Origin of the sequence: Hyphomicrobium facile (assembly GCF_900116175.1) — a bacterium.
GTDB classification, from domain to species: Bacteria; Pseudomonadota; Alphaproteobacteria; order Rhizobiales; family Hyphomicrobiaceae; genus Hyphomicrobium_B; species Hyphomicrobium_B facile.
Map to the genome: position 1 here is coordinate 231,683 of NZ_FPCH01000005.1, position 48,738 is coordinate 280,420.

42 protein-coding genes and 1 riboswitch (1 of these 43 running past the window's edge) are annotated in these 48,738 nt (G+C 62.0%); of the genes, 17 read left to right on the forward strand and 25 right to left on the reverse strand.

Annotated features, from left to right (window positions below; genetic code table 11):
• Window positions 1–625 carry the 5' portion of an efflux RND transporter periplasmic adaptor subunit gene (locus BM399_RS20605; RefSeq protein ID WP_244531415.1) on the reverse strand. The gene continues 563 nt to the left of window position 1, outside the view, so only the first 625 of its 1,188 coding nucleotides appear in the window; its start codon is at window positions 623–625; its stop codon lies beyond the left edge, outside the window.
• 261 nt (window positions 626–886) lie between these two features.
• Here BM399_RS20605 and BM399_RS20610 point away from each other — a divergent pair, with 261 nt between their 5' ends.
• The 11 genes from BM399_RS20610 (at window position 887) to BM399_RS20660 (ending at window position 14,443) form a co-directional block, all read left to right on the forward strand.
• On the forward strand, window positions 887–1,525 hold the full coding sequence (locus BM399_RS20610) for a TetR/AcrR family transcriptional regulator (RefSeq protein ID WP_092869671.1): 639 nt from the start codon (window positions 887–889) through the stop codon (window positions 1,523–1,525).
• A gap of 171 nt (window positions 1,526–1,696) precedes the next feature.
• A riboswitch (guanidine-I (ykkC/yxkD leader) is annotated at window positions 1,697–1,803 on the forward strand.
• Window positions 1,804–1,944: 141 nt separating this feature from the next.
• Window positions 1,945–3,009 carry a putative urea ABC transporter substrate-binding protein gene (locus tag BM399_RS20615; protein WP_177228230.1) on the forward strand — a complete coding sequence of 355 codons (1,065 nt, stop codon included), beginning with the start codon at window positions 1,945–1,947 and terminating at the stop codon, window positions 3,007–3,009.
• A gap of 39 nt (window positions 3,010–3,048) precedes the next feature.
• Window positions 3,049–3,867 (forward strand): ABC transporter permease, encoded by an 819-nt coding sequence (locus tag BM399_RS20620; RefSeq protein WP_092869672.1) that lies wholly within the window; start codon window positions 3,049–3,051, stop codon window positions 3,865–3,867.
• The gene (locus BM399_RS20625) at window positions 3,864–4,703 is read left to right on the forward strand and encodes an ABC transporter ATP-binding protein (protein ID WP_092869673.1); all 840 of its coding nucleotides are present in this window, start codon (window positions 3,864–3,866) and stop codon (window positions 4,701–4,703) included. The genes BM399_RS20620 and BM399_RS20625 overlap by 4 nt, the downstream gene beginning before the upstream one ends.
• A 113-nt stretch (window positions 4,704–4,816) precedes the next feature.
• On the forward strand, window positions 4,817–5,551 hold the full coding sequence (locus tag BM399_RS20630; RefSeq protein ID WP_092869674.1) for an urea amidolyase associated protein UAAP1: 735 nt from the start codon (window positions 4,817–4,819) through the stop codon (window positions 5,549–5,551).
• Window positions 5,548–6,195, forward strand: a complete 648-nt coding sequence (locus BM399_RS20635) for an urea amidolyase associated protein UAAP2 (protein ID WP_092869675.1) — start codon at window positions 5,548–5,550, stop codon at window positions 6,193–6,195. Before BM399_RS20630 ends, BM399_RS20635 begins: the two co-directional genes overlap by 4 nt.
• A 5-nt stretch (window positions 6,196–6,200) precedes the next feature.
• On the forward strand, window positions 6,201–9,821 hold the full coding sequence (gene uca / locus BM399_RS20640) for an urea carboxylase (protein ID WP_092869676.1): 3,621 nt from the start codon (window positions 6,201–6,203) through the stop codon (window positions 9,819–9,821).
• The gene (gene atzF, locus BM399_RS20645) at window positions 9,818–11,602 is read left to right on the forward strand and encodes an allophanate hydrolase (RefSeq protein WP_092869677.1); all 1,785 of its coding nucleotides are present in this window, start codon (window positions 9,818–9,820) and stop codon (window positions 11,600–11,602) included. The genes uca and atzF overlap by 4 nt, the downstream gene beginning before the upstream one ends.
• A 179-nt stretch (window positions 11,603–11,781) precedes the next feature.
• A complete protein-coding gene (locus tag BM399_RS20650; RefSeq protein ID WP_092869678.1) occupies window positions 11,782–12,603 on the forward strand; it encodes a quinoprotein dehydrogenase-associated SoxYZ-like carrier in 822 nt (273 codons plus the stop codon).
• Window positions 12,604–12,624: 21 nt separating this feature from the next.
• Entirely contained in the window at window positions 12,625–13,917 is a 1,293-nt protein-coding gene (gene soxC, locus BM399_RS20655; RefSeq protein WP_092869679.1) for a sulfite dehydrogenase, read from the forward strand.
• Window positions 13,904–14,443, forward strand: a complete 540-nt coding sequence (locus BM399_RS20660; protein ID WP_092869680.1) for a c-type cytochrome — start codon at window positions 13,904–13,906, stop codon at window positions 14,441–14,443. The genes soxC and BM399_RS20660 overlap by 14 nt, the downstream gene beginning before the upstream one ends.
• A 13-nt stretch (window positions 14,444–14,456) precedes the next feature.
• Here BM399_RS20660 and BM399_RS20665 read toward each other — a convergent pair whose 3' ends face one another.
• Complete coding sequence (locus BM399_RS20665; RefSeq protein ID WP_092869681.1) at window positions 14,457–15,839, reverse strand: porin; 1,383 nt, start codon at window positions 15,837–15,839, stop codon at window positions 14,457–14,459.
• Between the two features lie 468 nt (window positions 15,840–16,307).
• Here BM399_RS20665 and BM399_RS20670 point away from each other — a divergent pair, with 468 nt between their 5' ends.
• From BM399_RS20670 to BM399_RS20695, 6 genes are all read left to right on the forward strand, one after another.
• Window positions 16,308–16,691, forward strand: a complete 384-nt coding sequence (locus tag BM399_RS20670) for a DUF7282 domain-containing protein (protein WP_143117884.1) — start codon at window positions 16,308–16,310, stop codon at window positions 16,689–16,691.
• Between the two features lie 327 nt (window positions 16,692–17,018).
• Complete coding sequence (locus tag BM399_RS20675; RefSeq protein ID WP_092869728.1) at window positions 17,019–18,233, forward strand: saccharopine dehydrogenase family protein; 1,215 nt, start codon at window positions 17,019–17,021, stop codon at window positions 18,231–18,233.
• The gene (locus BM399_RS20680) at window positions 18,233–18,670 is read left to right on the forward strand and encodes a hypothetical protein (RefSeq protein WP_092869683.1); all 438 of its coding nucleotides are present in this window, start codon (window positions 18,233–18,235) and stop codon (window positions 18,668–18,670) included. The genes BM399_RS20675 and BM399_RS20680 overlap by 1 nt, the downstream gene beginning before the upstream one ends.
• A 31-nt stretch (window positions 18,671–18,701) precedes the next feature.
• Window positions 18,702–19,871, forward strand: coding sequence for a carboxynorspermidine decarboxylase (gene nspC, locus BM399_RS20685; RefSeq protein WP_244531416.1), 1,170 nt, complete (start codon window positions 18,702–18,704; stop codon window positions 19,869–19,871).
• 81 nt (window positions 19,872–19,952) lie between these two features.
• Window positions 19,953–22,607 carry an aminopeptidase N gene (pepN, locus tag BM399_RS20690; protein WP_092869684.1) on the forward strand — a complete coding sequence of 885 codons (2,655 nt, stop codon included), beginning with the start codon at window positions 19,953–19,955 and terminating at the stop codon, window positions 22,605–22,607.
• A 194-nt stretch (window positions 22,608–22,801) separates the two neighbouring features.
• Window positions 22,802–23,824 carry a sensor histidine kinase gene (locus tag BM399_RS20695; protein WP_092869685.1) on the forward strand — a complete coding sequence of 341 codons (1,023 nt, stop codon included), beginning with the start codon at window positions 22,802–22,804 and terminating at the stop codon, window positions 23,822–23,824.
• 60 nt (window positions 23,825–23,884) lie between these two features.
• On the opposite strand, the gene BM399_RS20700 is transcribed toward BM399_RS20695, so the two are convergent.
• The 23 genes from BM399_RS20700 to BM399_RS20810 all read right to left on the reverse strand — a co-directional run.
• Complete coding sequence (locus tag BM399_RS20700; RefSeq protein ID WP_092869686.1) at window positions 23,885–24,382, reverse strand: periplasmic heavy metal sensor; 498 nt, start codon at window positions 24,380–24,382, stop codon at window positions 23,885–23,887.
• The gene (locus BM399_RS20705) at window positions 24,379–24,891 is read right to left on the reverse strand and encodes a hypothetical protein (protein ID WP_092869687.1); all 513 of its coding nucleotides are present in this window, start codon (window positions 24,889–24,891) and stop codon (window positions 24,379–24,381) included. The genes BM399_RS20700 and BM399_RS20705 overlap by 4 nt, the downstream gene beginning before the upstream one ends.
• A 20-nt stretch (window positions 24,892–24,911) precedes the next feature.
• Entirely contained in the window at window positions 24,912–25,544 is a 633-nt protein-coding gene (locus BM399_RS20710; protein ID WP_092869688.1) for a sigma-70 family RNA polymerase sigma factor, read from the reverse strand.
• Between the two features lie 120 nt (window positions 25,545–25,664).
• Window positions 25,665–28,619: a bifunctional [glutamine synthetase] adenylyltransferase/[glutamine synthetase]-adenylyl-L-tyrosine phosphorylase gene (locus BM399_RS20715; protein ID WP_244531417.1), complete on the reverse strand. Its 2,955-nt coding sequence runs from the start codon at window positions 28,617–28,619 to the stop codon at window positions 25,665–25,667.
• A gap of 4 nt (window positions 28,620–28,623) precedes the next feature.
• Window positions 28,624–30,072 carry a sensor histidine kinase gene (locus BM399_RS20720; RefSeq protein ID WP_092869689.1) on the reverse strand — a complete coding sequence of 483 codons (1,449 nt, stop codon included), beginning with the start codon at window positions 30,070–30,072 and terminating at the stop codon, window positions 28,624–28,626.
• Window positions 30,056–30,736 (reverse strand): response regulator transcription factor, encoded by a 681-nt coding sequence (locus tag BM399_RS20725; protein ID WP_092869690.1) that lies wholly within the window; start codon window positions 30,734–30,736, stop codon window positions 30,056–30,058. Before BM399_RS20725 ends, BM399_RS20720 begins: the two co-directional genes overlap by 17 nt.
• Before the next feature lie 120 nt (window positions 30,737–30,856).
• Entirely contained in the window at window positions 30,857–32,452 is a 1,596-nt protein-coding gene (locus BM399_RS20730) for a Do family serine endopeptidase (protein ID WP_092869691.1), read from the reverse strand.
• A gap of 128 nt (window positions 32,453–32,580) precedes the next feature.
• Window positions 32,581–33,057: a cytochrome c-type biogenesis protein gene (locus BM399_RS20735; RefSeq protein ID WP_425284108.1), complete on the reverse strand. Its 477-nt coding sequence runs from the start codon at window positions 33,055–33,057 to the stop codon at window positions 32,581–32,583.
• Between the two features lie 5 nt (window positions 33,058–33,062).
• On the reverse strand, window positions 33,063–35,042 hold the full coding sequence (locus BM399_RS20740) for a heme lyase CcmF/NrfE family subunit (protein WP_092869693.1): 1,980 nt from the start codon (window positions 35,040–35,042) through the stop codon (window positions 33,063–33,065).
• A gap of 11 nt (window positions 35,043–35,053) precedes the next feature.
• The gene (gene ccmE / locus BM399_RS20745) at window positions 35,054–35,524 is read right to left on the reverse strand and encodes a cytochrome c maturation protein CcmE (RefSeq protein WP_092869694.1); all 471 of its coding nucleotides are present in this window, start codon (window positions 35,522–35,524) and stop codon (window positions 35,054–35,056) included.
• An 18-nt stretch (window positions 35,525–35,542) separates the two neighbouring features.
• Window positions 35,543–36,733, reverse strand: coding sequence for a c-type cytochrome biogenesis protein CcmI (ccmI, locus tag BM399_RS20750; RefSeq protein WP_092869695.1), 1,191 nt, complete (start codon window positions 36,731–36,733; stop codon window positions 35,543–35,545).
• Between the two features lie 138 nt (window positions 36,734–36,871).
• Window positions 36,872–37,351 carry an RT0821/Lpp0805 family surface protein gene (locus BM399_RS20755; protein ID WP_092869696.1) on the reverse strand — a complete coding sequence of 160 codons (480 nt, stop codon included), beginning with the start codon at window positions 37,349–37,351 and terminating at the stop codon, window positions 36,872–36,874.
• 164 nt (window positions 37,352–37,515) lie between these two features.
• Complete coding sequence (locus tag BM399_RS20760) at window positions 37,516–38,895, reverse strand: sensor histidine kinase (protein WP_092869697.1); 1,380 nt, start codon at window positions 38,893–38,895, stop codon at window positions 37,516–37,518.
• Window positions 38,885–39,556: a response regulator transcription factor gene (locus BM399_RS20765; protein WP_092869698.1), complete on the reverse strand. Its 672-nt coding sequence runs from the start codon at window positions 39,554–39,556 to the stop codon at window positions 38,885–38,887. Before BM399_RS20765 ends, BM399_RS20760 begins: the two co-directional genes overlap by 11 nt.
• Before the next feature lie 83 nt (window positions 39,557–39,639).
• Window positions 39,640–39,933 carry a hypothetical protein gene (locus BM399_RS20770; RefSeq protein ID WP_092869699.1) on the reverse strand — a complete coding sequence of 98 codons (294 nt, stop codon included), beginning with the start codon at window positions 39,931–39,933 and terminating at the stop codon, window positions 39,640–39,642.
• Window positions 39,934–40,023: 90 nt separating this feature from the next.
• On the reverse strand, window positions 40,024–41,340 hold the full coding sequence (locus tag BM399_RS20775; protein ID WP_092869700.1) for a TIGR02594 family protein: 1,317 nt from the start codon (window positions 41,338–41,340) through the stop codon (window positions 40,024–40,026).
• A 221-nt stretch (window positions 41,341–41,561) separates the two neighbouring features.
• Entirely contained in the window at window positions 41,562–45,509 is a 3,948-nt protein-coding gene (locus BM399_RS20780) for a baseplate multidomain protein megatron (RefSeq protein ID WP_092869701.1), read from the reverse strand.
• Window positions 45,510–45,677: 168 nt separating this feature from the next.
• On the reverse strand, window positions 45,678–46,115 hold the full coding sequence (locus tag BM399_RS20785; RefSeq protein ID WP_092869702.1) for an NlpC/P60 family protein: 438 nt from the start codon (window positions 46,113–46,115) through the stop codon (window positions 45,678–45,680).
• Between the two features lie 2 nt (window positions 46,116–46,117).
• Window positions 46,118–46,978, reverse strand: coding sequence for a DUF2163 domain-containing protein (locus BM399_RS20790; RefSeq protein WP_092869703.1), 861 nt, complete (start codon window positions 46,976–46,978; stop codon window positions 46,118–46,120).
• A complete protein-coding gene (locus BM399_RS20795) occupies window positions 46,975–47,613 on the reverse strand; it encodes a DUF2460 domain-containing protein (RefSeq protein WP_092869704.1) in 639 nt (212 codons plus the stop codon). The genes BM399_RS20790 and BM399_RS20795 overlap by 4 nt, the downstream gene beginning before the upstream one ends.
• 44 nt (window positions 47,614–47,657) lie before the next feature.
• Window positions 47,658–48,248: a phage tail tape measure protein gene (locus tag BM399_RS20800; RefSeq protein WP_177228231.1), complete on the reverse strand. Its 591-nt coding sequence runs from the start codon at window positions 48,246–48,248 to the stop codon at window positions 47,658–47,660.
• Window positions 48,235–48,420, reverse strand: a complete 186-nt coding sequence (locus tag BM399_RS20805) for a phage tail assembly chaperone (protein WP_092869706.1) — start codon at window positions 48,418–48,420, stop codon at window positions 48,235–48,237. The genes BM399_RS20800 and BM399_RS20805 overlap by 14 nt, the downstream gene beginning before the upstream one ends.
• Window positions 48,420–48,738: gene transfer agent family protein (locus BM399_RS20810; RefSeq protein WP_092869707.1), on the reverse strand; the 319-nt coding region annotated here is incomplete at its 5' end. The genes BM399_RS20805 and BM399_RS20810, both read right to left, overlap by 1 nt.

The window sequence follows — 48,738 nt, forward strand, 5'->3', positions numbered from 1 at the left end:
CGATCGTTGCGAGCAACGTCGTGCTGCCGGCTGTTCCACCGGTCACGAGGTTTCCGACCGAGACGCGGCGATCGCCTATTCTTCCGGCGATCGGAGCGGCAAGCTCGGTGAAATCCAAATCGAGAGCGAACTGGCGGGACGCGGCCTTCTGCGCCGTCAGATTGGCTTCGGCGACGCGCTTCGCCTGAAGGCGTTGATCGAGCGACTGCTGGGTGATCGTGGTGCCGCGAACGAGACTTTCACCACGCTCCAAGTCGGACTGAGCGAAGGCAACGTTCGCCTCCGCCTGGGCGATGGACGCATTCGCCTGGTCCAACGCCGCCTGGAAGGGCCGGCGGTCGATCGTGAAGAGCGGGTCGCCGACCTTGACCATCTGGCCATCGGTGAAGTGGATCTTGTCGAGATAGCCCGAAACGCGCGCGCGCACTTCGACGAAGTCGAGGGCAACGAAACGCCCGACGTATTCATCGTAGTCGGCGACGATCTTCTTGGTGGGCTTGGCCACGGTGACCTGCGGCGGTGGCGGAGGAGCCGCTTGAGCTGCGGTTTTCTCTTCGCTGCAGGCCGAAAGTCCCGCCGATAAAGTCAGCAAAACCGCAGCGATTGAGGCGGACCGTTGAAACACGGGTTCTGTCTCCGTCTTGTAGATTTGAAATCGACGCACGAGGGAACCGGTTGCGTTCCATATCGAGCGCCAGCGTCCAACCGCGCCGAGCGTTACCGCATTCGGCTCGTACGAATTTTCCTTCTGACCCCACCGCGAACGGGCGCACGCCATTCGTTCGGCGCGCGTGAAGTACCGAGTGACAGAGATGACAGAGTCATGTTACCCGGTACCGATCGGTAACATACAGCTACCGATCGGTAACATACTCGTCAAGGGCGCATGAGCATTGCGCAGGAGAAAGATTTGCGCAGCGCTGGCGGATCAGAGGCGGTCGCCGAGGGGCAACTCGCTCTCAAATCACCACGAGAGCGAATTCTGATCGCAGCTCGCGATCTCTTCTACCGGCACGGCGTGCATGCCGTCGGCGTGGAAGCAATCGCCGAGGCGGCGCTTACAAACAAGATGACATTATACCGTCACTTCAAATCGAAGGACGAACTGATCGTCACATACGTTCAGCAGCTCGCCAATGAAGGCGATGACGTACTCAATCGCATTTTGGCCGAGAACACAGAGAGCCCGCAAAAACAAGTCGATGCGTGGGTCGGTTTTGTCGAAGACGTGCTGACGAACAAGTTGGAACGCGGCTGCGCGCTGGCGAATGCCGCCGTCGAACTCGATACCGGCCACCCGGCCCGCGCGGTGATCGAAGCCTATAAACAGCGAAAGTACGACCGCCTCGTCGGGCTCTTCCGTGCTGCGCGATATCGCGATCCCGATTTGCTCGCCGATGAAGTGTTTCTTCTGTTCGAAGGCGCGCGGATCAGCATTCAATGCGGCGGCAAGGGCCCGGCATCGCGCGTCGTCGGGATGCTGCGTGGACTGCTCTCGTCGCGGCCGAGGTTGGTCGAAGCATAGGCTGCGATCTCTATCGTTTCCGCGCCACGCGAACGCATCCTGGTCGCTGAGTACAACTGCCTAGGTACTAGGCGTTCAGCACAAGCAGCTGGCAACGCACTCACCCACACGCGAAGATTTCCTGCTTTTTTCCAGCGAAAAAGCCTTGGCACGCCCCGTGCAGAGCATGGCGCATAACGCCTCTAGGGTTCCGGCTTCACAAGCGTCAGGTCCGAGAGAGGCTCTCCCGCCGCGTGTGAACCGCGGCGGAGCCACGGCGGGATAAAAGCCCGGGAGACCTACACCGCGAGTTGCTCCGGCGCTCGAACGGACAGGCCTCCCTCCGCGCGCTCTCACGGCGCCCATCCGAGGTCTTCCGCTCCTGTCTCGAAGTTCCTTGCGGCCTCACTGAGTGGTCAGCACAAGGACAGGGGTTGGCGATGCGCTTTTCCGTCAAGCAAGTTTTGAAGGCTGCGATCGGCCTCGCGGCCGTGACAGGGTTTGCCCTGTCGCCTGCAAATGCGGCCGAGAAAAAAGACTTCAAAGTCGCCTGGTCGATTTATGTCGGCTGGATGCCATGGGGCTATGCGGCCGATTCCGGCATCGTGAAAAAATGGGCCGACAAGTACGGCATCAACATCGAAGTCAAACAGTTCAACGACTACGTTGAATCCATCAATCAATACACGGCAGGCGCGTTCGACGCCGTCACCGTGACGAACATGGATGCGCTCTCCATTCCGGCTGCCGGCGGCGTCGATACGACGGCCGTGATCGTCGGCGACTTCTCGAACGGCAACGACGCCGTCATCCTGAAGAACAAGGACAAGCTCGCGGACATCAAGGGCCAGAACGTCAATCTCGTCGAGTTCTCGGTTTCGCATTACCTGCTCGCGCGCGGTCTCGAAAGCGCCGGGCTCGCCGAGAAGGATCTGAAAGTCGTCAACACGTCCGACGCCGATATGGCGGCTGCCTACAAGACGGCAGACGTCAGCGCTGTCGTGACTTGGAAGCCCATCGTCTCGACGATCCTTGAATCTCCAGACGCAAAGAAGGTCTTCGACAGCTCGCAAATTCCGGGCGAAATCATCGACCTCATGGTCGTCAACACGGCCGTGCTGAAAGACAACCCGAAGTTCGCGAAGGCGCTCGCGGGGATCTGGTACGAGACGCTTGCGACGCTGAAGGACGGCACAGTTTCGAAGGAGGCCATGGCCAAGGCTTCGGGCACCGACCTCAAAGGCTTCGACGAACAGCTCGCGACGACGAAGCTGTTTTCAGATCCGAAAGACGCCGTGGCGTTCACCACCGGCAAAGATCTGAAGACGACGACTGAGCGCGTCTCCAAATTCCTGTTCGAGAAATCCCTGCTCGGCAAGGACGCGAAATCCGACGGCGCGATCGGCGTCGAATTCCCCGACAAAACGGTCTTCGGCGACAAGTCGAACGTCAAGTTCCGCTACGACGCGACGTTCATGAAAGAGGCGGAAGACGGCAAGCTTTAAGCCGCCGCTTCTCGTAACGCACCGAAGGAAGGCGACCGCATGCGCGCTATCAACTACCGGCCGGACAAGACCTGGCGCCTTGCCCTCGCCTTCCTGCCATTCGCATTACTCATACTCACCTACATTATCGCTTCCGACATTCGACTGACCGAAAATCCGAACGACAAGCTTCTTCCGTCTTTCGCCAAGATGGGCGAAACGATCGACGCTTACGCGATGAAACCCGATACGCGCACGGGCGATCATCTGCTTTGGGCAGATACGTCGGCGAGCCTGACGCGTCTCATCGCGGGCCTTGCCATCTCGACGGCCATCGCGCTCGTTCTCGGCATCGTCATCGGGGTGCTGCCGGTCATGAGCGCCACACTCGGGCCAGTCGTGGCGGTGTTATCGATGGTGCCGCCACTCGCGCTCCTTCCCATTCTCTTCATCGTCATGGGGCTCGGCGAAGCCTCGAAGATCACCCTGATCGTCGTCGGCACATCGCTGAAACTCATTCGCGACATCGCGCTTCGCGTGGAAGACATTCCGCGCGAGCAGCTCATCAAGGCGCAGACGCTCGGCGCATCGACGCCACAAATCGCCTTGCGCGTCGTGCTGCCGCAAATCTTGCCGCGACTGATCGATTCCGTTCGGCTGGAAATCGGTCCGGCGTGGCTCTTCCTGATTGCAGCCGAGGCGATCGCAGCCGATTCCGGTCTCGGCTACCGCATCTTCCTCGTTCGCCGCTATCTCTCGATGGATGTGATCCTGCCCTATGTCGCGTGGATCACGCTTCTGGCGTTCCTCATGGATCTTTCGCTCCGGCTGCTTCAACGCAAGTCGTTTCCCTGGTTTGCCGAAGCGAGAGCAGCATGAACGCCATCGTCTTCGACAAGGTTTGGAAAGAATACGGCGATCACGTCGTGCTCGAGCAGATCAATCTCGAGATCGAGACGCGCTCGTTCGTGGCGCTGGTCGGCCCATCGGGATGCGGCAAGACAACGTTCCTGCGATTGCTCCTCGGCGAAGAGCGGCCAACGCGCGGCAGCATTCTCGTCGAAGGTGTGCCGCTCAAAGCGGAGCCCGATGCGGACCGCGGCGTCGTCTTTCAACGCTACTCGGTGTTTCCGCATCTGACGGTTCTGGGCAACGTCATCATCGGACGAGAGTTCGAGAAGGCCGGCGCTCTCGGCCGCTTATTCGGCCGCGCGCGCAAACAGGCGGAAGACGACGCGCGCGAGCTTCTCACCGCTGTCGGCCTCGCCGGCCAGGAGGCAAAATATCCGGCCGCGCTTTCGGGCGGAATGCAGCAGCGCCTTGCACTGGCGCAGGCGATCATGCGGCGGCCGAAGGTGCTTCTGCTCGACGAGCCTTTCGGCGCGCTCGATCCCGGCATCCGATCCGACATCCACGTACTGATGCGGCGCATCTGGAATGAATCCTCGCTGACGGTCGTGATGGTGACGCACGACCTCAGCGAAGCTTTCGAACTCGGTACGCGCATCATCGCTTTCGAGCGGCCGCGCAACCGGCCCGAGGAACTCGAGCGATATGGCGTCAGGCTTTCGGCCGACATTCCGACGCCACCTCCGACGGCGCCCGCTCTTCCGAAGGGCGCGACGATCACCAAGGATATCGAGATCTGGCCGAAGAAAGTTGCAGGGAGCCCAGGCGTTCTAACGCGTCACGGGCATTCTGCTCCGCGCTCTTAGGTGTTCACGCTTTCCGCGAGGGACGACCCTCAGCGGCTTCTCACGAACCCGGGACGACCCGGACTGGTGCGCCAGCGGCGTCTTTCAAGGAACGTTTCTGCTTTGAGGAAAAAATGGGGAATTTGATCTACGGGGATACGCTGCCAGGAGGTAAGCACTGGTCGCTGCTGATGCGCCGAAACATGCGGCTGCGCCTGACCGATGTCGAGGGCGGCGCCAACATCGGCATGCTCTTCTACAATCCGCAGAATCTGCTCGAGCGCTATAACGCGCCCGATACGCTGAAATGTCAGCACACGTTCAAGCTCACCACCGGTCACTGCCTCTACTCGGATATGGGCCGCATCTTTTGCTCGGTCGTGTCGGACACGTTCGGCTGGCACGATACGGTCTCCGGCAATACGACGAAGGCCATCGTCGCGCGGAAGTGGGGTGAGAAAAACTATCAGACGGCGCGCAACGACTGGCAGCAGAACGGCCACGACAGCTTTCTCGTCGAAGGGGCGAAGTATGGACTTGGCCGCCGCGACTTGGCTGCGAACGTCAACTGGTTCAGCAAGATCGCCGTCGCGTCCGACGGCGCGATGTCGCTCGATACTTCGGCTGCGAAGGCCGGCGCTCAGGTCGAGTTGCGCTTCGAGATCGATACGCTCGTTCTCTTCCACACCTGCCCCCATCCCTTGAATCTCGCGAATGCCTATCCCCGGAAAGCAGTGCACTTCGAGATCTTCGAGGGGCCGCCCGCGGCGCTCGATGACCCCGCGCGGCTTTCCGCGCCCGAGAACGAACGCGGTTTCGAGAACAACCGCATTTTCCTCGCCGGTTGCTGTGGAGACGGGCATCAATGATCAAAGAAAGCACGCTTCGCGAAGTCGACGCGATCTATCGCCGTATCGTTCCGGCCGGCGAATATTGGATGCACGTCGTCTGTGAGGGCGAGACCCTTCGCCTTCTCGATCTCGAAGGCAATCAGGCGGCCGATACTCTGTTCTTCAACGCCGATGATCCGGCGGAACGCTACTCGGCGTCCGACACCATCCGGGAGCAAGGCAATATCTATCTGACCGCTGGTTCGGTGCTTCGTTCCGATATCTGCCGTCCGATGCTGACGATCACGGCCGATACGGTCGGGCGCCACGATACACTCGGCGGCGCGTGCGCGACGGAGAGCAACACCGTTCGCTACGCACTCGAGAAGAAATCGATGCATGCGTGCCGCGATAGCTTCCTGCTCGCGATCGCCGAGAACGAGCAGTACGGCCTCTCGAAACGCGACATCGGACACAACATCAACTTCTTCATGAACGTGCCGGTTACGCCCGAAGGCGGGCTGACGTTCGAGGATGGTCTGTCGGCGCCGGGCAAATACGTCGAGATGACCGCGCACATGAACGTCATCGTGCTCATCTCGAACTGTCCGCAGCTCAACAATCCTTGCAACGCCTACAACCCCACGCCGATCGAAGTTCTCATCTGGGGTAAGGGGGCCTGACGTCCATGTTTCGCAAAGTCCTGATCGCCAATCGCGGCGCCATCGCCTGCCGTATCATCAGAACGCTCGACCGCATGGGGATTGCGAGCGTCGCAGTCTATTCCGAGGCCGATCGCCATTCGATGCATGTCCGCCAAGCGGGCGAAGCCGTCGCCATTGGCCCATCACCCGCGGCCGAGAGCTACCTCAAGTTCGACGCCATACTCGAGGCTGCAAAGAAGACCGGCGCGGAAGCCATTCATCCGGGTTACGGCTTTCTGTCGGAAAATCCCGATTTCGCGGACGCGTGCGAAGCGGCGGGCATCGTGTTCATCGGGCCGAAGGCGAAGCACATGCGCGCCTTCGGATTGAAGCACAAGGCGCGCGAGCTTGCGCTTGAAGCAAATGTTCCATTGGCGCCGGGTTCCGGGCTCATCAGCGATGTCGAACACGCCAAGAGCGAAGCCCAGCGCATCGGCTATCCCGTGATGATCAAGAGCACGGCGGGTGGCGGCGGCATCGGGTTGCAACTCGTTTCGACCGCGGATGAAATCGCGCCGATGTTCGAGCGCGTCGAACGCCTCGCCCGCAACAACTTCAAGGATGCCGGTATCTTCATCGAGAAGTATGTGGCGCGCGGCCGCCACATCGAGGTGCAGATTTTCGGCGACGGCCGCGGCAACGTCGTCTCGCTCGGCGAACGCGATTGCTCGGCGCAGCGGCGCAACCAAAAGGTCATCGAGGAGACGCCTGCGCCAAATCTTCCCGAGGAGACGCGCGCGGCGCTCTGGGAGACGGCTCGACGCCTCGGCCAGTCCGTCAATTACGAAAGCGCGGGCACCGTCGAATATCTCTACGACGCCGAGACGAACGAGTTCTATTTTCTCGAGGTCAATACGCGGCTTCAGGTGGAGCATGGCGTGACCGAAGAGGTCGTCGGCGCCGATCTCGTCGAATGGATGGTGCGGCAGGCGGCGGGAGAATTGCAGCCGCTCGATCAATCCAAGATTTCGCCAACGGGCGCATCGATCCAAGTCCGGCTTTATGCGGAAGATCCGGCGCGCGATTTCCGGCCAAGCTCCGGCCGGTTGACCGACGTTTCCTGGCCAAAGGTCGCGCGCATCGAGACGTGGGTGCAGAGCGGCTCGGACGTTTCGCCCTACTACGATCCGATGATTGCGAAGATCATCGTCAAGGGTTCGTCACGCGAGGATGCGCTGGCGCGACTTCGATCGGTGCTCGATCAAACGCGCATCGGCGGTCTCGAAACCAATCTCGATTATCTTCGCCAGCTCGCGGGCTCCAGTGTCTTCGCGAAAGCCGAGATGCTGACGCGGACGCTGCAGACATTCGCTTATAAGGCCGACACGATGGAAGTTCTGTCGCCGGGCACGCAGACGACGGTCCAGGATTGGCCGGGACGTGTCGGCTATTGGGCGGTCGGCGTGCCGCCGTCAGGCCCCATGGATGCGTTGTCGTTTCGCTTAGCCAATCGCATTGTCGGCAACGACGAAGGCGCTGCCGGGATCGAGACGACGCTCGCGGGGCCGTCGCTCAAGTTCAACACCGACGCAGTGATCTGCCTCGCGGGGGCGGAGCTGACGGCGACGCTCGACGGTGCGCCTGTGGTCTACTGGGAGGCCATCCAGATCAAGGCCGGACAGGTGCTGAAGATCGGCGGCGTGAAGGGGCCGGGCGTGCGGGCCTACATCGCCGTTCGCGGCGGGATCGACGTTCCGTCGTATCTCGGAAGCAAATCCACGTTCACGCTCGGCAAGTTCGGCGGTCACGGCGGACGCGTTTTGATGACGGGCGACGTGCTTCACATCGGCCGCGACGCGACGAGCTTTCCTTCGGCGCGTCTTCCGGCAGAGCTTAAGCCTCGCCTCGTCCATACCTGGGATATCGGCGTTCTCTACGGTCCGCATGGCGCGCCAGATTTCTTCGCGCCGGAATACATCGACACGTTCTTCTCGAGCGATTGGGAGGTTCATTACAATTCCAATCCGACCGGCATTCGCTTGATCGGACCGAAGCCCGTCTGGGCGCGCACCGACGGCGGCGAAGCCGGGCTTCATCCAAGCAATATTCACGACAACGCCTATGCCATCGGGACGATCGATTTCACCGGCGACATGCCCGTCATCCTCGGCCCCGACGGTCCGTCGCTCGGCGGCTTTGTGTGCCCCGCCACCATTGTGCAAGCCGAGCTTTGGAAGATGGGTCAGCTACGGCCGGGCGACAAGGTGCGCTTCACGCGTCTCTCTCCCGCCGAGGCGGCCGCGCGCCTTGCCAAGCAGAACGCAGAGATCGCAACGCTGAAGTCTATCGCCGCGCCGTCGTTTCCGCATGCGAAGTGGGGCGCGGACGATTGCATCGTCGGCGGCCGCGAGGCGTCCGGCGACAAGCCGCGCGTCGTCTATCGCCGCGCGGGCGACGCTTACATGCTCGTCGAGTACGGCCCGATCATCCTCGATTTCACGTTACGCTTCCGCGCGCACGCGCTGATGACCGCTCTCGAACAGCGAAAGCTGGGGGGCATCCTCGATCTGACGCCCGGCATCCGATCCTTGCAGGTCCATTACGATAGTACGGCGCTGCCTCTCGAAGATTTGCTCGCGGAGCTTTCGCGCATCGAAGATACGCTCGGAGACTTGAGCGACATCGAGGTGCCGTCGCGCATCGTGCATCTGCCGCTGTCGTGGAACGACCCCGCAGTGCAGAAGACGATCGACAAATATATCCAGGGCGTCAGACCCGATGCACCTTGGTGTCCTTCGAACATCGAGTTCATCCGGCGCATCAACGGCCTCGAGTCCATCGAGGACGTGCTGAGGATCGTGTTCGACGCGACGTACGTCGTACTCGGGCTCGGCGACGTGTATCTCGGTGCGCCGGTCGCGACGCCGGTCGATCCGCGTCATCGTCTCGTCACGACGAAATACAATCCGGCGCGAACGTGGACACCCGACAACGTCGTCGGCATCGGCGGCGCTTACATTTGCATTTACGGCATGGAGGGCCCCGGCGGCTACCAGCTATTCGGCCGGACGTGCCAAGTCTGGAACACGTATCGCACCACGGACGCGTTTGAAGCCGGGTCGCCGTGGCTTTTGCGGTTCTTCGATCAGATCCGTTTCTATCCGGTCTCGAGCGAAGAGCTGGCCGCGTTCCGCGACGGCTTTCTCGAAGGGAAGGCCAACGTCAAAATCGAAGAGACAACGTTTCGTCTCAGGGACTATCAGGCATTCATTGCCGAGAACGAAGAGTCGATCGGCGCCTTCAAGTCGCGTCAGCAGGCGGCCTTCGAGGCTGAGCGGGCGCGCTGGCAGCAAGTCGATCAGGAAGGCGCCGCGGGCGCGTCAGACGGCGACATCGAAGATGACGGAGCCGCCGTTCTGCCGCCGGGAGCCACCGCCGTCGAGAGCCCGGTTCCCGGCAGCGTCTGGAAGGTTCTCGTCGAGCCCGGAACGACGGTCGCCGAGGGCGAGACCCTGATAATCGTTGAGTCGATGAAAATGGAAATGGCCGTGCCGGCGCCGCAAAGCGGGGTCGTTCACGAAGTGCGCTGCGTCGAAGGGCGGGCTGTGGCCCTTGGCCAGGCTCTCGTTATCCTAAGAGAGCCACATGCGGAGGCGACGGCGTGACCCTATCACTCGACATCGCAAATCTCACCGCTCTCTACGAACGCGGAAAGACGACACCCGAAGCAACGATCGAAGAGATCTTCGCGCGCATCGGGGCGAAGGACGTTGCGCCCGACTGGATCGCGCTTCGCGATAAGGAGAGCGTTCTCGATAGCGTTCGCCGCGCGCCGCGGGGGCCCCTTTACGGCATTCCATTTGCCGTCAAGGACAACATCGACGTCGCCGGGATGCCGACGACATGCGGTTGTCCGGCTTTCGCCTACGTGGCCGAGCGTTCGGCGACGGTCGTCGAGCGGCTCGAAGCGGCCGGCGCCATCCTGATCGGCAAAACGAACCTCGACCAGTTTGCGACCGGGCTCAACGGCACGCGCTCGCCTTATGGCATTCCGGCGAACGTCTTCAATGCGGACTACATTTCCGGCGGCTCGAGCTCGGGTTCGGCCGTCGTCGTCGCCGCGGGTCTCGTTTCGTTTTCCCTCGGTACGGACACGGCGGGATCGGGCCGCGTTCCGGCGGCCTTCAACAACATCGTGGGTCTGAAGCCGACGAAAGGCATCATCTCGACGCGTGGCGTGGTGCCTGCCTGCAAGAGCCAAGATGCGGTTTCGATTTTTGCGCTCACCGTTGCGGACGCCGCCAAGGTTGCAGAAGCAGCCGTCGCCTTCGACAAGGACGACTGTTTCGCGCGGGCCGACGCGCCGTCATTCGCCGTCGAGACCGCCGGGCGTCCGCTGAGAATTGGCATTCCCAATGCGCCGCTGTCGTTTTTCGAAGATGGCGAGTATCAGCGGCTCTATCATCACACGATCGATCGCCTCGCCGGGCTCGGCGCCGAGATCACCCCCTTCAACTTCGCGCCATTTCGCGACACGGCGGCCATGCTTTACGACGGTCCGTGGGTGGCCGAGCGGCTGTTTGCCGTCGACGACATGAACGACGATGACCTTCATCCCGTCGTTCGCGACATCATCCATAACGGCCGGAATAAATCCGCGCTCGCGACGTTCGAGAGCTTTTATCGACTCGCGGAGTATCGCCGCGCGGCGGACGCCGAGTGGAACCGCATGGACGTGATGGTGCTGCCCACGGCGGGCACGACGTACAAAATCGCCGATATGCTGGCCGATCCCGTTCGCCTCAACTCGAACCTCGGCGCGTATACGAATTTCGTCAATCTCCTCGACCTCTCGGCGCTCGCCGTTCCGGCGGGCTTTCGCGAGGACGGTATCCCGTTCGGCGTGACACTGATCGGCCGCGCATTCGCCGACGGACAACTCGCGGCGATCGGTGATGCTCTTCACCGCGCGCTCGATGGTGCGAAGCTTGGCGCGACGCAGGCTGCATTGTCCGATGCCGCGCCAGTCGCCGCGAAGCCCGCCAAGAAGAAGACGGTCGAGGTCGCGGTGGTCGGCGCGCATCTCAGGGGCCAGCCGCTCAACAGCCAGCTCACCGAGCGAGACGCCATCTACCGGGAGACGGCGCGCACGGCTGCGGGATACCGGCTTTACGCCTTGCCCGGCACGACCCCGCCGAAACCGGGCCTCGTCTTCGAAGGCACCGGGCCGGGTGCGATCGAAGTCGAAATCTGGGAAATGGACGAGGCCGCGTTCGGGTCGTTCGTGGCGCTCATACCGGCCCCGCTCGGGATCGGGACGCTTGTGCTCGAAGGCGGCCGGCAGGTGAAAGGCTTCCTTTGCGAAAGCCATGCCGTTCGCGGGGCCGAGGACATTACGGAGTTCGGGGGCTGGCGGGCCTGGCTCGGCCGGACGGCTGTCGCCTGATCCGGTCGCCTCAAGATGAAATAAATTGCTGCGAATACTGTGTTTTAGACGGCGGCTCGCCGTCGCGACGCCCTGTCTTGCGAAATAGATGACTGCGCCACCATATTAATGTAGTCTTTTATTCTAGATTTAGCGTCCCGGACGCATGAGATCGCCTTGAGGCGGCAAGCGAGGAAACGATGCGCAACAGAATTATCCGCTCCACGATTGTTGCCGGACTGACGGCAGTCCTGGGGATGATCGCGGCTCAGTCAGGCGCGCGAGCCGATGACACGGCCGTCATCTGGGACAGCATCCGGACAGATCTTTTCGGAACGCGCGAGGTTGCGGACGGCGCCGGGAAAGTAGCGCTCGAAGCGCCGTACCGGGCGGAAGACGCCTCCACGGTTCCCCTCACCGTTCGCCTTCCAACTGAATTCGCGAAGGACGTGAAATCCCTGACGCTCGTCATCGACAAGAACCCCTCCCCCGTCGTCGCGACCTTCACGTACGGCGACGCGGCCGGCAACGGCGAACGCGTTCTCGCCACGCGCGTCCGCATTGACCAATATTCGAATGTCCGCGCGATCGCCGAGACGAACGACGGCAAACTATTCATGACGATCAAGTTCGTGAAGGCGTCGGGCGGCTGCTCGGCTCCGGCCGGCAAGGACCCGGAAGAAGCGGCGAAGACGATGGGCAAGATGAAGGTGATGACCGCTTTCAAGGACCCGGATAACGTGGCTGCACAAGAAGCTCAGGTGATGATCCGTCATCCCAACAGTTCGGGCTTGCAGATGGATCAGGCGACCGGCCTCTATATCCCGACGCATTTCGTGGACAAGGTTGCCGTGAGGACGGGCGGCAAAACCGTTTTCACGATGACCGGCGGCATCTCGATCAGCGAGAATCCGAACTTCCGATTCACCTATCAGGGCAATCCCTCGGACGTGATGAGCGTCGATGCGGAAGATTCGCAAGGCAACACGTTCAAGGGCAACTCTACTCCGAGCCAATCCTGACGTCGTTTGCGGAACGGCCTCATGGCCGGCAAGCTTGCAAGTGAAGATCTGATAGCGGTTGCGGGCGGCGGGCTTTTGCATCGCCGCCTTTTTCTCAAGGCGGGACTGGTTCTCGCGACGGCCCAGACGGCGACATCGCTCAGAGCGGAAGAAGCGTCGCCGCCCAAGGCAGAAGATCCGGCTGATCCTTCCTGGATCCACAAAACGGGGCTTCCGTTCACCGGCTACGGCGCGCCTTCAAAATACGAAAAGCACGTCGTTCGCAACATAGGCGGCAACCGCACGCCTCAGGGCGACGGCGTTTCGTGGACGCCTCTCGAAGAGCTCGAAGGCATCGTCACGCCGAGCGGCCTTCACTTCGAGCGTCATCATGACGGTGTGCCGGAAATCGATCCGGCCGTGCACAGGCTCGTCATCCACGGCCTTGTCCAGCGGCCTTTGGAATTTACCGTCGCGAACCTGCTGCGATATCCGATGCGCTCGCGCTTTCTCTTCATCGAGTGCGGCGGCAACAGCAACGCCGGGTGGCACGAGGAGCCGATCCAGCGTCCCGCCGGGGCTTTCCACGGGCTCGTTTCGTGTGCGGAATGGACCGGCGTGCCCCTCTCCCTTCTGCTCAACGAGGCGGGCGTCGATCCGAAGGCCTCGTGGGTCATCGCCGAGGGCGCCGATGCCGGGCTGCTCAACGTCAGCCTGCCGCTTTCAAAGCTGATGGATGATGCGATGGTCGGCCTCTATCAGAATGGCGAACGCGTGCGGCCCGAGAACGGCTATCCAATCCGGCTGATCGTGCCGGGCTGGGAAGGCATCACCAATGTCAAATGGCTGCGCCGCCTGCACGTCACCGACGCTCCGGCGATGACGCGCAATGAAACTGCGAAATACACCGAGCTTCTGCCGTCCGGCAAAGCGCGCATGTTCACGTTCGTGATGGATGCCAAATCGCTGATCACGTCGCCCTCGCCGGGTCAGAAGATGCACGGGGCGAATGTCTATGAAATTCGCGGGCTCGCGTGGAGCGGCAGCGGCAAGATCAGCAAGGTGGAAGTTTCGGCGGACGGCGGCAAATCATGGGCCGAGGCAGAGCTGCAGGATCCAGTCATGTCGCAATGCTTCACGCGGTTTCGCTCTCCGTGGGCTTGGGACGGCAAGGCTGCGCTGCTCAAAAGCCGAGCGACGGACGAGACGGGCTACGTCCAACCCGAGCGCGACGTGTTGATCAAAGAACGCGGACGCGAAGGGTACTTTCATTACAACGCGATTGTCTGCTGGGCTGTTGATGAAGATGGTACGATCAGCCATGTCTATGCTTAGGCGCGTTGCGGCTGCGATAGTCGTTCCGGTTGTGGCAACGGTGGCCATCGCCGAGGATGCTGGCGTCAAAGCTCCCCGCCTGGGCACACCCTTGAGTGCCGACGCAATCGCGAAATGGGATCGCACAATCTTCGCCGATGGGCGTGGACTGCCGCCAGGTAAAGGCACCGCGAAAGACGGCCGCGTCATCTACGAGCAGAAATGCGCGAGCTGTCACGGCGAGCACGGCGAAGGCGGCACGTCGGAAGAACTCGTCAGCGGACCAACACCACCCTCGCCCGATAATCCGAGCAAAGCGATCGGCTCTTATTGGCCGTATGCGACGACGATCTTTGATTTCGTTCGCCGCAGCATGCCGCCTGCGGCTCCAGGTTCACTATCCGCAGATGAGACCTACGCCGTCACGGCCTACCTGCTCGCCGCGAATGCGATCATTCCGGAGGGCGCGAAGATGGACGCGAAAACGCTGGCCGCGGTGCGAATGCCGAACCGCGACGGCTTCATCTGGATCGACATAAAAAAGTAAGTTTGCGCCGCGTTCAGAAATTAATCTTCGCGCCAAAGATGCCCGCCTGGAACGCATCGAGCGAGGTTTTCCCCACGGGAGCGCCACCACCCGTAGCCGTCACGCTATTGCCAAACATATCTCCATCGGCGTGCTCGTAGACAGCATAGAGCGTCATTTCAGCCGCATCGATGTATTGAATGATACCGCCCTGCCAGAAATTGATGCTCGAGGAGACCGTCTTACCGGGATTGGAACCGGCATCGTCATGACGGTACTCGCCAAAAATGTTTGTCTTGCCGAGCGAAATCCACTTGTATTCGATACCGGGCTGGATGAACCACACGTTGCTAACAGGCTCTATAAGCTGCGGCTCTGTGGTCGTGTTCCCGGTAGCAATGTGTTGCGTACCCCAGCCGCCGAATACGAATAGTCCGGTCGGCTTGTGCATGATCGTGGCTGCGGCGCCGCCCCAGTCGCATCGAAAGTTCGGTAATGATGCCGTCGTCGTGCTCGAAGATATGCAGGCCGTTCCTCCGGCGACGTAGGTGCTCGGGGTGCCGCTGAACTGGGTGCCGGGATTATTGCTTTGGCCATAACCGCCACGGGCGAGAACACTGAAATCACCGATGTCGTTTTTGTACTGGAGGGCGACGTCCCATAAGGTGGCTTCGCCCCAAGCGGCAGCGGCCGAAAAGCCCTCATAAATCGGCGAGTCGTAGCGAACGACATTGCGACGTCCGCTATCGCCGGGTGTCGAATTATTGAAACCTCGCAAGGCGTCGGTCCATCTGAGTGCAGGCGAGCCAATGGGGAGCCCATTGGCCCTCAGTTGAAACTGCGACAGGTAGATCGCGGCGCCTTCCGCGTCGTTGACGTTACGTGTCAAAGTGAAATCCGCATCATCGAGAAGGTGGTAGGTTGCGGTACCGTTTTGGCCGACGGCGACCTGTCCCCATTCCTTACTCTTGACGTACCAATAGCTTTTGCGGACCAAAAGCTGATTGTCCTGGTTATTCGGATTGCTGCTCGATGAACTCGGAGAATTCTGATTCCACTGATTTGACGGATGGCCCTGCACGCCGATCTCAAGCAGGTAACCCGCTGACACGTCAGACGTGATCTTTGCCTCGCCGACGAACCGGAAGCGCGACTGCTCGACGGAGTTCGTGCCGACGTAGGCGTTATGCTCGGTGCCATCATCCCAAACGATGAGGTTCTCATTCACCCAGCCCGAAACCGTCAGACTGACTTTACGGTTGCCTTTGCGCGCGGTGGTCGCTTCCAATTCGGCGATACGCTCTTCAAGATCGGCGCAGCAATTTCCGCCGAGGTCAGCAGCCGCCGCCGGCGAAATCAAAATCAGGGTGGCTGCGATGCCGCCGAAGCCGCTGACAAACGCACGAGATATTCTCATGACTGCCACCCCTCACGGAATCATCTGCATGCCGATCATATGTGCGCGCCGCGACGGGCCAATGTTGAACGGGCGGCAACGACCGGAAGATGATTGGGTGTGACTCAAACGCTATTATTCAAAGAAGTCGAATAATTCGCCGCAACGTGCATTGAAGCGGTTGCCGTTTTTTGACGTGAGCGGGCGACATCCAGCTCATCCGATTTCAAATAGACCCACGTGGTGATTCATTGCCCGCGGACATCGCGAAGAAAATTGCAATTTGAGCCTTTAGCGGAACAAAAAATCGTAAGGCTCGGCCTTCGCATATTGCAAGGCCGGTCGCGCCTCCGAATATCATCATGTGCAGAGTGGCGACGTCCCGAGGGCCTGGATTGGCACAGGACGCCACTATCAAGACTGCTGACGGGCGTCCGACAAAAGTCTCCCGCCAGTCGCAACTTCAAATCAAGGACGAAAGCCATGACAATGTCACGAGTATCGGCCACTGCCGCTGCCGTGATGGCGGCAGGTATGCTGATCACGAGCGGCGCGTTCGCGGCCGATCCAGGAACACCTGCCTCGGTAATCGCAATGAACCAAAAACCGAAGGGCGAATCCGTTTCGATTACCTATGCCTTTGCCCCCACGGACGGCACTTTGGCGATTTTCGCGGTCGATCCGCAAGGACACGCATCCGCGAAACCCCTCGGCTCAGCTGCGCTCACGCGCGGAGATCATCGCGACGTGAAAATCAAACTCAACGAAGCGTTGAAGCCGGGAACAAGGCTTTGGGCGGTCACGCAAGGCAAGGACGGCAAACCGTTCCGGAATGTCGACGGTCCGGCAGGACAGACTTTCAATATCCTGTAGCAGGGAAGTCTTGTGGCAGCGGGGGGCAGCCCGGCGCGCTCGCTCCGGTGCCGGTGGCTTGACTTTGGCCCCGGCAAGCCGGCCGTAGGCCCGCCCCACCTTTCGGCGGAAGACGATTTTGGCCCGAAACTCAAGAAATGGCGTCTCCGGGACCGTCACAAAGCCGCTTTGTGACAGTTTACGCTTGCCGTTCCATCCGCATGGGGGGGGCGGCCGTGACCGCTTAGTATTGAATTAATGTCCGGGGTGCCCTATTTCGGGCCCCCAGCGCAGCTTTACGCGCTTGCTGGAGCCGGCGAGACCGGCCTTTCAACATCGGAGCGTTCGTTGGACAACGTACTTATCATCGGGGCAGGTGCTGCAGGCTCGGTCGTCGCGAAGAAATGCGCGATGAACCGCGATGTTTTCAAAAAGATCCATCTTGCTTCGCGCCGCATCGAAAGCTGCAAGAAGGTCCAGGCCGAATGCAAAACGCCGATCGAGATTTCGCAACTCGATGCGGACAACGTCGCCGACACGGTCGCGCTATTGAACAAGGTCAAGCCCGACCTCGTCATCAACATGGCGCTTCCCTACCAGGATCTTGCGATCATGGACGCGTGCCTCGAGGCCGGCGTCAACTACATGGACACCGCGAACTACGAGCCGCGCGACGAAGCCAAGTTCACCTACAAGTACCAATGGCCGTATAACGATAAATTCAAAGCCAAGGGGCTCATGGCCGTCCTGGGCTGCGGTTTCGATCCGGGCGTCACGAACATCTTCTGCGCCTACGCGCAGGAGAACCTGTACGATGAGATCCACACGATCGACATCATCGATTGCAACGCGGGCAGCCACGGCAAGGCATTCGCCACGAACTTCAATCCGGAGATCAACCTTCGGGAAGTGACGCAGCGCGGCAAGTATTGGAAAAACGGCGAATGGATCGAGATCGATCCGCTGTCGATCTCGACGATGATCGACTATCCGGAAGTCGGGCCCGTCAAATCCTACCTCATCTATCATGAGGAGGAAGAGAGCCTCGTCGAGAACATCAAGGGTCTGAAAGAGATCCGTTTCTGGATGACGTTCTCGGACAATTACATCAAACACCTCGAAGTGCTGCAAAACGTCGGCATGACGCGCATCGACCCCGTCATGCATAAGGGCACGCCCATCATTCCGATGGAGTTCCTGAAATCCGTTCTTCCCGAGCCGTCGTCGCTTGCCGAGAATTACACCGGCAAAACGTCCATCGGCGTCGTCCTCAAGGGCGAGAAGAAGGGCAAGAAGAAGCGGTACATGATCTGGAACGTATGCGATCACGCCGAGACCAACAAAGAAGTCGGCGCGCAGGCGGTTTCCTATACGACCGGCGTCCCCGCGGTCACCGGCGCGATCATGATGTTCAAGGGCATCTGGAAGGGCAAAGGCGTTTTCAACGTCGAGCAGCTGCCGCCCGAGCCGTTCCTCGAAGAGCTCGCCGAGCAGGGCCTGCCCTGGCAGGTGAAGGAAATCGAGAAGGCCGACCAGAAGAAGCTTTTCGCGGTCGAGACCTGATGAGCGAAGCCGATATCCTTTCGATCCGCAACGAGCTGACGGGCCTCGTCGTCTCCGTCGTTTCGGTGAGCTTCGGAATGATATCGGCCTACATCGCCGGGCTTTGGCTCTTCCTTCGGGAGGCGCCAATCTCGCTTCGGCTGCTCGCCTTTACCTTGTTGTCGTGCGGCCTCGCTTTCATGGGTGCGCTGACATGGGGCCTGAATGACCTGCTGGCCGGAACCGACCACGCGTGGGCGAAGCTCGTCAGTCCCGCAAGCGAAATTCCGGGCTTCGGCAACGCGCGGCCGCCTTGGCTCCACGGTTTGACGCTCTACGAAGCTTCGGCGTTACTTGGAAGTTTTGCATTCGGGGCCATCTATATCTCGCTCGCCTATCTGACCTTCATCTACAGATGGCCGGGCTCGACCGCGGGACCGGTGCGCGTCTCGCAGTAACAGCTTTCGCTAACTCCACCGGTGACCCGAATTGTCCGATCTCTCCAAGTTGAAATTGCAGTCGTTCGACTGGGCCCAGTCGATTGCGACGCCCTCGTACGTTCTCGACGTCGCGGCGCTCAAGCGCAATCTCGCGCGCGCGGCTGAGATCAAGCGCGAAACGGGATGCAAAATTCTCCTCGCCACGAAGGCGTTTGCGCTTCCGGCCGCCTTTACCCTGATGCGCGACGTTCTCGACGGCACAACCGCGAGCGGCGAATACGAAGCGCGCCTCGGCCATGACGAGTTCGGCAAGGAAGTGCACGTCTACTCTCCCGCCTATGCGACTGGCGAAGTCGAGCGGCTTACGAAGCTCGCGCAGCACATCTATTTCAATTCGCCCGACCAGATTGCGAAGAATCTTTCCGTCGTCAGGTCGCATCCGGGCGTCAAGATCGGCATCCGGATCAATCCCGGCTATTCCAACGCGACGCTCGGCGGCGCGCTTTACGATCCGTGCGCGCCCAACTCACGTTTCGGCGCAACGCCTGATACGCTCGATCGCGTGCCTTGGGACGAAGTCGACATTCTGCACACACACGCCCTCTGCGAGTCCGGCGATGAAGGATCCGTCGGGCTCATCGAGCATGTCGGACGCGTGTTCGGAGATTATGTGCGCCGCGTGAAGACCGTCAATTTCGGCGGCGGTCATTTCATCAATAAGCCGGGCTACGATATCGGAAAGTTGATCGCCGCCATCAACGCGTTCAAAACCGCGTTCAACGTCGACGTCATCCTGGAGCCCGGCGCCGGTCTTGTCGTCAATACTGGCTATCTGGTCGGGAGCGTTCTCGATATTCACCACAACGGCAAGGACATCGCCATTCTCGATGCCTCGGCCTCGACGCACATGCCCGACGTTCTCGAGGTGCCCTACACTCCGGAAGTGATCGGGGCCGCTCCGCCAGGCGAAAAGCCGCATTCCTACATCCTTGGCGGGAAGACCTGCATGACCGGCGACATCATCGGTGAATATTCCTTCGATCGGCCGCTGAAGACCGGAGATCGCGTGATTTTTACGGATATGATGCAATATTCGTTCGTCAAGAATAACACCTTCAACGGCGTGCCTTTGCCCGATCTTGCCGTTCTTGACGAAGATGGCACTACGCGGACGCTTCGGTCATTTGGCTACGATGATTTCCGCCATCGGCTGGGGTAGAAGCGAAGAGGTGGCTGCGATTGCGATGCGATTGAGCGTGCTGATCGAGAGCCGCCGAAGATAACCTTCACGGCGGGTATTATGAAATCAGAGAACCCCAAGCCAGTCCTTCTTGCCGACTATCGCCCGCCGGACTTTCTGATCGACAGCGTCCATCTCGACATCGTGCTCGCGCCGTCAAAGACGCGCGTCACGTCGAAGCTTACCGTTCGGCGCAATCCGGATTCGGAAGCAACCGGCAAGGTTCCGCTGAGGCTTGACGGCGAGCTTCTCAAGCTCGAAAGCATCGCCCTCGACGGGCGCGCGCTCAAGCCGTCATCCTATCGTGTCGACGACACAAGCCTGACGATCCTGGCTCCGCCCAAAGAGCCGTTCACGCTCGAAATCGTGACGCTGGTCAATCCCAAGGGCAACACCGCGCTTCAGGGAATTTATCTCTCGCGCGGCGTCTACTGCTCGCAGTGCGAGGCGCAAGGCTTCCGCCGGATCACGTATTTCCTCGACCGGCCCGACGTGCTGGCGGAATACACGGTGCGTCTCGAGGCCGATATCGAAACGGCGCCGATACTTCTGGCGAACGGCAATCCGGTCGAGCGCGGCACGCTTTCGGGCGGCGAGCGCCACTATGCGATCTGGCACGATCCCCACCCGAAGCCCTCCTATCTCTTCGCAATCGTCGGCGGCAGTCTTTCGCCCGTCGCGTCGACCTTCACCACGCAGTCGGGTCGCGAGGTCGATCTTCGGATTTATGTCGAGCGGGGCAAGGAATCGCGCGCTCACTGGGCCATGGAATCGCTCAAGCGCGCCATGCGTTGGGACGAGGTCAAGTTCGGGCGTGAATACGATCTCGACGTCTTCAACATCGTCGCCGTTTCGGATTTCAACATGGGGGCCATGGAGAACAAGGGCCTCAACATCTTCAACGATCGCCTGATCCTGGCGTCGCCGCAGACTGCGACGGACTCCAATTATGAATCGATCGAAAGCGTCGTCGCGCACGAATACTTCCACAACTGGACGGGAAACCGGATCACGTGCCGCGACTGGTTCCAGCTGTGCCTGAAAGAAGGCCTCACCGTTTACCGGGACCAGGAATTCTCAGCCGATCTGCGCAGCGCGACCGTGCAGCGCATCTCCGACGTCCGCCAGCTCAAGGCGCTGCAATTTCCGGAGGACCAGGGGCCGCTCGCGCATCCGGTCCGGCCCGAGAGCTATGTCGAGATCAATAACTTCTATACGCCCACGGTTTACGAGAAGGGCGCCGAAGTCGTCCGGATGATTCACACGATCGTGGGACCTGAGAAATTCCGCGCGGGCATGGATCTCTATTTCGAGCGTCACGACGGACAGGCGGTGACGATCGAAGACTTCATTGCCTGCTTCGCGGATGTGAGCGGCGCCGATTTCACGCAGTTCCATCGCTGGTATTCGCAATCCGGGACGCCGGAGCTCGTATGCGATCTCTCGTACGACCGGCGCAAGAAGTCTGCCGAGCTGACCGTCCATCAGGTGCTGAAGCCTTCGCCCGGCAAGGCGAAGAAGCAGCCGTACTTCATTCCGATCAGCATGGCTCTGCTCGGCGAGAACGGCCAGGAGATGGATCTCGAGGTCGAGGGCGGCATCAAGATCCGCGACGGCGTGATGGCCGTTTCCGAGCGGACGACCAGCTTCAAATTCAAAGGCGTCAGCTCGCGGCCGGTTCCGTCGCTCCTGCGCGGGTTCTCGGCGCCCGTCACCGTCACGATGTCGATATCGGATCAGGATCTCGCTTTCCTGATGCATCATGACAGCGACCTCTTCAATCGCTGGCAGTCGAGCAATGCCTACGCGACACGCAGCATTATCGGGCTTCTCGACGCGAAACGGCCGAACGCCATGGTCGCAGCAAAATCCTCGAAGCTCGCTGACGCGCTGCGCTATGCGTTGCGCGATAGCGAACTCGACGATTCCTATAAGGCTGAGTTGCTGAAGCTGCCGTCGGTCGCGGACGTTGCCCGAGAGAAGGCGAGCCGCGTCGATCACGCCGGGATCTTCGATGCGCATCGCTTGTTCAGCCGGACCGTCGGCGAAAAGCTGGCGGACGATCTCGAGTCCCTCTACGCGAACGCATCGCGGGACAAGAAATTTTCACCCGACGCGAAGAATGCGGGCCGGCGGGCCTTGCGCAACGCGGCTCTGACGCTGTTGACCGCGCGTGGGGCTAGCGAAGACTTCGCCCGAGTCGAGGCCCATTACCGCAAAGCCTCGAACATGACGGACGCGTGTCACGCGCTGTTCTTGATCGCGGGCGTCGACGCGCCAGGCCGCCTCGACATCCTCGAGGATTTCTTCGAGCGCTGGAAAGACGATCATCTCGTCATCGACATGTGGTTTGCGGCGCAGGCGCAATCGCCGCGGCCGAGCGTGCTCGACGAGGTCAAGGCGCTCTGCCGGCATCCTCTCTTCAAGATCACGACGCCGAACAAGGTGCGCGCGCTCATCGGCACGTATGCGTTGGGCAATCCGCTGCAATTCAATCGCGCGGACGGTGCGGGTTATGACTTCCTCGCAGACAAGGTGCTCGAGATCGATCAGCTCAATCCGCAAGTTGCGGCGCGCATGCTCGGTGCCTTCCGCAGTTACCGGGCGCTCGAGCCCGGCCGCAAAGGACTAGCGAGAGCCGCGTTGAAGCGTGTTGCCGCTGCTCCGATTTCGCGCGATTGCCACGAGATCGTCTCGCGGATGCTAGAGGACTAATTGAGCATTTCTGCCACAGCGCGCGGCCGTTATGCTCGCGCTGCCCTCATCGAAACAAATTTGATTCCTTTGCGATTTTTTCTCCCTCGACGGTGAGTCGCAAATCGGCGAATGTCGAATCACGCCCAAGGACATGATCGTCCACCGCCTTACAGGGTCGGGCACTTAGACAAATCTCAGCAAGGGAATTCGAGATGGCTCGGACTTGGTCCGTCCCTCAACGGGAAAGCTATGCCGGCTTCGGCGGCTCGCGGCGGCTGTCGGCTGACATCGCCAACGGGATCGGCTTCTCGCAACGCGGACCCCTATTGCTTGTCGCTGCCCTGCTGACGCTCGCCGGAGCGGTCGTGCCGCAGCTCGATGCTGATTCGCTTTCCACTCTCCTGTTCGTGGTTGGCGCGGGCCTTGCGGCGATGGTGGTCATGCTTCCGGCACGGGGCGCTCGAAAGCCTGCACCAAGCTTCGCACGAGAGGCGCAGACGCCCTCGCAGCCGTCCGCCTTCGACGCGCGCGCACAACCGCGCTTTCCGGAACTCTTTGGAGCAGACGCATCTCAATCCGCTCTTGATCGCGCCGCCTGGGCGAAACTCACCGCACATATGAGCCACGAGCTCAGGACGCCGCTCAATGCCGTTCTCGGCTTTTCCGAGATCATGACGAAAGAGGTCTTCGGACCGCTCGGGTCCGGCTACGACGCCTACGCCCGCGATATTCATGCGAGTGGACGTATCCTGCTCAAAAGCGCCGAGGATGCGCTGGCCATCACGGCGTTGCTGACGGCTCCCGAATGCAAGGGGCGCCAGACGAGCCGGCTGACGTCGGTCATCGACGAAGCCTGCGCCTTCGCGGCGCCAGATCTCGCCGTACGATCGATCTCAATCGTCAGGAACACCGACGCCGGCTTCGATGTGCTCGGCGACCATCAGGCCATGCGTCAGTTGCTGATCAATCTTCTCAGCGAAGCAGGTCGCAACGGCGCGGCGAATACGACCCTTCGGATTGAAACAAAGTCGCTCGCCGGCGCGATAGACCTGTCGATCGCTATTCAGGCCGACCGGCGCGGTCCGACGGCTGACGAAGGTTTCGGGATGATTTTAGCGCGGACGCTCTGTGAGCTTTCGGGCGCCGAGCTCGCCACCTCGGCGGGGAATGGCGAGCGCAAGTGGACGGTGCGGCTTCTGCCTGCCGCGCAGCATGATCTTTTCCTGGCAGCGTGAAGGATTACCGCGTGAGGTCAGCGGGTGTTCCGCCCGACCTAATTCGTCAAGGCCCGCACCCTAATCCTTGGCTGGCTCGCCTCGCGCCTTCAGCACGTTCGGGCGGCGCTTCTCCCGCCAGGTCTGCAGAATTTTTCGCTCCTCGGGGCTCAGATTTGCAGCCGTATCCGCCATGGCGTTGTTGATGGCCGTTTTATAGAGGTTCTCCTCCTCTCGCAGTTTCGCCAGCGCTTCGGAGAACTTCGCTTTATCGAACGGCTCGGCGGTCAATAGCGCGTTTGCATCGGACCAGGATTTTCTCACGGTTGCGCGCAAGTCCTTCATCCCTTCCCGCGCTCCCGTGATCTCGTTACGGACCGCAGTCTGACGGCTTTCCGGAAGCTCCCTCACAAAGCCCAACAGACCAGGCTCGAAAGGTTTGGAGCTTTCTTCGTGGTGATGCCACGCGGCAGCCGCGAACAGGCCGATGAACAATAAGTTCAGTGCCAGCGAAGCGACGAAGGCCGGATAGAGAAATCGCGACCGCGCGGGCGAGAGTTGATTGACTTCAGCCGTCACAATAAATCCTCATCGAGAAGAACGTCGGCCTCGTCGGTTTGAGCCATCCTGGTGCTGCTCGCGTTTCCGCTGCCGCCGCCGAGGAGCACCTCTGCGCTCGCGTTCAAGATATTCAGCTGACCTGCAAACACGCCGAGCACCAACGAGGCCGCAAGCGCGGTTGCCGCAAAGCCATGACGGCGCGATCCCGGCCACGCCGTTCGGCGGTTCGCGGGTTCGGTGACGATGGCCGCGCCTCCGGCAACGATCCGAGGCTGGCGTTCGGCCGCGGACGCTATCCGCTGGCTCAAGGTATCGAGGCGGCTCTGATCATACTGGGGCGCCTTATCGAGCAGACGATCGAACGCCTCGGCGTCTTTCAGCATCTTCTGCGCGTCGGCATTGCCAGCGATCAAACCCGACAAGGCGAGACGCAGCGGCGCCGGCCATCGCGTACGGTCTGCACCATACGTGTCGAGCGCAGCCTCCAGCTTGTCGAGCCCCATGGGGCCTAGAGCATTACGTGACATCGTCCTGCCGTCTCCCGCATTCAGAGTTCGCCATCACTACGCAGCGACTCCCAATCCGATCTCAGTTCCGCCTTCAGCTGCCGCCGCGCCCGGCTCAGGAGCGACTCAACGGCTTCATCGGACACTCCCATAACCTGACCGATCTCGATCTGACTCAATCCCTCGAAATGAAAGAGGGTTAGCGCCAACCGCTGCCGGTCCGGCAATTTCTGCATCGCCATTTCAACACGGCGCTGCGTATCCTGGCTCTCGAGGCCCGCCAGCTGTCGCGCCGGTTCCGGGACCTCGGGCAATTCATCAACAACCTTCACCCGGCTCTGACCGCGTACGCGATCGAGGCACAGATTCGAGACCACACGGCGCAACCAGGGCCTGATGCCGGCCGGCCCGATTTCCAGCGTCCCGCTCGAGCGCCAAAGCCGCAAGAACGCCTCCTGCGCCACGTCCTCAGCCTCCGCGTCGTCCCGCAACATGCGGCGCGCCACGGAGACAATGCTGCCGAGGTGGCGCCCCATGAGCAGCCGGAATGCGTCGCCGTCGCCGCTACCGACCGCGGCAACGAGCACAGCCTCGTCGGCCCGGCTTTCGGCTGTCGCCCGCGGAGCAGCTGGGCTGCCATCGGTCCTCGTCGCCGCCACTAATCCTCTCGACATGCTTGTTAGCCTGCCTCGCGCATAACGCCCCGGATGAGTGCCGCCCGAAGGCCGGGATCCGTGTCGGTTATCGCAAGAACGTCGTAACCTGCCACAATCCGTCGCCGGAGTGCAAAGGTGCTAGGCGACCAGGCGGTTAAAAGCCGAAAAAATCTCGCCGAGGGTATGTTTCAGCCTTGTTTCCAGGTCCTCGAACGAGGCGGCGCCCCCCGAGCGGACCAACAAAGCCTTAAGCCCTTCAGGGGCCTGGGCGGGGTCAAACCGTCCTTCGAGCGTCAGGCGCAGCACCTGCGTCAAGTCGTGTAGGAGCTGGCCCCCTTCCGAGAGACGCAAGTAGTCTGCCTCGCTGATGAGGCCCTCGGCGGCGGCCGCGGCGAGCGCGACGAGCGTCGTCTGGTTAAGAATCGCCGGGTGATCCGCGGCGTGAACAAGCTGGAGGTGCTGGGCGATGAATTCGAGATCGACCAGCCCGCCCCTCACCTGCTTCAGATCCCAGATATCGGTCGTGGCTTTCTCCGCCTCGATGCGCTGGCGCATGTCGCGGATGTCGGCCGTGATCTTTGCCGGGTCGCGGCGCGCCGTCAGAACCTTGCGGATCTCGCCTTCGACGCCGGAGCCCAACTCGCGGGAGCCCGCGATGACGCGTGCGCGCGTCAGTGCCATGTGCTCCCACGTCCACGCTTCTGTCGTCTGATAATTCGTAAAGCTCGATAAACGCGTCGCGACCGGGCCTTTCTGCCCTGATGGTCGAAGGCGCATGTCGACCTCATAAAGTGCCCCCTCCGCCGTCCGCGCCGAAATGGCGTTGATCAGACGCTGTGTCAGCCGCGTGTAATAGTGCGGCGGGGCGAGAGGTTTGGCGCCATCCGATTGCTCGGCATCGGCGTCGAAGTCATAGATGAGGATCAGATCGACATCGGACGCCGCGGTCAGTTCGCGCCCACCGAGCTTGCCCATCGCGACGACCACCGCGGCTCCGCCCGGCACGCGGCCGTGATCCTCCTCCATCTCGCGGGTTACTTCCTCAAAGAGCGCCGCGATCAGCCGTTCCGCGAGCGTCGCGTAAGCGGCCCCGGCCTCCGTCGCCGAGATGCTGCCCGTCAATATTCTGACGCCGACGAGGAACGATTGCTCGCTGCCTATCCGTCTTGCGGTGTCGAGAATTTCCTGCATCGGGTCGCCGACGGCCGTGGCGCGCGCCGCGCGAAACGCCTTCATCACCAGTTCGTCGATGGCCGCGCCGATCAGATCGCCGCCATGGACTTGCGGATCGAGCACGGCATCCAGCAGCCGCCGGCGGCGCGACAGGATGCGTGCCAAGCGGGGCGCAGATCCCATGATATCGGCCAGCAGCCGGATCAGGCGGGGTTGGGCCTTGAGCAGCGAAAAGAGCTGCACGCCCGAGGGTAGCTCGGCGATGAAGCGATCGAAGCTCGCGATCGCGGCGTCCGGATCGACGGTGTCGGCGAGCGCCTCGATCAGCAGCGGCTGCACTTCGGTCAATCGCTCGCGGGCGCGCGGTGACCTGACCGACGGCGCACGGCCGTGATGCCAGCCCCGGACGATCGCCAGCACCTGCGCCGGCTGTGAATAGCCGAGGCGCTTCAGTTCCTCGAGCGTCCGCGGATCGTCCTCTGCGCCCGCGAAGACGAGGTTGGCCCCCTCCGGCGCCAGATGCGGCGCTTCCTCGAACAATCCGCCGTAGTGTTTTTCGACCGTTTCCAACGAGGCTATGAGATCGCGCGAAAGCTCCGGCGTGCCGGCGTAGCCCGAGAACCGCGCGAACGCGTCGAGCGCTGCGGGGGTGGACGGCACCTCGTGCGTCTGCTCGTCGGCGATCATTTGCACGCGGTGCTCGAGGCGGCGCAGATACCGGTACGCCTGATCGAGGTCGGCGCGGACATCGGCCTTTACCCAGCCGCGCCGTTCGAGCGCCGCCAAAGCATCGAGCGTCGCGCGGACGCGGAGATCGGGCTGCCGCCCTCCGGCGATCAACTGCTGCGTCTGCGCGAAGAATTCGATCTCGCGAATGCCGCCGTGGCCGAGTTTGAGATTTTGTCCGGCGACGGATATCGGGCCGATGTCCTTGTGGGCGTGGATCTGCCGCTTCATCGCGTGGATGTCGGCGATCGCCGCGAAATCGAGATACTTGCGCCAGATGAACGGAGCGAGTTCGGCGAGAAAGGTTTCTCCCGCTTCGAGATCGCCCGCCACTGGTCGCGCCTTGATCATGGCGGAGCGTTCCCAGTTCTGCCCGACGGTCTCGTAGTAGCCGTGCGCGGCAGCGGTCGAGAGCGCAATCTGGGTGGCGCCGGCATCGGGCCGCAGGCGGAGATCCGTTCGAAAGACATAGCCGTCGGGCGTGCGCTCATCGAGCAGCAGCACGAGGTCACGCGTGAGCCGCACAAAGAACGACTGCAGGTCACCGTCGCCGACGAGGCGGGACTTGTCGCGATCGAAGAAGACCGTGAGATCGATGTCGCTTGAATAATTGAGCTCGAAAGCGCCGTGCTTGCCCATGGCGAGCACGAAATAGCCGGACTGTTGCTCCGGTTCGTCGATATCGAGCGGCTTCCACTGCCCGCGCGCGGACGCGAGCCGGAACAGGAAGCGGACTGCGGTCGCGACGGCGGCGTCGGCGCATTCGGAAAGGGTGCGCGTCACGGTCATGACGGGCCAGACGCCGGCGAGATCGGCGAGCGCGGTCAGAAGCGCAACCTCCGACTTGTAGATGCGGAGCACGCGCTTGGCCGCGATCAGATCCGGTGCCTCGCGCATTGCAGCGGTCAGTTCTTCGGTTGCCTTGGCGAAGCGCTTTTCGGGAGGCTCGCCGAGGATACGGGCTAAGCGCGCGAGATCGCGGTTCGCAAGCGCGGCGAGGTAGGGCGAGCCGTCGAATACGCCTCTAAGCAGGTTTTCGACCTTTGGATCGCTCAGCAGCCCTACAAGCAGCGGACAGGCGCTTTCGGCTTCCCCCTTCAGGGCATTGAAGCGCTCGGCACCGATACCGGCGGGAAGCGCGTGGGGCCATTCGGCGATTTGCGTCGCGAGGCTCGGGGAAACGGTCTGATCCATGACGTCATTGTGCCGCAAGGCCGGGCTCGGCGTCACCCTCGCCGTTCGGCGCCGCGATCAAGCATTTGGGCGAGAACAGCAGCACGACCCTCAAGCCCGGCTGATTGTCTTCGAGCCGGACTTCTCCGTGGTGGAGACGGGCGACCGCCGCGACAAGGCTCAGCCCGAGGCCCGTCCCCGGTTTGGTGCGACTTGCTTCGAGCCGCACGAACCGCTTCAGCACCTTTTCGCGATCGGCTGGATCGATGCCGGGGCCGTGGTCGCCGACAGAGATGGCGGGGCGGCCATCCAAGAGGGAGGCGCGCACGGTGATCGCGCTCCCGGGCTCACCGCCGCGCGAATACTTTATCGCGTTGTCGATAAGATTGGCGATTGCCTGCCCGATCAATTGCCGGTTGCCCTGCACGAACAGGCCTTGCACCGTCTCGATCGACAGCGCGAAGCCCGCCTCCTCTGCCGCGGGCGCGTAGAGTTCGCTGACGTCCGCCACGAAGCGGCCGAGGTCGAACGTCTCCGTGCTTTCCTGCAGGGGGCCCGCTTCGAGCCGGGCAATCAGCAGAAGTGCGTTGAACGTCTTGATCAACTCGTCCGACTTTTCGATCGTTCGCTCGAGGCCTTCGCGATAGGCCTCGCCTCCGCGCGGATCACGGAGTGCTGCTTCCGCCGAGTTGCGCAGGCGATTGAGGGGGGTTTTAAGATCGTGGGCGATGTTGTCTGAGACTTCGCGAAGGCCGTTCATCAGGCTTTCGATGCGGTCCAGCATCTCGTTCAGACTGCCCGCAAGCGCGTCCAGTTCGCCGCCTTTGCCTGACGTCGGAATACGGCGGGAAAGATCGCCTTCCATGATCTGCCGGCTGGTGGCGGTGATCTCATCCATGCGGTTGACGATCAGGCGGCTGACAGCGAGGCCGCCGAGCAGCCCGAGGATCGACAGCACGCCAAATCCGAGAAGAAACGTCATCCGGACAGAATCGGCGAAGGCGCGCTGATCCTCGATGTCACGGCCGATAATCAGGTGCAGATGGGAACCGACGTCGACGGGAATGGCGACCGCGAGATGCGCTCTCTCCGGGCCATCTGGCGCCGGCTGATACGTGAACACGCCGCCGTGGCCCTCGCCTTCCAGTTCGGGCGGGACGCGGTTCAAGTTTCCGGCGATCTTCGTGCCGCTCGCGTCCTCCAGATAATAGAGGCCGATCCCTTGAGGGCGGGAAAGCGCCGATACCGTCTCGGTCAATTTGGCTTGCCCTCCGACTTTCATTTCGGAGGAGAGGATGCGGGCCTCGGCGTTGAGCGTCGTCAGAACCTGATCGGTCAGCAGGTTGTTCGTTTGCCAGAACAGAGCGCCGACGACGATCGCGGCGGCAAAAAGGAAAAAGGCTACCGCCAGCGCGCTCAGTCCGAAGGCTGTCGTCGATGCCGCTTTCGCGACGCGGTCAAGCAGGGCCGTCACGAATTGTATATCCTGCGCCCCGAACCGTATGCAGAAGCTGCCTGTCGAAGTTCTTATCGATCTTGGCGCGAAGGCGGGAGACGTGAACGTCGATGACGTTCGTTTGTGGATCGAAGTGATAGTCCCAGACATGCTCGAGCAGCATCGTGCGCGTGACGACCTGACCGGCATGCTGCATCAGATATTCGAGCAGCCGATACTCGCGAGGCTGCAGCAGAATGTGCTCACCGCCGCGCGTGACACGGTGCGAGAGGCGATCGAGCACGAGATCGCCGACGGCGTAGCGGGTTTGCTGTTCTTCCGGCGCCGTGCGGCGGCCAAGCGCTTCGACGCGCGCCAGAAGCTCGGAATATGCGTAGGGCTTCGTCAGATAGTCGTCGCCGCCGGCACGCAGGCCCTTGACGCGATCGTCGACCTCGCCGAGCGCCGAGAGGATGAGCACGGGTGTGCGATTGGCTTCCGAGCGCAGCGATTTGATGAGTGACAGTCCGTCGAGGCGGGGCAACATGCGGTCAACGATCAGGACGTCGTAGGCCCCGTCCGTCGCGAGCGCCAATCCGGCTTCGCCGTCATGCGCGAGATCGGCGGTATGGCCGTTCTCTTTCAAAGATTTCTGAAGGAAAAGCGCGGTTTCTTTATCGTCTTCAATCACGAGCACGCGCATGGTGTATGTCCGACTTTCGCCTTTTCTCCGCTCACTGTGTAGCTGGGTCGTACCCGGACGTCGAGGCAGCCCCGCCGTTTCAATGACGGGGCTGCCCGAGTTTTTCATGGGTGGTTAACCTCAGCCCTTCTTGGAGCTGAGCTGAACGGCAACGAAGCGCTTCTGATCGGCCGTCTTGATGTGAAGAAGAACCGCCGTGCGCTTCAGGCCTTCGGCCTTCTTGACGCCCGAGAGGACATCATCCGGAGACGCGACCACCTGGCCCGATACCTCGAGGATCACGTCACCCGCCTTCAGGCCCTTCTGAGCGGCGTCCGAAGAGGGATCGACCTCAGCGATCGCAACGCCTTCCGGAGCATCCTTGCCGGTACGGGCCGGCATCAATGTCAGCCCGAGCTGGCTCAGCTCGACCGACGACGGCTTGGCGTTCTCGTCGTCGTTGTTGTTGCTGTCTTCGTCGTTGTTTTCGCCGCTCATGGCTGCTTCGGCGTTCTTCGGGAACAGCCCGAGCTTCACCTTGACCGTTTCCTCCGCGTTGTTGCGCCAGACCTTCACGTCCACCGCCGTATCCGGAGCAAGCTCGGCGATCTTCCGCGCGAGGTCGCGGCTATCGGCGATCTTATCACCGTTCACCTGGATGATTGCGTCCTGAGCCTTGAGGCCCGACTTGGCTGCGGGGCCGTTCGGCGTCACTTCGCTGACGAGCGCACCGTGTGCTGCCGGAAGCCCGATGCTCGCAGCCGTGTCCTCGTCGACGTTCTGAATCTTGACGCCCAGCCAGCCGCGATTGACGGTGCCGCCGGACTTCAGCTGTTCAACGACTTCCTTCACCGTTTTAGCAGGTACTGCGAAGGCGATGCCGACGTTGCCGCCGGACGGAGAGAAGATCGCGGTGTTAACGCCGATGACATCGCCATCGATGTTGACCGTCGGGCCTCCCGAGTTGCCGCGGTTCACGGCAGCGTCGATCTGCAGGTAATCGTAGGGACCCGAGCCGATGTCGCGTGCGAGCGCCGAGACGATGCCGGCCGTGACCGTGCCGCCAAGGCCGAACGGATTGCCGACGGCCAACGCCCAGTCGCCAACGCGAGATTCTTTTTCGGCCAGCTTGAGGGTCGGGAACGTCTTCTTGGTGCTCTCGATCTTGATGACGGCGATGTCGGTGCGCTGATCGGTGCCGACCAGCTTGGCGTCGTACTTCGTCTCATCGTTGTCGAAGGCGACCTGAATCTTCGTCGCGCCATCGATGACGTGATTGTTCGTCACGACGTAGCCATCAGGCGTGATGACGAAGCCCGAGCCCTGACCTTGAACGATCTTCGGCTTCTGGTCCGGCTGTCCGAACTCCTTGGGGAGATTCTTGAAGAAGTCGTGGAGCGGATGATCGGGCGGGAGATCGGGAAGCGAAAATCCCTTGTCGCCCTTCTTGCCGCCCTTCTCGTTCGACGCGAGCTTGGAGGCGCCGCCGTCGTTCACGACCGAGACGGAGACGACGGCCGGTTTGACCTTGTCCACGATGTCGGCAAACGAAACAGGCGCGCGGCCGAACGGGGTCTCGATGGTCTGAGCCGCCGGGGTATCGGCACGAACGGGATAGGATGGCGCGAAAAGTCCAATTCCCACCACCGCAGCGGCCGCCATCGCAAGCGTGGCCGGTGCGATATTTGAAGCTAATTTGAAGTTTGAGGTCGTCGACGAACGGTGGGGCAATCGCATCCCATGGTCTCCAGATAAATGCAGGCTTCGCGAGCCTTGTCTGGAGGCGTAACGGAGAATGGATTACGGCAGCATGTCAGAGACGTTAACTGTTGGTAATCTCGAGCCGGCTCGCCGCAAAGATCCGGCTAACGCCGCTCGTCCGTCAGGATGGACTTGAGCTTGGCTTTCTCCTGATCGGTCAATGGCGTGCTTGGAGACGCAGCGCCATTTTTTCCTGCGTTCCGGACAACAAGAACGAGACCGCCGAGCAGGACGAGAACCGGCGTCAGCCAAAGCAGAATGGTCGACAGCTCGAAGCGTGGATTGAGGAGAACGAATTCGCCGTAGCGGGCGACGACATAGTCGAGAACCTGCTGGTCGGAGTCGTTCGCTTCCAGGCGTTCACGAACGAGCCGGCGCAGGTCGCCCGCCAAAGGCGCGTCGCTGTCGTCGATCGACTGGTTCTGGCAAACGAGACAGCGCAACTCGGCCGAGATGTTTCGGGCACGCTGTTCGAGTGCGGGGTCGGCGAGCATCTCGCCAGGCTGAACGGCGTGCGCCATCGGAGCGGCTGCGAAGAGCGCCCATGCCGTCAGCAACGTCGCTATCATTGAGCGTCGCAAGCGTTTCACTCCGCGGGTACCGCAACAGGTTGACGCGATCTCGACGGCGCGCCGACGCGCAAGCGCCGGTCGGACAGCGAGATGCCGCCACCGATGAACATGATCAACGCGCCGAGCCAGATGAAGCGTACGAGCGGGTTGAAATAGGCTCTGACGGCGTAGCCGCCGTTCGGTTGCGCATCGCCGATGACGAGGTAAAGGTCGCCGCGCCACGCGGCAAGAATGCCGGACTCGGTCGTCGTCTGCGGCGGGGCGTCGTAGAGCCGCTTCGAGGGCGTGAGCCGCGCCACCGTTTCGCCGCCGCGCTTCACATTGAAATCGGCAATGTCTTCGACGTAGTTCGGCCCGCGGGCCTGTTCGAGACCGACGAACGTCACGTTATAGCCGTTGACCGTGATTTGATCGCCCGGCTTCATGGCCTGGATGTGCTCTTCGCGGTAGGCGCTCGTCGCGACGATGCCGACCACGAGCATGCCGATCCCGAAATGCGCAAAGAAGGTGCCGTAAGCCGAACGTGGCAGGTTTCGCGCACGACGAATGATTTCATCCGATTTTGCCGAGCCGAACTTCACTCTGTTCGCCCACTCGACGACAGCGCCCGCCATGACGTAGACGCCGAGCGCGACACCGAACGGCGCGAGCCACGGTCCCCGATATTCGGCGGCGAATACGGCAACGAGCGCTACGAGTGCCGCACCGAAAGCAAACGCCAAGCGTTGCATCGCTCCCGCAAAATCACCGCGCTTCCAGGCCAACATCGGACCGATCGGCAAAGCGACGAGCAGCGGTATCATCAACGGTCCGAAGGTCATGTTGAAGAACGGCGGCCCGACGGAAATTTTCTCGCCCGTCAGTCCTTCGAGCGCCATCGGATAGAGCGTGCCGACGAGCACGGTCGCAGCGCCTGTCACGAGCAGCAGGTTGTTGAGGACGAGCGATCCTTCGCGGCTGATGGGCTGGAACAGGCCACCCGCCTGCATGTCCTTGGAGCGCAACGCAAAGAGCGCGAGGCCGCCGCCGGTGAAGAGGATCAGAATGGCGAGGATGAAGACGCCGCGCGCCGGATCGACGGCGAAGGAGTGAACGGACGTCAGCACGCCCGAGCGCACGATGAACGTACCCATCAGCGACAGCGAGAACGTCAGGATCGCGAGAAGCACGGTCCAGATCTTCAGCGCCTCGCGCTTTTCCATTACGAGCGCGGAATGCAAAAGCGCGGTTCCGGCGAGCCAGGGCATGAAGGATGCGTTCTCGACCGGATCCCAGAACCACCAGCCGCCCCAGCCGAGTTCGTAGTAGGCCCACCACGATCCCATCGCGATGCCGATCGTGAGAAACATCCAGGCCGCGAGCGTCCACGGCCTCACCCAGCGCGCCCAGGCTGCATCGATGCGGCCTTCGATCAACGCCGCAATCGCAAACGAGAAGGCAATCGAGAAGCCGACGTAGCCCATGTAGAGAAACGGCGGATGGAAGGCGAGCGCGGGGTCCTGGAGGATCGGGTTCAAGCCACGTCCATCGGGGGGCGCCGGATCGAGGCGGGTGAACGGATTGGACGTCAGCAGCGAGAAGAGCAGAAACGCCACCGCGATCGACGCCTGCACGGAAAGAACGCGGGCCTTCAGCGTCAGCGGAAGGTTATTGCCAAAGAGCGCAACAGCGGCGCCGAAGAGCGCCAGGATCAACACCCAAAGCAGCATCGAGCCTTCGTGATTGCCCCAGACGCCGGCCAATTTGTAAATCAGCGGCTTCGTCGAATGTGAGTTTTCGGCGACGTTCAGGACGGAGAAGTCCGACGTCACATAGGCGTGCGTCAGCGCGCAGAAGGCGATCGCGATCAGGAAGAGTTGCGAAACGGCCGCGGGATCGGCGACGCGCATCATGCGTTCGTCTTTGAGGTGAGCGCCGATCGCGGGAACGACGACCTGCGCGACGGCAACCAGCAAAGCGAGGATCAGCGCGAAATGTCCGAATTCTACGATCACGGCATGTCCTTCTAAGGCATCCCTGCCTTCACCTGGCCCGGATGGGCGCCCGCGCCGAGCTTGACGCCTTTCGCTTCCAGAGCATTCGCGACTTCGCGCGGCATGTAATTTTCGTCATGCTTGGCAAGCACGCTATCGGCTTTGAAGCGGCCCTCGCCATCAAGCATGCCTTCGGCGACAACGCCCTGGCCTTCCTTGAAAAGGTCGGGCAGCACGCCCGTAAATGTAACCGGAATATCGCGCAGCGTATCGGTCACTTTGAACGTGATCGTCGTCCCCTGTCCGCGAACGACGGAGCCATGCTCCACGAGGCCGCCGAGGCGGATGCGCTGGCCCGGCGGGACGCCCTTCTCGACGATGTCGCTCGGCGTATGGAAGAACACGATGCTGTCCTTCAACGCGAAGAGCACGAGGAGGAGCGCCACGCAGAGCGTTGCGACCCCTCCGCCGATCAAAACTCCGCGCTTCTGCTTACGTGTCATCAGAGACCCTGCATTGCGTTAGCTTCCGAGGCCCAGCTGGCGCGCGAGATGCTCGACTTCGGCCAAGCCGTCCTGGTTGCCTTTGAGATTGGCGCGGGCATCTGTCAAAGCTTTGATGGCATCATCGCGGCGACCGAGAATTTCATAGGCTCGTATCAATTTTACCCATCCCGCAGCGTCGTTTCCATCGGACTTGAGACGGGCCGCGAGACTATCGACCATACGCGCGATGAACGCCTGCCGTTCCTCGGGGTTCATCGCCATGATCGCGGCGGCTTCAGGATTGGCGGCCGGCGTTGCCGATGATGGAGCCGTTCCGGCGTTGCTGCCCGCTCCCTGATTGCCATCGCCTGCCGGTGGGCTGCCGATCCCCTTCCCGATATTTGCCAGCCGTTCTTCGATGACCTTGCGCCAAGGCGCGTCCGCGGGCGCTTCGGCGATGAGCTTGCGATAATCGGCGGCGGCGTCAGACACGCGTCCGTCCTGCTCCTTCGCGAGCGCCAGCCAAATGCGCGGCTCAATGGATGAGTCCGGCGCCAGCACGATAATGCGCTCGAGAGCTTTGCGGGCGTCTTCCGGAACGACGCCGTTCTCGATGTGGATGCGCGCGTTCGCGAAGCCTTGTAGACGCTTCGGGCTTTCGCCGATCAACCGAATGGCATTCTGGTAGGCGGTAGCGGCATCGGCGTACCGACCCATTGCATAGTAGACGGGCGCGATGACATCCCATCCCGTACCGTCTTCCGGATGGTCTCGCAGCCGCTCTTCGACCTTGGCAACGAGATCGTTGGGCTTGTTGGCGTTCGACGCTTCGGCGAGGCGCTCGCTCAACGGCTGTGCCGGCATGCCGGGTGCGCCATACGTCAGATAAAGGCCCAAGCTTGCAATCGGCAGCGCGATGGCAGTGGCGATGGACACCGGAACGACGAAGCGATTGCGCTCAGGGTCGCGAGCGTGCGAGCCGGCTTTCGGATGGTCCTGCGATACGCGCAAAATCCGGCGGGCGATTTCGGCCCGGGCGCTTTCAGCCTCCGCAGCGCCAAGAGTACCGCGCGCTTCGTCGGAATCGATCTCTTTGAGCTGGTCTTTGTAGACGGCGATATCGGGGCCGGCGGAATCCGTTGCCCGCGATGACGGACGCATCAGAGGCCGCGTGATGGCGAGCGTCACGGCTGCCACTAATCCAGCCACTAGAATCCAGAAAACCATCGCTGCGCGATCCTCAAGCTTCGCTGCAGGGAATAGGATCGCACGCCTGCCGAGGCAAGCCGACAAAGCCCAAGTTAGCCCATCTGTCGCGGACGGGATTAACTTAGAGAAATGAAACGAGTTGGCCGCTGCAGCGCGTCAACCGACGTTCTGCCACGTTCCGTCCGAACTCCGGCAGGCGGTGCCATGCATCTTCTGCGGCCGGCCGTCGATGTAAACGGTGTGCGTGTAGTCACGGCAATCGGCGACGCCGCGCTTATAAGGCTTGCTCGGAACGATTTCCCCGTAGTGACCGGTATCAGGATCGCGCCACTGCCGCGGATTGCCGGACTGGCCGCGCTCGAGAGCGTCATATTCCGCTTCCTGCGCCAAGCGGCGATCGCGTTCGTCGAGGCTTTTGCCGATCTGGCTGCCGACGATGCCGCCGATGACGGCGCCGCCGATGGTGGCCGCGACCTTGCCTCCCTCACCCTTGCCGATCGAATTTCCGAGGACACCGCCGGCGATGCTACCGAGAACGAGGCCGGTACCGGTGTTGTCCACTCCGCCCTGGCCGTTGCTGCAGGCGCAAAGCAAGGTGGCTGCCAGAAGCGGCAGCGAAAGGCGCGCGGTGCGCATGGTAAACCCCATTTGTGGCATCCCCCGACACGCCGCTGGCCCCACCGGCGCGTAGTCCTACGGTATTCGCTAGACCGATATTGCGCCTTCGACAAGGCGGAAATCCACCACAATTCGGGCAAATCCCCACTCCATCCGCTGTTGCGATGCGGAATCAACCCGCGTCAGGCGGCGGGGAGTTCAAGAACAGCTTTTAGGCCGCCGTGCTCGGAGGCATCGAGCCTCAACCGGCCTCGATATGAAGCCGCGAGATCGGTGACGATCGAAAGTCCCAGCCCCGAGCCGGGTTTGGTCTCATCGAGCCTAAGTCCGCGCTTGCCGATCTTGGCTCTTTGCTCCGCCGAGAGCCCCGGGCCATCGTCCTCGACGGTCAGGGTGAGCTTTCGCCGGGCAGTCGTCTCCTGACTGTTGATAGTTGCCGTCAGGTAGACCCTGCGCTTGCCCCACTTGCAGGCATTGTCGAGCAGGTTGCCCAACATTTCTTCGAGGTCCTGCTTTTCACCTTGGAACTTGGCACCGGGCTGAACCGCGTAGTCGATCGATATGCCTTTTTCCCGATGGATGCGTTCTATCGCTCGGACCAACGGCTCGGCCGTCGCATCGACGGGCGTGACGCGGCCAATGGTATTCGTCCTCGCAGCGATACGCGCGCGGTCGAGATAATGCGTAATCTGATCGCGCATCAGATGGGCTTGCTCGGCAACCTTCGAGCCGAATGCGCTTTGATCTTCCCGCGCTTCGTTGGTGATGACCGCGAGCGGGGTCTTCAACGCATGCGCGAGGTTGCCGACCTGCGTGCGGGCGCGGTCGATGATGTCCTGGTTTGAATCGATCAACGCATTGAGTTCGGTTTGCAACGGCTCGATCTCGGCCGGCAACTGGCCTTCGAGGCGTTCGACTTGGCCGGAACGGATACTCGCTAAACCTCGTTCGATCCGGCGCAGCGGCAGAAGACCGAAACGAACCTGGAAAACGGTCGCCGCCAAAAGGCCGAGACCCACAAGCGAAAGCGCGCTCGTGAGGCGGGCGCGGAATTTGGCGACCGTTTCCTCGAACCAGTCCATGGGACCGGCGACCATGATCGAATACTTCGTCTTTTCGGGATCGTGACCGGGGGAGTCGATGAATTCGAGGATGCGGATCGTCGAGCCGGTCGGGCCGGGGACGTTCATCCAGCGCGTCCCCGTGTCGTCGGTCGGGAACTTTCGGTCATAGGGGGAAGGCAACATTGCCGTTGCGAGCGAGGGCGATACGAGCGTGCGGCCGGGAGCGCCGTCGATTGGGCGTATCTGCCAATACCAGCCCGACTGCGTGACTTCGAAAAGGGGCTCGTAAAGGTTCGGCGGGTTGACAGGCTCGTCGCCCATCGTGCTCATGCTATCGATCGTGATCTGGGTCAGCAGCTTCTTCAACTGGGCGTCGAAGCTCAGCTGCACGTCGTCCCGATATAGCGCGTAAATGATGTAGCCCGCGAGCGGCAGCGCCAGTAGCGTCCACGCTGCCGAAGTTGCGAAAAGGCGCAGCGCAAGTGAGTTAAGCCTCATCCGGTCCTTGGCTCATGCGGTATCCGAGACCGCGGACCGTCTGGATCACGTCGCCGGGAATTTTCTTCCGCAGTCGGCCGATAAATACTTCGATCGTGTTCGAATCGCGATCAAAATCCTGATCATAGAGATGTTCGACCAGCTCGGTTCGCGAAACCACCCGGCCATTGTGGTGCATCAAATAGGCCAGCAGGCGAAATTCATGCGAGGTCAACTTGACGGGCAAGCCCTCGCAGGTCACGCGCGCCGATTTGGTGTCGAGACGCACGGGGCCGCATTCGATTTCCGATTTCGCATGGCCGGACGCCCGCCGGACCTGAGCCCGGACCCGCGCCAGCAACTCTTCCATATGGAAGGGCTTGGCGAGATAGTCGTCGGCGCCGGCATCCATTCCGGCGACCTTGTCGCTCCAGCGGTCGCGTGCGGTCAGAATAATGACGGGCATCTTGCGATCGCTTCGCCGCCACTGCTCAAGGACGGAAATGCCGTCCATCTTGGGCAGGCCTATGTCGAGAATGACGATATCATACGGCTCGGTATCGCCGAGGAAGTAGCCTTCCTCTCCGTCGGCAGCCGTATCGACGGCAAAGCCTGCGTCTTCCAGAGCCGCCGAAAGCTGACGGTTTAAGTCCTTGTCATCCTCGACGACGAGCGCTCGCACGGTATGTCCCCTCCCCCTCCAGCAAGACTTGCGGACGCTCGGAGATCTCGGCGAGAGATTTCCATCCCGCAACGACGGACCGACTACCGGCCCCTCGCTGTCATAACGGTCGTTCTAAGCTGTCCCGTCGGACTTCTGATGACCAGACGATAAAAATATCCGGCTTCCGTACGGCACAGCGTGGTCTTTACGAGCTTGCCGATACCATCTGCTGCCAACGAGCGCGATACCTCCTCGACGGTTATCAGGTTTTCCCGGCGGACGATCTGGCCGGCCATGCCCCAGTCGGTCAGGCAGTCGTCGGCGCGCGAGGCGGCGCACGGCAGTAGTACAACTGCCGCAGCCGCTGCTGCCACCGCTCTTCCCAAATCGACCATCCGCGTTCTTCCGGAAAACCGACTATCTAACATAGCGCGTTGAACCGCCGATGAATACGGGAGCCATTAAGGATGAGCCCCTGATATTGTTCAGCTCTTTCGTAGGCTGAGGACCGAGGACGCCTTGAAGCGGCCGTAGATCGCCAGCACCGTCCCGAACAAACCAGCGAGCGCCTGAACGGCGATCACCGCCTGATTGCCGAAAGTCTGGATGAGATCGGCGGGCAGGCTCACGCCGATTGCCGGGGCGATGACGGGAAGCACAGTCGCCGCGGCGGTGATCAGCGTTCCCCAAAGCGTCCTCGATTGGGCCCACCATTTCGCCGTATCGTCGATCGTCTTCGCAGCCGCTGCTTGATTGCTCATGTTGGATTCTCCTTTTGCGATTTGTGCCGGCTCCAAGAGCCCGCGAGTAATGCCGTCAGCCGCGCCCCAGGATTTTCCGAGGGCCAATGTCGCGTCGACGCGTTTCAGCCAGCCCCGTCCGAAGCGCCAGAAATGCGGAAGCGCCCGGTAGCGGGTGCGCCGGATTTCCGCGTAGTCGTCGATCAGATCGGTCAGTCGTCGGCTGCCGATTGCAGAGAGCGTCTCGGGGCCGATCTCGCCGTCGACCGTGACGTTCACGACCTGCTGCAGCATTCGGGTCGCGGCGCCGACGCCGTGGTTCACGGCGGCATCGAAATGCATCAGGGCCAGCGGTGCGGTGAACGCTGCGCAGTGAGCGGGGTCGAAATACCGGCGGCGATAAATGGCCTCGACGACGGCTTCGGGGATCGACTTCAATTCCGAAATGAGCCGCGGGCGCGAGCCGGCATCAAGCGTCTGGCCTTTGAAGTTGGCATAGACTTCGAGCGTTACGCCGCGATTGGTCGGGCCGCCCGGATCGTACGGATCATTCGAATAGCCGCCTTCCATTTCGAGAACGTGGGCAAGCGCCTTCGCGAAGGTGCCGTTGTCGGCCGTCGCGCTTTCCGCCTCGGTCTCGGCGTCCGGCCATCGGAAGCCGAGAAGGCGCGCGGCGTCGAAGGCTGAGACCGTAACCGCGTCGCCCTGGTTGCCGCCGAGGAGGTAGAGCTTGCCGGCCGCCGACCCGATCAGAAACCCGACGTGTCCGGCCGTCGGATCGTCGCCCCGCGCCAAGACGACGAGCGCGCCGAAGCGCGGCTCGTCGAGGCCAATTCCCCAATCGAGATACGACCGCGCCATCAGCGATCCGGTGCCCTGGCATCCGGCGCGCTTCAGCATGGCGCCTGCAAACGCGGCACACCACGGCGTCTCGTCGCTTTCGACCTTTGTGTCGCCTGCTTCGCGGAAGTAGCGGAGAATTTCGGCAGAATGCTCCTTGCCCGGAATTTCGCGCACGCCGAATTCGGCCCACGCGGCCGCGAGCCACGCCGGTTGATCCATGATTGTTTCGCCTTTTTGAGATTTCCGTTTCGGCCACGACGGCTCCCCCTAGCGGGGGGGGGGTGAACGAAACAGCACAGTGCAGTTCGTCGAGAATGAACAATCAGCGAGGGGCAACCATTCGCCTCCGAAAAACCTTTCCAGCTCCTCTTCTCACCCCACCCCTAACCCCTCCCCGTCAAGGGGAGGGGAATTCAGCGACTCTCAATTCGACTTACGCGTTAAACGATGGCGGCGCGGGAAGCGCCCCGGCCGAAGATGACGTTCGTCTGATATACTTTGACCGATACGCTCGGCTGGACGGCTCCGAAGTCGGCAATCTGATCGGCACTCGAATACGTGATGTTTGCCGAGGATGTTGCGAGCGTGCGCTTCACCGTCGAGCCGTCGAGAATATCGACCTCGTAGCTTTCGCTTTCTTCGCCAAGCGGCACCTCGGGCAGCTCCCAGTTATCGCCGCCGCTGCGCGTGCGCCGAACCCAAGAGATGCTGAGGTCGCCAGACGTTCGCACGCCTCTGACATGGACTGGCGACAACGGCCGAAGCCCAAGCGCATGGTAGGCGAAAGGCTCCGTGACGTACGACGCGTCGCCGATATCGCGGTTGCCGGGTCCATAGCGCCAATTGAGCGGCACCTTCTGTTCGCTCTCCCTGACCTGCACGGATGTCACCGCGCCGTCGAGCAGAACGAATTGCGCATCCGCCGGAAGCGCGTCGTCGATCGCCCCCTCGGTTCCGAACTGACCGCGAAGAAATTCGCCGAGGCGATAGGTTTGCACATCGACGAGTTCGGCGGTTTGGAACTGAACGATTTCCCAATTGCCACTCGCGTTGCGAAGAGCCGCGAGGTTGGCGCCCGCCAGCATCGCGACGAGATCGACGGAGGAAAGCGTTCCGCTCGTCAGGCGCACGCGGATGTTTGCGCGATGATCGATGCGTCCCTCGGGACCCCGCGGCAGTTCATCAAGCGTCACGCCGAGCGTTGCTGGTGCGCCGGCGATCGCCTTGAGCTGATATCCAGTCTCCTGCGGAGATGCGAACACAGCAACGCTGCCGGGCCACGGCTTCTGCATCGCGGCGACGTATCCGGCCGCCGCATCCGCAGCGGCGTTCCACTGCGGCAGATCCATCAACGCAACGGCGGGCGAGCCGATCTGAACCGGTGCAGGCTCGGGGGCGGCGCGCGGCGCGACGTCGATCCGATCGTAAACGCCCGGATCGATGCTCAACGCCCGGATGTCGCGAACCCCGTGCTCCGAAATATTGGTCAAGCGCAGCAAGCGGCTTCGTCCGCCGATGTCGACCGAGACGAGATCTCCGGGTTCGAGTGCGAGTGTCGACGGCGCCAGCTTGAAGGTTGCGGATTCGCGCGTCGCCCACGTTTCGTAGAGCCAGCTCTCGGCGATCGCTCCGGCAAGGCCGTCGTCGAGCACGATCGGGAGATCGGCTTCCGCGACGCGCCCGCTCGCCCCTGTCAGCCGCCGCGCTTCGGCGACGGCTTGCGGATAATCGTCGACGCCTGAGATGTAGCGGAGCTTGGCGGATGCGGGAAGGTCGGTTTCCTGGGCGCGCGTCAGCTCGTACAGCGCATCGCCCGCGCTCTCTTCGACGAGCGCATCCAGCTCGAGCGTCATCGCAGGCGCGGCGCGGCCGCGATGGCGAAACACGATCTTGCCGTTGCTTTCGATGCTGTCAAAAAAGTACGCGAGTTCCAGCGGCTGTATCGCATCGCGCGCCGCCATCGTCCGGTCGATGACGTAGCCCGGCACCGTTCCCATCAGCGCGGACGCGTCGAAGTCTGCGAAGCCCTGATCGTGCAGGATGGCCGACACGACATCATCCAGCGCCGCGCCGCCGAGTCGACCGTTCAGCCAATGTCCGAGCTGCCAGTTTTCGCTATCGCCCCAATAGGTCGTCGCATCCGGAAATGCCGGATAGGGACGCGCGTCCCAGCAATAGACGTGCACGCGATCGAGATCGACCATTCGCGTGCCGTTGATCGCCGATACCGGATTGCGGCCTTCGACGTAGCCCGGCTTCGTCCAATCGAAAGCGTCAGTGAGCGCCTGGCGATGACGCGCCTGCATCAGGTCATCGCGAAGCCCACGCGAATAATAGGGAAGCGCCGATTCCGAACTCTTCGGATCCACAAAGACGTTCGGCTGGTTCGCACCATTGTCGACCGCGGGACAGCCGATCTCCATGAACCAGAACGGCTTCGATTGCGGCACCCAGGCGGTCGCGGACGCGCTTTCGACGCCTGCGGGACGATTGTAGTGCGCGTTGCTCCACCACGCATGGATATCCTTGTAGCGAAAGACCCACGGCTTTCCGGATCCATCCGTTATCGGGGTGCGAATCTGCGCATCACGATCTTCGCTTGACGCGTAATACCAATCGAAGCCTTCGCCGCCGTGGACGTTCGAACGGAGATACGCCGGGTCGTAGATCGAGCTTGCGCCGGCGGCCGCGTCGAGATGATCGCGGCCATCGCGCCAGTCGGCCAGCGGCCAATAGATGTCGATGCCGATCGCATCGATGCTCGACGCCGACCACAACGGATCGAGATGGAAATAAACGTCGCCCGAACCGTCTGCAGGCTGATGGCCGAAGTATTCCGTCCAGTCGGCGGCATAGAGCACCTTCGTTCCCGCGCCGAGGATCGCTTTCACGTCATCGGCAAGCGCGATCAGCTCTGTGACGAATGGATATGCGTTGGCGCTCGATCGGACCGACGTCAGCCCGCGCAACTCGGTGCCGATGACGAACGCTTCGACGCCGCCAGCCGCTTTCGCCAGAAACGCCTGATGCAGGATCATGCGCCGGTACGACCATTCGTCCGGCCCCGCGTATTGCACGCTGGTGCCAGAGATGGAAAAGTCAGATCGCGCGGCGGAGCCGACGAAGCTTGCGATTTGCGTCGCGGCGGCTAACGTTTTGTCGGGCGTTCCCCATTGGCCGGGCGCCGGATGACACGCAATTCGTCCGCGCCACGGATATGCCGGCTGGCTCACGCCTCCGTAGGGATCAGGAAGGCTGTTGCCCGCCGGAACATCCATAAGAACGAACGGCGTGAGCGTCACGTTCAATCCACGCGCTTTCATATCCCGAATGGCGGCGACGACCGTCTGGTCGGACGGCGTGCCGCCATAGGCTGCGTTGCCGTCGCGCGTGCTGATGAGATGAGCAGTGCTGCGCGTTTCGCCTGCAACGGACCAGCTGAGTGGTGCTGTCCGCTTGTGGCGCGTCTCGACGCCCGGCATGATCTTGCATGCGCCCGCGCGGAGATCCGTTCCAAACCAGCTGACGACAAGCGACACCGACTTGGCGTTCGGCAATGCCGCTTCGAGCTGATCGAGCGAAACCTGCCAGTCGGTCGGGCCGACCAATTGATGGACATTCTCCGATTGCGAAACGCCGTCGTCGAACGTTTGATGCACAGGTTCCGTCGCGTAGACGAACTCGCCCGAACCCGGGATCATCACGACGCCGCGAATGTCCTGGTCGGCAGCCGAGACGCTGCGGAAGATTTCGAACGAGAGTTGCGGAACGCGGTTGCCGTAATCGGCGAGCGCAAAGCGCTCGAACACGACATAGGCGACGCCGCGATAGCTTGGGGCATTGTCCACGCCCTCGCGCGCCGCGATGAGACTATCGACGTCTTGCGTTTCCGTGCCGGTGTGCAAGCGGAACGTCGTCCGCGCGAGATCGAGTTCCTGCTCGTCGGCCCAGACGCGGCCGATGCGCGTCACCACACCCTCGCCAAGCGCCACAGCGAAATTGGCGTAGTAGTTATATTGCGCGAGGCGCGTCTTGCTTCCCGAGCCTCCTTTGCCGCTGCCCGTGGCTTGCGTCGTCGTCACGATCTCTTCTTCGAGATCGGTCGCCCAGATGATCTGTCCGCCGACGCGCGCACGACCGTAAATTTTCGGAAGCGGCGCACCTTCGGTCGACGCGGTCAGCCGGAGATCGGAAAGGCGCGGACCTTCGACCGTGCGCGTCTGTCCGGAGGGGGCGAAGAGCGCGTTGTCAACATATGCTCCGGCAAATGCGCCGATCTGCGATCCGATCGCCGCGCCAGAGAGCGTGACGCCGAGCAAGCCGACGCCGGCCGGCAGCATGCTGCCGCCGACGGCTGCACCGACTGCCGCAAGAGCAAGTGTCGCCATTTGTGACGCCTTTCTTATTGGCGCGGAGCGAGGCCGCGAACTTCGATCCCCCCACCCCAACCCCTCCCCGCGAGGGGGAGGGGCTTATGCTGCATTCCCCTCCCCTTGACGGGGAGGGGTCAGGGGAGGGGTGACGCGGGGCCTCAGCCGTTCGAGGATGACGGCAGCTCACACCACGCCGGGAAATTGAAATGCGCCTGCGATCCGGCGCCGCCACCAATTCGTCAGCGGAACCTCGGCGACCGGTGCGCCTTCGATCGCATGCACCATCATTGCGGGCGCCGTGACGACGGCCGCGTGCTTCGCCACCATTCCGGCGCGGAGCCGGAAAACGACGACGTCGCCGATGGTCATCGCGGCGATCGGCTTCGCCACAAGATGCCGGCCGGCGGCTTCGAGCATGGCCTCGCTTCCGCTCGCTTCCGCCCAATCGCGGCTGTAGGCCCGCGGCTTTTCCGCGTCGGCGCCGTAGAGCTCTTTCCAGACACCGCGCACAAGCCCGAGACAATCGGTGCCGACGTGACGGACACTCGCCTGATGATGGTAGGGCGTGCCGATCCAACCGCGGGCCGCTTCGACAATTCTGCTTCGCGTCACATGCTGCATCTTCAGCTCGAGCGTCCGATTTTCGTCAGGAACTGATTGCCGGGTATCGACGGGAAGCCGCGGAAATTGATCGTGTTCGAGAAGCGCGCCTTGCATGTCTCAAACCGCTTGTCGCAGCCTGCGGTGACGATGAATTCGTCGCCCGCGGCGGGTGGGCCTTCGGCATCCGTCCAAAGTTCGATCTCGACGGCGGAGGCAAGCTTCGTGTGCGTCTTGATCTCGATTCTGAGGCCCGCTGAGGCGCCAGACGTGAATGCGAAGAGACCGCGTGAGAAGAATCGCGTGGCGAATGCGTCGATGCCGGAGACCGTGAAACGCCGAGCCGATACCGCTGTCAGAATTGCGCCGACACCCCTGAAGGCCGGCGACGAAAGATCGATGCCGCAGCGCGTATCACCGAGATCGGCGTCGCACGTCCGCTGTAAAATCCGTCCCGTCGGCTGCTGCAGATAGTGCGCGAGGCCGCGAAGCTCGGCCGTAAAGCTCGCGCCCGTGCGCCGCACTTCGCCAATGCTGCCGGACCGCATCAGGACGCGCTGGCTGGGGTCCGCCCAGTTGACGCGATAGATCGCGATGCGCGCGTCGTCATAGCGGCCGGCGGCCAGGTCATCGTCGGTCAATGTTCCGGACGACAGCGCGCCCGTGACCTCGAGGTTGTCGACCGACAGGCCGAGACCATCGGTGATATCGCTCGCGGTGAACCCGCTTGCCGCCTCGTAAGCTGTGCCGCCAAACGCGACCGGGTTGTCGTGATCGGTGAAGCCGAGGACGGTTCCGTCGCGGCGTTCGATGCGCCAGCACCAGCACAGCGTCGTCGCGCCCGACGCGAGATGCGCGGCAAATTCCGGCGAGAGCGTCTTCATAGGCGCACCTCGACAATCGGAATGTTGGGAATGGCGCCCGAGGTGAAGCCCGAGAGATTGACCTCGAGCTTGTCGGTATCGAAGCGCACGGGCACGTCGAACTCGAAGCCTGCCGTTACGCTCGCTCCGCTTGCCGGAATGTGACCGCTGAGAAATGTCACGACGCCCGTCGAAGCATCAATCGCGAAATTCGTGCCTGCGATTTGCGCCGCGCCGGCAACGGCGATCTTCACAGTCGCCACGATTGGCTTCTTGATATCGCGCGTCCAGGGCGCGAAGGCGTTGCCGTAGACCTTTTTCAACTGGAACGCTGCGCGATCGCCCGTCCCCGTTCCGATGACCTGGTCGAGCGCGTTCGGCGCCGCGTTCGGAGCGCAGGATTTCCAGTCCATCGGATCGCGCCAACGAAACGCATGAAGACGGCCGCGCCGCTCTTCGAAGAATGCGATGATCTGATAGAGATCATCGAGCGATTTGACGCCATATCCCGCGTTGTAGCTTCGCCGGCTGTCTGCCCAGCGGCTGTTGCGCTCTTCATATCCCGATCCCAGCACGACGACGTCGGTGCGCCGCTCTGGTCCGCCTTGCGCATTGCGCGAGATCGCCGTCGGAAATCTGACGTCGTGAAAGGACATGTGAGTTTCGCTTTTTTGTGAGGAGGCGACTTAGAGGTTGCGCTTTAGAGGTTGCGCTGGCCGGCCGCGGCGGCGCGCGCGATCATCGCGGCGATCTGCGATTGCGAGCGGCCGAAGCTTTGGACGTCCGGCGTCGAGATGTTGATCGTGATCTGCTGTCCCCCGCCGCCCGACATCGCGACGCCGAGCCGACCGTCCGACCCTCGTGTCAGCGGCATGATCGCTTCCGGCCCGCGCTCTCCGGCGAGCCCCGTCGCGCCGCCTGCCAGCGGGAATGAGATCGGGCTTGCGATGACGCCGCCGCTTGCAAACGGCACTGGCGTTCCAGCCTGAATGACACCGCCCTTCGCGAACGGCGTCGCTCCCGAGATGACGCCTTGGAACACCGATGCGAGGTCGGACGTCAGCGGCTGCAGCGCCGTCTTGAGCGCCAACTGCGAGAGGTTGAGCGCCAGCGACTTGAAGACATCGCCGACGTTCTTGCCTTTGATCGCGATATCGTCGAATGCCGAGACGAGCGTGTTGGCGAATTGCCTTCCGGTCCGCGACGTCGATTGGAGCTTTGTTTCGAGATCGCTCGTGTCGGCCGTGACCTTGACGTTCCAGGTCTCGAGCTGATCGTCATTCATTGTCATAGGTTGCACTTTCATCCGGAAAGCGTTGCATGAGCGTGTCGAGGTCTCCGCGCGTGAGCGTCATTTCGCGGGCTCCGCCGAACCTGCCTGCCAGCGCCGCCTGCAGCTCGCGCGGTGTCAACGACCAGAAAGCGCCCGGCATCATGCCGAGGACACCGAGGCCGAGTTCCATCACGCGCGTCCAGCGAAAGGGGCGCGCGTTTCGCCGCCGTCCTCCCGCACGGTCGCCGCGCCTGCCTGCTGATCATCTCCGCCGAACGTCGCATTCAAAAGCCGGGCAACGATGTCGACGTACTCTGCGGCGCCGCCGTTCACGCGCATCAGGGCGACTTCGTCGTCCGTTACCGCGCATCCCGCGCCGCGCAGTCCGGCTGCGATTATCTTTACGCAATCGCGCGCGGAGAGCCGCCCCTTCTCGAAGCGCGCCGCGAGCGCCAGCATGTCGTCGTCACCGAAGGCGCTTTCCAATTCCGCGAGCGCGCCGAGCGTC

Bases quoted from the DNA above. Each gene is read 5' to 3' on its own strand.
- BM399_RS20610 (WP_092869671.1), top strand. From the start codon at position 887: ATGAGCATTGCGCAGGAGAAAGATTTGCGCAGCGCTGGCGGATCAGAG.
- BM399_RS20615 (WP_177228230.1), top strand. From the start codon at position 1,945: ATGCGCTTTTCCGTCAAGCAAGTTTTGAAGGCTGCGATCGGCCTCGCG.
- BM399_RS20620 (WP_092869672.1), top strand. From the start codon at position 3,049: ATGCGCGCTATCAACTACCGGCCGGACAAGACCTGGCGCCTTGCCCTC.
- BM399_RS20625 (WP_092869673.1), top strand. From the start codon at position 3,864: ATGAACGCCATCGTCTTCGACAAGGTTTGGAAAGAATACGGCGATCAC.
- BM399_RS20630 (WP_092869674.1), top strand. From the start codon at position 4,817: ATGGGGAATTTGATCTACGGGGATACGCTGCCAGGAGGTAAGCACTGG.
- BM399_RS20635 (WP_092869675.1), top strand. From the start codon at position 5,548: ATGATCAAAGAAAGCACGCTTCGCGAAGTCGACGCGATCTATCGCCGT.
- uca (WP_092869676.1), top strand. From the start codon at position 6,201: ATGTTTCGCAAAGTCCTGATCGCCAATCGCGGCGCCATCGCCTGCCGT.
- BM399_RS20650 (WP_092869678.1), top strand. From the start codon at position 11,782: ATGCGCAACAGAATTATCCGCTCCACGATTGTTGCCGGACTGACGGCA.
- soxC (WP_092869679.1), top strand. From the start codon at position 12,625: ATGGCCGGCAAGCTTGCAAGTGAAGATCTGATAGCGGTTGCGGGCGGC.
- BM399_RS20660 (WP_092869680.1), top strand. From the start codon at position 13,904: ATGTCTATGCTTAGGCGCGTTGCGGCTGCGATAGTCGTTCCGGTTGTG.
- BM399_RS20665 (WP_092869681.1), bottom strand. From the start codon at position 15,839: ATGAGAATATCTCGTGCGTTTGTCAGCGGCTTCGGCGGCATCGCAGCC.
- BM399_RS20670 (WP_143117884.1), top strand. From the start codon at position 16,308: ATGTCACGAGTATCGGCCACTGCCGCTGCCGTGATGGCGGCAGGTATG.
- BM399_RS20680 (WP_092869683.1), top strand. From the start codon at position 18,233: ATGAGCGAAGCCGATATCCTTTCGATCCGCAACGAGCTGACGGGCCTC.
- pepN (WP_092869684.1), top strand. From the start codon at position 19,953: ATGAAATCAGAGAACCCCAAGCCAGTCCTTCTTGCCGACTATCGCCCG.
- BM399_RS20695 (WP_092869685.1), top strand. From the start codon at position 22,802: ATGGCTCGGACTTGGTCCGTCCCTCAACGGGAAAGCTATGCCGGCTTC.
- BM399_RS20705 (WP_092869687.1), bottom strand. From the start codon at position 24,891: ATGTCACGTAATGCTCTAGGCCCCATGGGGCTCGACAAGCTGGAGGCT.
- BM399_RS20710 (WP_092869688.1), bottom strand. From the start codon at position 25,544: ATGTCGAGAGGATTAGTGGCGGCGACGAGGACCGATGGCAGCCCAGCT.
- BM399_RS20715 (WP_244531417.1), bottom strand. From the start codon at position 28,619: ATGGATCAGACCGTTTCCCCGAGCCTCGCGACGCAAATCGCCGAATGG.
- BM399_RS20725 (WP_092869690.1), bottom strand. From the start codon at position 30,736: ATGCGCGTGCTCGTGATTGAAGACGATAAAGAAACCGCGCTTTTCCTT.
- BM399_RS20730 (WP_092869691.1), bottom strand. From the start codon at position 32,452: ATGCGATTGCCCCACCGTTCGTCGACGACCTCAAACTTCAAATTAGCT.
- ccmE (WP_092869694.1), bottom strand. From the start codon at position 35,524: ATGACACGTAAGCAGAAGCGCGGAGTTTTGATCGGCGGAGGGGTCGCA.
- ccmI (WP_092869695.1), bottom strand. From the start codon at position 36,733: ATGGTTTTCTGGATTCTAGTGGCTGGATTAGTGGCAGCCGTGACGCTC.
- BM399_RS20755 (WP_092869696.1), bottom strand. From the start codon at position 37,351: ATGCGCACCGCGCGCCTTTCGCTGCCGCTTCTGGCAGCCACCTTGCTT.
- BM399_RS20760 (WP_092869697.1), bottom strand. From the start codon at position 38,895: ATGAGGCTTAACTCACTTGCGCTGCGCCTTTTCGCAACTTCGGCAGCG.
- BM399_RS20770 (WP_092869699.1), bottom strand. From the start codon at position 39,933: ATGGTCGATTTGGGAAGAGCGGTGGCAGCAGCGGCTGCGGCAGTTGTA.
- BM399_RS20775 (WP_092869700.1), bottom strand. From the start codon at position 41,340: ATGGATCAACCGGCGTGGCTCGCGGCCGCGTGGGCCGAATTCGGCGTG.
- BM399_RS20780 (WP_092869701.1), bottom strand. From the start codon at position 45,509: ATGGCGACACTTGCTCTTGCGGCAGTCGGTGCAGCCGTCGGCGGCAGC.
- BM399_RS20785 (WP_092869702.1), bottom strand. From the start codon at position 46,115: ATGCAGCATGTGACGCGAAGCAGAATTGTCGAAGCGGCCCGCGGTTGG.
- BM399_RS20790 (WP_092869703.1), bottom strand. From the start codon at position 46,978: ATGAAGACGCTCTCGCCGGAATTTGCCGCGCATCTCGCGTCGGGCGCG.
- BM399_RS20795 (WP_092869704.1), bottom strand. From the start codon at position 47,613: ATGTCCTTTCACGACGTCAGATTTCCGACGGCGATCTCGCGCAATGCG.
- BM399_RS20800 (WP_177228231.1), bottom strand. From the start codon at position 48,248: ATGACAATGAATGACGATCAGCTCGAGACCTGGAACGTCAAGGTCACG.
- BM399_RS20805 (WP_092869706.1), bottom strand. From the start codon at position 48,420: ATGGAACTCGGCCTCGGTGTCCTCGGCATGATGCCGGGCGCTTTCTGG.